At 40.5% G+C, this 57,671-nt stretch carries 57 protein-coding genes, 4 tRNA genes, 2 rRNA genes and 1 pseudogene; 32 read left to right on the top strand and 32 right to left on the bottom strand.

The window, feature by feature from the left end:
* Positions 1–29 precede the first annotated feature (29 nt).
* The 5 genes from H153_RS0100335 to H153_RS0100300 form a co-directional block, all read right to left on the bottom strand.
* Complete coding sequence (locus H153_RS0100335) at positions 30–395, bottom strand: hypothetical protein (protein WP_022846138.1); 366 nt, start codon at positions 393–395, stop codon at positions 30–32.
* 134 nt (positions 396–529) lie between these two features.
* Positions 530–1,735, bottom strand: a complete 1,206-nt coding sequence (gene cydB, locus H153_RS0100325) for a cytochrome d ubiquinol oxidase subunit II (RefSeq protein WP_022846137.1) — start codon at positions 1,733–1,735, stop codon at positions 530–532.
* 18 nt (positions 1,736–1,753) lie between these two features.
* The gene (locus tag H153_RS0100320) at positions 1,754–3,127 is read right to left on the bottom strand and encodes a cytochrome ubiquinol oxidase subunit I (RefSeq protein ID WP_022846136.1); all 1,374 of its coding nucleotides are present in this window, start codon (positions 3,125–3,127) and stop codon (positions 1,754–1,756) included.
* Positions 3,128–3,232: 105 nt separating this feature from the next.
* Positions 3,233–3,850: a peroxiredoxin gene (locus H153_RS0100315; protein ID WP_078058086.1), complete on the bottom strand. Its 618-nt coding sequence runs from the start codon at positions 3,848–3,850 to the stop codon at positions 3,233–3,235.
* A 143-nt stretch (positions 3,851–3,993) separates the two neighbouring features.
* Positions 3,994–5,190 (bottom strand): ankyrin repeat domain-containing protein, encoded by a 1,197-nt coding sequence (locus H153_RS0100300; RefSeq protein ID WP_022846134.1) that lies wholly within the window; start codon positions 5,188–5,190, stop codon positions 3,994–3,996.
* A gap of 151 nt (positions 5,191–5,341) precedes the next feature.
* Here H153_RS0100300 and H153_RS0100295 point away from each other — a divergent pair, with 151 nt between their 5' ends.
* From H153_RS0100295 to H153_RS0100285, 3 genes are read left to right on the top strand one after another with little or no spacing between them, the layout of a single operon-like run.
* A complete protein-coding gene (locus tag H153_RS0100295; RefSeq protein ID WP_022846133.1) occupies positions 5,342–6,586 on the top strand; it encodes a TolC family protein in 1,245 nt (414 codons plus the stop codon).
* Positions 6,586–7,710, top strand: coding sequence for a biotin/lipoyl-binding protein (locus H153_RS0100290; RefSeq protein WP_022846132.1), 1,125 nt, complete (start codon positions 6,586–6,588; stop codon positions 7,708–7,710). Before H153_RS0100295 ends, H153_RS0100290 begins: the two co-directional genes overlap by 1 nt.
* Positions 7,707–10,787, top strand: coding sequence for an efflux RND transporter permease subunit (locus tag H153_RS0100285; RefSeq protein ID WP_022846131.1), 3,081 nt, complete (start codon positions 7,707–7,709; stop codon positions 10,785–10,787). Before H153_RS0100290 ends, H153_RS0100285 begins: the two co-directional genes overlap by 4 nt.
* Before the next feature lie 13 nt (positions 10,788–10,800).
* Here the strand turns inward: H153_RS0100285 and H153_RS09770 are convergent, their stop codons facing one another.
* Positions 10,801–12,567, bottom strand: a complete 1,767-nt coding sequence (locus H153_RS09770; protein WP_022846130.1) for a lytic transglycosylase domain-containing protein — start codon at positions 12,565–12,567, stop codon at positions 10,801–10,803.
* On the opposite strand from H153_RS09770, the gene tgt reads away from it, so the two are divergent.
* Positions 12,518–13,645, top strand: coding sequence for a tRNA guanosine(34) transglycosylase Tgt (gene tgt, locus H153_RS0100275; protein ID WP_022846129.1), 1,128 nt, complete (start codon positions 12,518–12,520; stop codon positions 13,643–13,645). The genes H153_RS09770 and tgt overlap by 50 nt on opposite strands.
* Here the strand turns inward: tgt and H153_RS0100270 are convergent.
* From H153_RS0100270 to H153_RS0100230, 9 genes are all read right to left on the bottom strand, one after another.
* The gene (locus H153_RS0100270) at positions 13,633–14,361 is read right to left on the bottom strand and encodes a glycerophosphodiester phosphodiesterase family protein (RefSeq protein ID WP_022846128.1); all 729 of its coding nucleotides are present in this window, start codon (positions 14,359–14,361) and stop codon (positions 13,633–13,635) included. The two genes, tgt and H153_RS0100270, sit on opposite strands and share 13 nt — an antisense overlap.
* A 19-nt stretch (positions 14,362–14,380) precedes the next feature.
* A tRNA-Thr gene (locus H153_RS0100265) sits at positions 14,381–14,457 on the bottom strand.
* A gap of 65 nt (positions 14,458–14,522) precedes the next feature.
* The gene (gene hypB, locus H153_RS0100260) at positions 14,523–15,269 is read right to left on the bottom strand and encodes a hydrogenase nickel incorporation protein HypB (RefSeq protein WP_022846127.1); all 747 of its coding nucleotides are present in this window, start codon (positions 15,267–15,269) and stop codon (positions 14,523–14,525) included.
* Between the two features lie 9 nt (positions 15,270–15,278).
* Entirely contained in the window at positions 15,279–15,629 is a 351-nt protein-coding gene (locus H153_RS0100255) for a hydrogenase maturation nickel metallochaperone HypA (RefSeq protein ID WP_022846126.1), read from the bottom strand.
* The gene (locus tag H153_RS0100250; RefSeq protein WP_022846125.1) at positions 15,629–15,868 is read right to left on the bottom strand and encodes a HypC/HybG/HupF family hydrogenase formation chaperone; all 240 of its coding nucleotides are present in this window, start codon (positions 15,866–15,868) and stop codon (positions 15,629–15,631) included. Before H153_RS0100250 ends, H153_RS0100255 begins: the two co-directional genes overlap by 1 nt.
* Position 15,869: 1 nt before the next feature.
* Positions 15,870–16,406, bottom strand: a complete 537-nt coding sequence (locus tag H153_RS0100245; protein ID WP_022846124.1) for a HyaD/HybD family hydrogenase maturation endopeptidase — start codon at positions 16,404–16,406, stop codon at positions 15,870–15,872.
* Positions 16,407–16,522: 116 nt separating this feature from the next.
* A complete protein-coding gene (gene cybH, locus H153_RS0100240; protein WP_022846123.1) occupies positions 16,523–17,182 on the bottom strand; it encodes a Ni/Fe-hydrogenase, b-type cytochrome subunit in 660 nt (219 codons plus the stop codon).
* A gap of 45 nt (positions 17,183–17,227) precedes the next feature.
* Positions 17,228–18,952, bottom strand: a complete 1,725-nt coding sequence (locus H153_RS0100235) for a nickel-dependent hydrogenase large subunit (RefSeq protein WP_022846122.1) — start codon at positions 18,950–18,952, stop codon at positions 17,228–17,230.
* A gap of 33 nt (positions 18,953–18,985) precedes the next feature.
* Entirely contained in the window at positions 18,986–20,065 is a 1,080-nt protein-coding gene (locus H153_RS0100230; protein WP_022846121.1) for a hydrogenase small subunit, read from the bottom strand.
* Between the two features lie 297 nt (positions 20,066–20,362).
* Here H153_RS0100230 and H153_RS0100225 point away from each other — a divergent pair, with 297 nt between their 5' ends.
* Together H153_RS0100225 and bcp are read left to right on the top strand one after the other, a co-directional pair.
* On the top strand, positions 20,363–21,970 hold the full coding sequence (locus H153_RS0100225) for a multiheme c-type cytochrome (protein WP_022846120.1): 1,608 nt from the start codon (positions 20,363–20,365) through the stop codon (positions 21,968–21,970).
* A 142-nt stretch (positions 21,971–22,112) separates the two neighbouring features.
* Positions 22,113–22,583 carry a thioredoxin-dependent thiol peroxidase gene (bcp, locus tag H153_RS0100220; RefSeq protein WP_022846119.1) on the top strand — a complete coding sequence of 157 codons (471 nt, stop codon included), beginning with the start codon at positions 22,113–22,115 and terminating at the stop codon, positions 22,581–22,583.
* 212 nt (positions 22,584–22,795) lie between these two features.
* Here the strand turns inward: bcp and H153_RS0100210 are convergent, their stop codons facing one another.
* Genes H153_RS0100210 through H153_RS0100200 form a run of 3 tightly spaced genes read right to left on the bottom strand, consistent with a single transcriptional unit; the run spans position 22,796 to position 27,452 of the window.
* On the bottom strand, positions 22,796–24,016 hold the full coding sequence (locus H153_RS0100210) for an outer membrane protein transport protein (RefSeq protein WP_022846117.1): 1,221 nt from the start codon (positions 24,014–24,016) through the stop codon (positions 22,796–22,798).
* Positions 24,017–24,068: 52 nt separating this feature from the next.
* Positions 24,069–27,161 (bottom strand): FAD-binding and (Fe-S)-binding domain-containing protein, encoded by a 3,093-nt coding sequence (locus H153_RS08805; protein WP_022846116.1) that lies wholly within the window; start codon positions 27,159–27,161, stop codon positions 24,069–24,071.
* 12 nt (positions 27,162–27,173) lie between these two features.
* The gene (locus H153_RS0100200; RefSeq protein ID WP_022846115.1) at positions 27,174–27,452 is read right to left on the bottom strand and encodes a metal-sensitive transcriptional regulator; all 279 of its coding nucleotides are present in this window, start codon (positions 27,450–27,452) and stop codon (positions 27,174–27,176) included.
* Positions 27,453–27,619: 167 nt separating this feature from the next.
* On the opposite strand from H153_RS0100200, the gene H153_RS0100195 reads away from it, so the two are divergent.
* The gene (locus tag H153_RS0100195; RefSeq protein ID WP_022846114.1) at positions 27,620–27,973 is read left to right on the top strand and encodes a NifB/NifX family molybdenum-iron cluster-binding protein; all 354 of its coding nucleotides are present in this window, start codon (positions 27,620–27,622) and stop codon (positions 27,971–27,973) included.
* Between the two features lie 27 nt (positions 27,974–28,000).
* Here the strand turns inward: H153_RS0100195 and H153_RS0100190 are convergent, their stop codons facing one another.
* The 3 genes from H153_RS0100190 to H153_RS0100180 all read right to left on the bottom strand — a co-directional run bounded on the left by H153_RS0100190 (position 28,001) and on the right by H153_RS0100180 (position 30,095).
* The gene (locus tag H153_RS0100190; protein ID WP_022846113.1) at positions 28,001–28,336 is read right to left on the bottom strand and encodes a class II SORL domain-containing protein; all 336 of its coding nucleotides are present in this window, start codon (positions 28,334–28,336) and stop codon (positions 28,001–28,003) included.
* 78 nt (positions 28,337–28,414) lie between these two features.
* Positions 28,415–29,356 carry a SufD family Fe-S cluster assembly protein gene (locus tag H153_RS08800; protein WP_022846112.1) on the bottom strand — a complete coding sequence of 314 codons (942 nt, stop codon included), beginning with the start codon at positions 29,354–29,356 and terminating at the stop codon, positions 28,415–28,417.
* The gene (locus tag H153_RS0100180; RefSeq protein ID WP_022846111.1) at positions 29,349–30,095 is read right to left on the bottom strand and encodes an ABC transporter ATP-binding protein; all 747 of its coding nucleotides are present in this window, start codon (positions 30,093–30,095) and stop codon (positions 29,349–29,351) included. Before H153_RS0100180 ends, H153_RS08800 begins: the two co-directional genes overlap by 8 nt.
* Before the next feature lie 169 nt (positions 30,096–30,264).
* Between H153_RS0100180 and H153_RS0100175 the strand changes: the two genes are divergently transcribed.
* The 6 genes from H153_RS0100175 (at position 30,265) to H153_RS0100150 (ending at position 37,507) form a co-directional block, all read left to right on the top strand.
* On the top strand, positions 30,265–31,689 hold the full coding sequence (locus tag H153_RS0100175) for an NAD-binding protein (RefSeq protein ID WP_022846110.1): 1,425 nt from the start codon (positions 30,265–30,267) through the stop codon (positions 31,687–31,689).
* Entirely contained in the window at positions 31,689–32,861 is a 1,173-nt protein-coding gene (locus H153_RS0100170; protein ID WP_022846109.1) for a cation:proton antiporter, read from the top strand. The genes H153_RS0100175 and H153_RS0100170 overlap by 1 nt, the downstream gene beginning before the upstream one ends.
* Positions 32,842–34,527, top strand: a complete 1,686-nt coding sequence (locus H153_RS0100165) for a radical SAM protein (RefSeq protein WP_022846108.1) — start codon at positions 32,842–32,844, stop codon at positions 34,525–34,527. Before H153_RS0100170 ends, H153_RS0100165 begins: the two co-directional genes overlap by 20 nt.
* Before the next feature lie 100 nt (positions 34,528–34,627).
* The gene (gene gpmI / locus H153_RS0100160; RefSeq protein WP_022846107.1) at positions 34,628–36,202 is read left to right on the top strand and encodes a 2,3-bisphosphoglycerate-independent phosphoglycerate mutase; all 1,575 of its coding nucleotides are present in this window, start codon (positions 34,628–34,630) and stop codon (positions 36,200–36,202) included.
* A 1-nt stretch (position 36,203) separates the two neighbouring features.
* Entirely contained in the window at positions 36,204–36,701 is a 498-nt protein-coding gene (gene coaD / locus H153_RS0100155; RefSeq protein WP_022846106.1) for a pantetheine-phosphate adenylyltransferase, read from the top strand.
* Positions 36,698–37,507 carry an MBL fold metallo-hydrolase gene (locus tag H153_RS0100150; protein WP_022846105.1) on the top strand — a complete coding sequence of 270 codons (810 nt, stop codon included), beginning with the start codon at positions 36,698–36,700 and terminating at the stop codon, positions 37,505–37,507. Before coaD ends, H153_RS0100150 begins: the two co-directional genes overlap by 4 nt.
* Here H153_RS0100150 and lpxI read toward each other — a convergent pair.
* The 8 genes from lpxI to H153_RS0100110 all read right to left on the bottom strand — a co-directional run bounded on the left by lpxI (position 37,494) and on the right by H153_RS0100110 (position 42,842).
* A complete protein-coding gene (lpxI, locus tag H153_RS0100145) occupies positions 37,494–38,288 on the bottom strand; it encodes a UDP-2,3-diacylglucosamine diphosphatase LpxI (RefSeq protein WP_022846104.1) in 795 nt (264 codons plus the stop codon). The genes H153_RS0100150 and lpxI overlap by 14 nt on opposite strands.
* Positions 38,285–38,707: a transcription antitermination factor NusB gene (gene nusB / locus H153_RS0100140; RefSeq protein ID WP_022846103.1), complete on the bottom strand. Its 423-nt coding sequence runs from the start codon at positions 38,705–38,707 to the stop codon at positions 38,285–38,287. Before nusB ends, lpxI begins: the two co-directional genes overlap by 4 nt.
* 13 nt (positions 38,708–38,720) lie before the next feature.
* The gene (gene ribE / locus H153_RS0100135) at positions 38,721–39,173 is read right to left on the bottom strand and encodes a 6,7-dimethyl-8-ribityllumazine synthase (protein WP_027719906.1); all 453 of its coding nucleotides are present in this window, start codon (positions 39,171–39,173) and stop codon (positions 38,721–38,723) included.
* Between the two features lie 75 nt (positions 39,174–39,248).
* The gene (gene fabK / locus H153_RS0100130) at positions 39,249–40,196 is read right to left on the bottom strand and encodes an enoyl-[acyl-carrier-protein] reductase FabK (protein ID WP_022846102.1); all 948 of its coding nucleotides are present in this window, start codon (positions 40,194–40,196) and stop codon (positions 39,249–39,251) included.
* A 9-nt stretch (positions 40,197–40,205) separates the two neighbouring features.
* The gene (locus H153_RS0100125; RefSeq protein ID WP_022846101.1) at positions 40,206–41,147 is read right to left on the bottom strand and encodes a beta-ketoacyl-ACP synthase III; all 942 of its coding nucleotides are present in this window, start codon (positions 41,145–41,147) and stop codon (positions 40,206–40,208) included.
* Entirely contained in the window at positions 41,137–42,153 is a 1,017-nt protein-coding gene (plsX, locus tag H153_RS0100120; RefSeq protein ID WP_022846100.1) for a phosphate acyltransferase PlsX, read from the bottom strand. Before plsX ends, H153_RS0100125 begins: the two co-directional genes overlap by 11 nt.
* Position 42,154: 1 nt before the next feature.
* Complete coding sequence (gene rpmF / locus H153_RS0100115) at positions 42,155–42,334, bottom strand: 50S ribosomal protein L32 (RefSeq protein WP_022846099.1); 180 nt, start codon at positions 42,332–42,334, stop codon at positions 42,155–42,157.
* Between the two features lies 1 nt (position 42,335).
* Complete coding sequence (locus H153_RS0100110) at positions 42,336–42,842, bottom strand: DUF177 domain-containing protein (RefSeq protein WP_022846098.1); 507 nt, start codon at positions 42,840–42,842, stop codon at positions 42,336–42,338.
* A gap of 155 nt (positions 42,843–42,997) precedes the next feature.
* Here H153_RS0100110 and H153_RS0100105 point away from each other — a divergent pair, with 155 nt between their 5' ends.
* The 19 genes and pseudogenes from H153_RS0100105 (at position 42,998) to H153_RS0100020 (ending at position 56,555) form a co-directional block, all read left to right on the top strand.
* The gene (locus tag H153_RS0100105; protein WP_022846097.1) at positions 42,998–43,537 is read left to right on the top strand and encodes a SurA N-terminal domain-containing protein; all 540 of its coding nucleotides are present in this window, start codon (positions 42,998–43,000) and stop codon (positions 43,535–43,537) included.
* Complete coding sequence (locus tag H153_RS0100100) at positions 43,534–44,376, top strand: SurA N-terminal domain-containing protein (RefSeq protein WP_022846096.1); 843 nt, start codon at positions 43,534–43,536, stop codon at positions 44,374–44,376. The genes H153_RS0100105 and H153_RS0100100 overlap by 4 nt, the downstream gene beginning before the upstream one ends.
* A gap of 11 nt (positions 44,377–44,387) precedes the next feature.
* Positions 44,388–45,014 carry a methylenetetrahydrofolate reductase C-terminal domain-containing protein gene (locus tag H153_RS0100095; protein WP_022846095.1) on the top strand — a complete coding sequence of 209 codons (627 nt, stop codon included), beginning with the start codon at positions 44,388–44,390 and terminating at the stop codon, positions 45,012–45,014.
* A complete protein-coding gene (locus H153_RS0100090) occupies positions 45,004–45,891 on the top strand; it encodes a methylenetetrahydrofolate reductase (protein ID WP_027719905.1) in 888 nt (295 codons plus the stop codon). Before H153_RS0100095 ends, H153_RS0100090 begins: the two co-directional genes overlap by 11 nt.
* A gap of 19 nt (positions 45,892–45,910) precedes the next feature.
* Positions 45,911–46,606 (top strand): polyprenyl diphosphate synthase, encoded by a 696-nt coding sequence (uppS, locus tag H153_RS0100085; RefSeq protein ID WP_022846093.1) that lies wholly within the window; start codon positions 45,911–45,913, stop codon positions 46,604–46,606.
* The gene (locus H153_RS09765) at positions 46,596–47,357 is read left to right on the top strand and encodes a phosphatidate cytidylyltransferase (RefSeq protein WP_022846092.1); all 762 of its coding nucleotides are present in this window, start codon (positions 46,596–46,598) and stop codon (positions 47,355–47,357) included. Before uppS ends, H153_RS09765 begins: the two co-directional genes overlap by 11 nt.
* 40 nt (positions 47,358–47,397) lie before the next feature.
* Positions 47,398–48,390 (top strand): hydrogenase expression/formation protein HypE, encoded by a 993-nt coding sequence (gene hypE, locus H153_RS0100075; protein ID WP_022846091.1) that lies wholly within the window; start codon positions 47,398–47,400, stop codon positions 48,388–48,390.
* On the top strand, positions 48,390–49,157 hold the full coding sequence (locus H153_RS0100070; RefSeq protein WP_022846090.1) for an ABC transporter permease: 768 nt from the start codon (positions 48,390–48,392) through the stop codon (positions 49,155–49,157). Before hypE ends, H153_RS0100070 begins: the two co-directional genes overlap by 1 nt.
* A gap of 9 nt (positions 49,158–49,166) precedes the next feature.
* On the top strand, positions 49,167–49,490 hold the full coding sequence (locus H153_RS0100065; protein WP_022846089.1) for a hypothetical protein: 324 nt from the start codon (positions 49,167–49,169) through the stop codon (positions 49,488–49,490).
* 16 nt (positions 49,491–49,506) lie between these two features.
* A pseudogene (locus tag H153_RS10225) lies at positions 49,507–49,687 on the top strand (integrase core domain-containing protein); the annotation flags it as partial.
* A 98-nt stretch (positions 49,688–49,785) separates the two neighbouring features.
* Positions 49,786–49,880, top strand: a tRNA-Ser gene (locus H153_RS0100060).
* 5 nt (positions 49,881–49,885) lie between these two features.
* Positions 49,886–49,961, top strand: a tRNA-Lys gene (locus H153_RS0100055).
* An 18-nt stretch (positions 49,962–49,979) separates the two neighbouring features.
* Positions 49,980–50,074: transfer RNA gene (locus tag H153_RS0100050), tRNA-Ser, on the top strand.
* A gap of 18 nt (positions 50,075–50,092) precedes the next feature.
* Positions 50,093–50,863, top strand: a complete 771-nt coding sequence (locus tag H153_RS10035) for a helical backbone metal receptor (protein ID WP_027719903.1) — start codon at positions 50,093–50,095, stop codon at positions 50,861–50,863.
* Complete coding sequence (locus H153_RS0100040) at positions 50,848–51,753, top strand: iron ABC transporter permease (protein ID WP_022846088.1); 906 nt, start codon at positions 50,848–50,850, stop codon at positions 51,751–51,753. Before H153_RS10035 ends, H153_RS0100040 begins: the two co-directional genes overlap by 16 nt.
* Position 51,754: 1 nt before the next feature.
* Positions 51,755–52,447 (top strand): ABC transporter ATP-binding protein, encoded by a 693-nt coding sequence (locus H153_RS0100035; protein WP_231378258.1) that lies wholly within the window; start codon positions 51,755–51,757, stop codon positions 52,445–52,447.
* 15 nt (positions 52,448–52,462) lie between these two features.
* A complete protein-coding gene (locus tag H153_RS0100030; RefSeq protein ID WP_022846086.1) occupies positions 52,463–54,280 on the top strand; it encodes a TonB-dependent receptor in 1,818 nt (605 codons plus the stop codon).
* A 22-nt stretch (positions 54,281–54,302) separates the two neighbouring features.
* Positions 54,303–55,280, top strand: coding sequence for a CoA ester lyase (locus H153_RS0100025; RefSeq protein WP_022846085.1), 978 nt, complete (start codon positions 54,303–54,305; stop codon positions 55,278–55,280).
* Between the two features lie 99 nt (positions 55,281–55,379).
* On the top strand, positions 55,380–56,555 hold the full coding sequence (locus H153_RS0100020; RefSeq protein WP_022846084.1) for an ATP-binding protein: 1,176 nt from the start codon (positions 55,380–55,382) through the stop codon (positions 56,553–56,555).
* A gap of 6 nt (positions 56,556–56,561) precedes the next feature.
* Here H153_RS0100020 and H153_RS0100015 read toward each other — a convergent pair whose 3' ends face one another.
* From H153_RS0100015 to H153_RS0100005, 3 genes are all read right to left on the bottom strand, one after another.
* Complete coding sequence (locus tag H153_RS0100015; RefSeq protein WP_022846083.1) at positions 56,562–56,798, bottom strand: hypothetical protein; 237 nt, start codon at positions 56,796–56,798, stop codon at positions 56,562–56,564.
* Between the two features lie 43 nt (positions 56,799–56,841).
* Positions 56,842–56,958, bottom strand: a 5S ribosomal RNA gene (gene rrf / locus H153_RS0100010).
* A gap of 74 nt (positions 56,959–57,032) precedes the next feature.
* Positions 57,033–57,671: ribosomal RNA gene (locus tag H153_RS0100005) — 23S ribosomal RNA — on the bottom strand; the annotation flags it as partial.

The raw sequence follows: 57,671 nt of genomic DNA, 5'->3' as shown, positions 1-57,671 counted from the left end.
ATATAGCGAAAAAGAGATTTCTTAAAGTATTATCCTGAACTTTTTCCATACTCTGCCTCCCTACAACGCCTTATTTTTTTCAACTCTTCTTCAAACTTTTCTCTTCTCAAGAAAACAGAAACAAAATGGCCAACAAAACCTTTAAGGGTCGCCATGGCAGATAATAAAAGAATAAGTCTATCAATGTAATAAGCAGTTCCTGTCAGGTTCCCGGCTTTGAGCAGAACAGTCGAAAATACAAGAACGGGAAGGCCAAAAACAAAAAAGTAGGTAAAGTAAGAAAACTTCGTAAACGAAAGGTCCTTACCATACTTTTTCTCCAAATATTCTCTTACCTCCAAAGGTGATAATCCCTGACAAAGCAACTGCTCAATATCTTTATCGAGATTTTTCATGCCGCGACTCCTTAAACCTTAAAGGAAACTGGAGGATCAACCCTCCAGTTTCGCCTGTGCTATCTTAATCGTTGCTATAGCAAGCACCGCATACCAGACAATTGAAAGGAAAAACCACATGGTTACCTCCGGTATTAGTAAAGTTCTGCCTCCTCGCCTTCAGCCTTAAGCTCTCTCTCAAGGCTTTCCGGTGAAATCTTAAAGAGGAAGACTCTGTATGCCCAAACCTGATAGGCAATAACAATGGGCACGAAAATGAGCGCTGCTATAAGCATAACGGTGAGAGTTAGTGTACTTGAAGCAGCATTGTAAACAGTAATGCTGTTTTCAACACCAAGAGATGATGGAACCATAAACGGATAAGCACCGATAGCTGCACCGAGTGTTGCAAAAGCAACCGTTAAAGCCGAAAAGAGGAAAGCTCTCTTTCCGTCAGACTTTTGAAGAGATAGGAAGTAAAGAACCGCACACACAACAGCTGCAAGAATCATTACAATCTCAAGAGGCATACTTCTAAAGAGTGCATGCTCAACAACACCGTTGTTTATATGAGGCTTAATGGCCTCTATAAGATTCTGTGGAAGACCCAAAAACGCAAGCTTTGAAGCATCACCTATCCTGAAAGAAATAGTGTAACCGAAACCAAGACATAGAACGTAGAAAATGACAAAAGCAAACCAGAGTTTTGTAGCTATTGATTTTGCTCTTTCTGCTACCGTTCCTTCTGTTTTCCACAGGAGCCAAGAAACGCCGTGAAGCGTAAAGAAAAGGAACGTCGTTACACCAACAATTAGTCCGTAAAGACCGTGTGTTGTAAAGGGATTAATGAGATTTAAAAAGCTAACCGGGAACTTTTCAGCGTAAACAAAACCTGAAAGAGAATCTCCTTTTGCAAGACTGTTAATAACAGGAAGGCCTCCTAAAACGTTACCTATCGCAACACCAACCAGGAGAGCCGGCGCGGCGCTTCCAAAGAAAACCATCCAGTCCCAGAAGTTCCTCCAGGAAGGATTTTCCTCTTTGCTTCTAAATTCAAAGGCACATGCTCTCATAATCAGCGCAACAAGAACAACAAAAAGCGCTATGTAAAGAGAACTAAAGAGTGCAGCGTAAAGTTCCGGAAATGCAGCAAAAACTGCCGCACCTGCAGTAATGAGCCACACCTCGTTTCCGTCCCAAACAGGACCGATAGAGTTAAGCATCGTTCTCCTTTCAACATCTGTCTTAGCAACAAATGGGTGCAGAATACCAACCCCAAAGTCAAAGCCATCAGTTACAAGGTAGGCAATGATAAGCACCCCTACAAGGAGAAACCAGATTGATTGTAAATCAAAATTCATAGCTACACCTCCACCAGATTAATGATTTTCAGGTGCTTTTGAAGCATATTTTGCAAGGAGGTAAAAGTCTGCAATTGCAAGACCCGTAAATATCACAAGGAAAACAACATAACTTGCCAGAATCTCAAAGTTCGTAATCTTAGAAACAGCTTCTGCCGTTTTAAGTGCAACGGAAGTATTATCCTTCCAGTTAAGAGGATACACTATCCACGGTTGTCTTCCTACCTCTGCCATTGCCCATCCAAGCCAGTTTGCAATGTATGGAAGAGGCAGAGAAAAAAGAGCAACTTTCAGATAAGTCCTGCTATTTTCAAGATTTTTAAACTTAAGAAGTCCAACAGCAAATAGAAGGACAAAGAACATTCCAAGATATATCATAAGGTGGAATGACCAGAAAGTAATGTTAACAGGCGGGATATAGTTTCCAGGTCCCCAGATTTTTTCAAATTCCTTCTGGAGGTCTTTAAGACCTTTCACCTCAGCAGACGGTGAATTGTACAGCATCATGCTGAGCGTTCCTGGAATTGAAGGAATTTCAAAAACGTTGCGCTTTCCATTCTGGTCAGCCCACGCAGCAATTGCAATGGCAGGACCTTTTTTCGTTTCCCATAAAGCCTCAGCAGCTGCTATCTTGGTGGGCTGCACTCTTGCAACCTCTATTGTATGAGCGTGGCCAATACCCATTTCAGCAACAGAAGCCATCAGTCCAAAAATAATCGCAATAAACGCTGACTTTTTGAACAATTCAATATTCCTTCCTTTGAGCAGGTGATAGGCACTGATACTGAGAACAAAAACTGCAGAAAGAATAAATCCGGCAGTTATGGTATGCATGAACTTTGTATCGGCAACAGGATTAAATACTATGCTGGCAAAGTTTGTAAGAACCGCCTTCTTACCTGCAAGGCCTTCAACGAGCTTTGAACCAACAGGATGTTGCATCCAACCGTTAGCAACAAGAATCCAGAAAGCAGAAATATTACTGCCAATAGCTGTGAGCCACGCAGCCAACAGGTGAACTTTTTGGGGCACTCTATCCCACCCAAAGATAAGAATACCTATAAAAGTTGACTCTAAGAAGAACGCCATCAGTCCTTCAAACGCAAGCGGTGCACCAAAAATATCACCTACAAAACGGGAATAGACCGACCAGTTCATACCGAATTCAAACTCATGAACAATACCTGTCGCTACACCAATGGCAAAGTTGATAGCAAAAAGTTTTGTCCAGAATTTGGCCATATCTTTATAAACTTTTTTACCCGTCTTGTAGTGAAGAGTGAGCATAATCGCAATAAGGGTTGAAAGGCCAAGTGTAAGAGGAACGAAAATAAAATGGAAAAAGGCCGTCATCGCAAACTGCAGACGGGATAACGTCAGGAGAAAGTCCATCTTGTCCTCCTTAAAGTTTTTTGTCGTCTTAAATCTTTTACTTTTAAAAGCAAAGAGAGATGGGGATTTAGCTCCCATCTCTCTTTATAAACTTCTAATACACTTTTACTCTGAAAGAATTTCATCAATGGTTACTACACTTCCAACATTACCTGCAATGTCAGGACCTGGCTTAAGTGTTGTTTTACCCGGTCTCCAGTTAGCAGGACATGCTTCATCAGGATGTTCATAAACATACTTCCAGGCATCAAGCTGCCTGAGGAGTTCCTTAACGCTCCTACCAACCGGTGGATTAAGAACTTCCTCAGCAACAATTACACCGTCAGGGTTGATAATAAATCTTCCTCTTCTTGCAATTCCTGCATCTTCCATGTAAACGCCATACTTCCTTGCAGTTTCACCCGTTGGATCAGCAGCAAGCAGGAATTTAACATCCTTCATAAGAGGTTCCACCTTACAGAAAATCTGGTGACTAAACACTGTGTCTGTTGAAATAGCAATAACTTCAGCACCACGCTTTTTGATCTCCTCGTGCATAGCTGCGACCGCAGCTAATTCTGTTGGTCAGACAAACGTAAAGTCTGCCGGATAGAAGCATACAATTAAAAACTTACCATCATTGTTCGGAACATAATCGGCAAGTTTCACTGAAGTGTAGCTATCTGTTGTTGGGTCGTACGCCTGAAGCTCAAATTCCGGCGCCTTCTGTCCTACCAGAGCCATACTCCACCTCCTTATTGGTAATAAGAATTATTTGCAGTAAAATTGTAACGAAAAGAAACTTTAATGTCAACGCACCTATCATACTTTTTTCTATTTAAAGAAGTTTCCTTTACTTTTTTCATAACCCCTTCTCCCAGAAATTATTAGATATTCCCCGCTCTCCCACACTTCTCAAGAAGCTTCACTATATTAATATATCCTTTCATCGTCGCGATGGAAAGAGGAGTAAGACCCTTTTTAGTTTTAAGAGAAACATCTGCTCCAGAGTCTAACAATAACTTCACAATTCTGTAGTTACCATTTTTAGCAGCAAGATAGAGAGGCGTCTCACCTGCTCTATTCTGAACATTAACATAAGCCCCTTTAGAGAGAAGATACCTCACAATGTTTAATCTGTTCATGTAAACGGCATAATGTAAAGGAGTATTACCCGCTCTATTCTTGACATTAATATTTGCCCCTTTTTCTAAAAGAATCTTAACAATGTTAAGTTCTCCTTCTCCGGCAGCAAAATGGAGGGGCGTTTCACCAAGGGAAGTTTCAACAGAAACGTCAGCACCGTTATTAATAAGAAACACCGCTATTTTGTTTCTATGCTTTATTATAGCTTTCAAAAGAGGAGTCCACCCATGAACATCCTTCTCATTAACATCAGCCCCGTGCTTAACAAGAATTTTCACAATATCAAAATTTCCCTTAAAAACGGCAAAATGCAGTGGCGTAAATCCCATAAAGTTTTTTGCATTTACATCTGCACCTTTTGAAATTAAAAATTCAAGAATACCGGGATAGTTCTTTATAGAAGCGTAGTGAATCGGCTGATAACCACCAGCATTCTTACAGTTAATATCAGCTCCTGTTTTTATCAAATACTTAACAACGTCAAGATTACCGTTCAGAACTGCCCTATGAAGAGGTGTAAATCCTAAACGATCCCTGCTGTTTACATCCGCTCCATTCTCTATTAAAACCTTAAGAGAGTTAAGAGCATCATTTTCCGCTGCAAAGTGAATCGGCTGATAACCCTCCCTATCCTTAACATCAATCCTTGCCCCGTGATTTATCAGGTATTTAACAATATCTGCTTCGTCAAGCGCCGATGCATAATCAAGAGGTGTCATCCCTTTTGAATCGCGAACATTAACGTTCACACCTTCCGAAACAAGTTTTTTTATTGTTTCTAAATCGTTCCTCAAAACCGCTTCATGAAGAGCACTCTTTTTCAGGTGAGCCGTCTCCCTCAAAAAAAGCCCTCTATACATTTCAAGATTTGAAACACCCGCATAACTTCCAGTTGTTAAAAAGAGAAGAATTACTGCAACACTCAGAACCTTTCTCACCTTCACCTCTTTTTGAAAAAGATTATCATTAGCATAACTCTTTAAACAAACGCTGTCAAGGAAGATAATCCTTAAACTTTTGACGAACATCAATGAAAGAGAGAAAATTAAATGTATCTTTAAACACAGACCATTTTACATGGAGGAAATATTGAAAAGACTTTTACCAGTACTCGCCGTACTGCTTCCAATAACGGCATACGGGCTTACGATGGAAGAAGCAGTGAACACCGCACTCAAAAATAATTACGATATACTTATAACACAGAGAAAAGTCCGCTCTGCACAAATGAACATAAAAAGCAAAAAGAGAAGCAACTTTGGAAAAGTTATATTCAAAGGAAGTTACACAAGATACAACATCCCAAGAACACTGACCCCCATTGTTCCTCCTATTATTTCACCGGTACCTTCAGACAGAGATATAGGAAACCTGGGAATTGCTTACACTGTAAACATATTCTCTGGATTTTCAAAAATTGAGGATGTCAAAATAGCCAATCTGGAAAAGAAACTTGCAGAAGATTATCTTCAGCTCTCAAAATCCCAAATTGCTTACAACGTCCGATCAATATACCTGAAAATTCTATCCCTAAAAGAAAATAGAAGTGCTTTATCTTCCTATATTAACGCCCTTAATACTTTGAAAAAAAATATAAAATTGGGTATAAAAACCGGAAAGAGACCTGAAATTGATCTCCTGAAAGTTGAAGCAGAGATAGAAAGAATCAACACTGAAATAGAAACTATAAACGGAAACATAAAAACTCTACGTTCAGCGCTTGCCTTTCTGATGGGCAAAAAAGAGATAGGAACACTTGAACCTGTTAAAAAAACTCCCGATGTAAGACCCGACACAAATATCTCCAAAAACATAAGAATAAAAATAGCTAAACTTCAATTAGAAAAGAGTAAAAAATACACAAAAAAACTGAAAGCATCCTACTTTCCATCAATCAACCTTGACGCTTACTACGGCAAAAACTACGGAGCAGGAGAAAGTGCAAAACTCTGGCAGATAGGCATAAGCTTCAATTGGCTTGTATTTGATTTCGGAAGCAGAGAAGCAAAACTGGAAATGGCAAAAGAAGTAACACTTTCATCAAAGCTTGAAGTGGAAAGAGAGAAACTATCTTTACAAAAAAGTTTAACAGAAGCACTGGCAAAAATAGAAACCGCAAAAGAAAGGATAAAAGGAATAGAGAAAGAGCTGGAATTCGCCAGGAAGGTGAAAGAAATAGAAAAGGTAAAGTATGACACAGGAGCAGGAACAATCTACGACCTTTTAAACGCGGAGGCAAAGTTTGAAAGCGCTAAAAGCCGCCTGATAACAGCAAAGTACGACCTGCTTGACGCAATATACTATCTGAAGTTTGTAAAAGGTGAGGTGAAATAATGAGAAAAATCCTGACTATTGTCGTGGTAGCAGCAGTTGTGTTTGCAGGAATCAGACTGGTAAAGAAAAGAAAAGCAGAAATGGAAGCTGCTTCCTTACCTACCATTCCTTCAATCACCGTCAAAACTGTTCTTCCGAAAACAGGAACTGTGACCGAAAAGACCGTTTTCACAGGAAGGGCACTGAGAGAGAACACCGTTCTTGTTTCCACAAAACTTTCCGGATATATAAACCGGGTTTATGTTACTGAAAACCAGAAGATCCGCAAAGGAACCCTTCTGGCAAAGATAGACGGCAGTGAGATTGAAAGCGGGATAAAACAACTAAAAGAAAACCTCCAGGCTGCAGAGAAATCGTTAGAAGCTCTCAAACTATCACTTCAAGCTGCTCAAACAGAAAAAACATTTGCAGAAGATAAGTTCAAAAGAGTAAAGGCACTCTACGAAGCTGGAGGAGCTTCAAAAGAACAACTTGAAGGAGCTCAAACAGAACTTAAACTCAAAACGATAAAAGTAGAAAGCACGAAAAAATTAATTGAAGCAAAGCAGAAGGAAATATTGGGTCTAAAAGAAGCTATAAAAGGAAAAGAAAGTCTATTAAACTATACAACTATAACCTCACCGGTTAACGGCATTGTAGGAAAAGTTTTCCTCAAAGACGGGAATCTTGCAGTTCCGGGTAAACCAATCCTTTCAATCCTGACAGGTTATGAAAAAGTAGTATTCACATTTCCTGACGATATCCGTTTAGAACCAGGACAACCGGTGATAATACCAAAGTACGGAATCGGAAAGATAACAAAAATCTATCTGGAAGCAGAAAACGGACTACCAACAGCGGAAGCAGTCTTAGAAAATGGGAAAGAAATTCCCCAGGGCAGCCTTATCAACGTAATAGTTATTCTCAAAAAAGTCAGAGGAACAACCGTACCTTTAAATGCGTTAGTTCATAAAGACAAAGGTACTTACATAGTTGCCAGAGAGAACGGCAAATTTAAGCTCAAAAAAGTAACTGTGGTAGCAGAAGACAACAAAAAGGCCGTTATAAAGCCTTCTATAAACGAGCCCGTTGCTGTCGGCAGCGAATCAAAATTAATAAGACTCGTGGCAGGTGGTGAAGAATGATTAAGAGTTTACTAAAAAGACCTTATTTTATTTACTCATTCCTGGCATTGTTTCTGTTTTTAGGTATATTCGGCTACAACAGCATAAATAGAAAACTGTTCCCGAATTCAAACCGGCCCGAAGTTGCTGTCGTAATAGTAGAGCCAGGGGCATCAGCAAAAGAAATTGCATCTAACGTTGCTGTGCCCGTTGAAAGAGAACTTTACACCCTCGACAGGATAAGGCGTGTTTACTCAACAACTATCGACGAAGTTACAGTTATTCATGCAGAATTTAACTACGGTAAAAACATAGATGCCGCCACCACGGAAGTTACGCAGGCTCTCTCAAAAATTAAAAATGACCTTCCCCCCGATATCAGAGAACCTCAAGTTTACAAGATAGATGACACACTGCAACCAATCGTAGTCATATCAGTGTCCTCAAAAAAACTTCCCCTGACCGATGTAAGGGAAATCGCCGAAAATGATATTAAAGACACTCTTTTAAAGATCGACGGTGTTGCAAACGTGGATGTTTTTGGAGGATACAGGAAAGAAGTAATCGTTACACCGGACAAGAAAAAACTTGATAAGTATGGACTATCTCCTTCAATGGTCATCGCCGCACTATCCAAACACGACAGAGACTTTGCAATAGGTTCAATAACAGGCAATTACAGTAAAGTACTGCTGAAAATAAAAGGAAAGAGAGACATCCTTGATAAGATAAAAAACATTCCAGTAACAAGAAATATAACCATAGGAGATATCGCAAAAGTCTATTTCGGTCACTACGAAAACAGTGCACTCTACTACGGTGACAGAGAACCTGCGATAGCCCTTGCCGTCCAGAGAGAAACAAATGCGGACGTGATAAAAACAATAGATAAAGTTGAAAAAACCCTAAAAGTTATAAAGAAAAAATATCCTGCACTCAACTTTCACATAACTGACACACAAAAAGATACAATTCTTCAAAGCACCACCAACATGTTTGAATCACTGAGAGATGCAATTGTTATGTCAACAATTGTAGTTTTCTTCTTCCTCGCAAGCTTCCGGCAGGTTCTTGTTGTTCTATTCACAATTCCCCTTGTATATGCGACAACCGTAGCTCTCATGTGGCTCACAGGAATAGAGTTCAACGTTGTTACACTTACCGCAATAATCCTGGCTCTGGGACTCCTTTTAGATGATGCCGTGGTTGTAATGGAAAACATAGAAAGACACTACAGAGAACTTAAAAAGCCTATTAGAAAAGCAGTAGTGGAAGGAACTGAAGAGATTATGTTCTCAGACCTTGCAGGAACAATAACAACAATGGCCGCTCTGTTTCCGATTATGTTCGTAGGAGACTATCCACAAACAATATTCAGACCCCTTGCAGGAACACTGCTCCTTGCACTTGCAGCATCCTATGCAATTTCCATAACAGCAGTTCCTTTACTTTCACTGAGACTTCTTGCCATAAAAAATCCCCTTATTCTGAAAGCAGAAGAAATATTTGAAAGCATCATTTCCAGAATTAACAACATTTTCAGAATGTTTTTCCACAACCTTGTTAAAAAAGGGCTGGAAAGCAAGAAAGTTGCAGCAGGATACGTTTTATTTTTAATTTTCCTTTTTATAATGAGCGTAAAAGGACTAATGCCCATCGTCGGTAAAGAACTAATGCCCCCCATGGATACAGGCATTGTCAAAATTGGAATAACAGTTGATCCCAATCTGAAAATAAAAGATAGCGAAGATGTGCTGAAAAAAACTATAAAAGCAATATACTCAAGTGGTAAAGTTTTGAGAGTTTCTTCCTCCATTGGAAGCGAACCGGGCATACTATCTATCGGAAGCGGCGGAGGTATAGATTCCATAAGCATCACAGCAACCTATGTTAACCGGTTTGAGAGAAAGAAATCAATCTGGCAGATAGAAGATGAGTTAAGAAAAAAAATAGCCAAAATACCAAACATAGAGCAGTTTACAGTTTCAGACTACGGTGCAACTGCCCTATCCAGCATCAAAGGAAACATTGACGTTACACTATATTCCTCAAATTTTGATTCCCTTGAAAAGGCAGGAAAAATTATAGAACAGGCAGTATACAACACCAAAGGTATAACCTGTGTTGCAAAAACATGGAACAAAAATAAAAAAGTTTACGTCCTCAACGTAGATGAGAAAAAGGCGGCAGCATACGGTTTAACACCTGAAGATATAGCCATGCAATTAACAACTGTTTTAAGAGGCATAAAAGCAGCATCTTTTCCCGTAGTAAATGCAAAAGATTTCACGATAAGAGTATGGCTTGAAAAAACAGACAGAGACTCTGTAAAAACACTTGAAACCACTTTGATAAACAGTAAAGCCGGCAAAATCCCTCTTTCAACAGTTGCAAGGATAAGCTATGTTTATGAACCTAACGTAATAACAAGAGAAGGCCTTCAGTACACCCTTGATGTTTACGGCTTCAGAAAAAAAGCAGCAATAACTCACATAATGGCAAGCTTTGAAAAAGCATTCAAAGGGAAAAAGCTTCCGCCAGATGTAAAAATGGAACAGACAGGCGACATAAAGCAGTTTACGGATTCTGCCAAAAGAATGCTCAAAGCAATAGGATTCGCCGTTTTACTCATTTTCTTCGTTCTTGTTCCCATGTTCAACTCGGTAAAAGCACCGCTGCTTATAATTGTGTCCATTCCCCTTACACTTATCGGAGCAGCATGGTCACTGCTTATTTTCGATTATCATATATCAATGCCTGCAATGATGGGATTTGTTCTCTTGAGTGGTATCATCGTCAACAACGCAATTCTCCTAATAGATTTTGCACTTAACGGAATAAAGAACGGAATGAACCCTGAAGAGGCAATCCTTGAAAGTATAAAAATCAGAACAAGGCCGGTTCTTATGACCGCATTCGCAACAACTGCAGGAATGTTACCCGTTGCCATGGGGAATGCCATAGGACTTGAAAGACTGGCTCCACTTGGCGCCGTGGCAATTGGCGGTTTAATAGTGGGGACATTTTTAACCCTTGTATTCATTCCGCTCCTATTTGTTTACACATACGGCAATACGAAAAAGGAACTATCAGAGTGAACAAACTGCCGGGTTATTTAACCCGGCAGATGTTATTCTTTAAACCAAATCTCTTTGAATAAAAGAAACAGTTAGAAACAACCCTCTTCACATAATTGCGCGTTTCGTCAAGGGGAAGAAACGCATCAACAAAAAGGACAAACTCACCATTAGAATCAACGCCACCGTAAAGTTTCAAAAGCCTTGCTATACGTCCGGGACCTGCATTGTACGCAGCTGCCGCAACAGGTAGAGAGCCAAACTCTTTAATAAGCTTCTTTATGTAAAACGCCCCATAAGAAATATTAACCTTCTCATCATAAAGGTCAGAAACGTTAAAATCATCTCCCATAACAGAAGCTATATGTTTCCCTGTTGAAGGCATTATTTGCATGTAACCTATCGCACCACTTCTTGAAAAAGCACCGGGATCAAAAAGACTTTCCTGCCTCGCTATAGAAAGAGTCACAACACTGTTTTTGAACATAGAGGGTGCCGGATACAAAATTGTATAAAGCACATTTCTCTTTTCAGGAGAAACTGAGGCAACAGCTTTTGAGGCAAATTTTATTCCATCTCTAAATCTTCCTGCAAAATAACAGGCAACTGCAGAATCAAAGGGAGAAAAGCGAGAAAGATCAAGAAAGTTCAGTAAAAAATACTTCTTACTCTTAATTATATACCTCAAGCCTTCGTCTTTTATCATTGAAACAGAAGGCTTCTCAAACTTAACTGCAGGCCCTTTTCCTGTTAAAATGAATTTGTAAAAACTGTTGTTAGCAAGCTTTACCTCTTCGCCTAAAACTGTTTTTTCTATAGCTGCAGAAAGACCTCTTCCAAACTCCGTATTTAAAGTTTTCAAGATAGAAAGTGCCTTTATGAACTGTCCAACATTGATGTAATATTTAGCAAGGTACTCTTTGTACAGGTTATAATCAAAACTTTTAACACCCTCAAGGGCCAACTTAAATAGCGGCAGGTTAGTAACAAGAAGTTTATTAAGAGTTATCCTTATACCTGAAATCTTAAAATTCCTCTTAGCATCTGAAGCAATTAATTTTCTTAAAAGCTCTATCTTTTTAAAAGGATTCCTCTCAAGGAGAAGGCGAAAAAAGAGAGCTTCCGGAATGGAAGAGTTCTCAAAACAGAAAACGGCCTCCCTGTACTTACCGGTTTTATATAGAATCACTCCTTTAAAGTAGAGATAGAACCTGTTATCTGGAGGGAGAAGGGAAAGATAAAACCTGGCAATTTCAAAATTCCTGCGCTTTATCGCAAACCAGATTTTATTGGCAATTACAGTCTGGTTACCTGTTAAAAACGCCGTGTTTCCAGCATTATCAATTAAAATCTGCTCATCGTAGCTGTTCGTCCTTGAAAAAACCTCCCTGTAAATCTTCTGCGCTTCTTCCTCTAAACCTCTCTTCCTGTAAATCCTGGCAAGCTCAAGTTTATAGAAATCGTCAATATCATCAAAACCAATATCGGCAAAGTCAGAATAATTTCCACTTTGAAAGATAGAATCAATAAACATCTCTTTCACTGTCTTTTCAAAAGGCGAATCGGGATACTTCTGAAGAAACAGCAAGTAAGATATAGGAGAAGATGGACTCAAAGAGGTAAAAGATTTCACCTCTTTCTCGGTCATTGCCAGTGAAGGAGCGGCAAAAGAGAGAAAAAATAGAAGTATAATTACGGAAAATCTTTTCATACTTTTATTATAGCAGTTAAAAACTTTAACAGGAGAAGAAATGTTAAGCTTTGAGATAGTCGAAACAGATGGAAAGGCACGAACCGGCATTTTAAAAGGCACTCATGGCACGACAGAAACACCGTGCTTCATGCCAGTGGCAACAGCAGGTGCAGTAAAAGGTGTAAGATGGGAAGAGATAAAAACTTCAGGATACTCACTCGTTCTTTCAAACATCTATCACCTCTATTTAAGACCGGGTATTGATCTGATAGAGGAAGCCGGTGGTATTCACAAATTTACAGGATGGAACGGATTGATACTAACAGACAGCGGAGGCTTTCAGGTTTTCAGCTTGGGCGACCTGATGAAACTCACTGAAGAAGGTGTCTATTTCCGCTCACACATTGACGGTTCAAAACACTTCTTTTCACCGGAACTTGTCGTTGAATACGAAGAGAGAATCGGCGTTGACATCGGTATGGTTCTTGACGAATGCACACCCTACCCGGCAACAAGAGAATATGCAAAACACTCCCTTGAAAGAACGTACCGATGGGCGAAGAGGAGTATTGAAGCACGAACAAGCGACAAAACAGCCGTTTTTGGCATCGTTCAGGGTGGAACATTTGACGACCTGAGAATACTAAGTGCAAAGCTAATTTCAGGCTTACCTTTTGATGGCGTTGCAATAGGCGGACTCAGCGTCGGCGAACCGAAAGAGGACATGTACAGAATAACATCCCTTGTTACTCCTCTTCTACCCTATGCAAAACCAAGGTATCTTATGGGTGTTGGCAAACCAGAAGATATCATCGTTGCCGTTGAACATGGCGTTGATATGTTTGACTGTGTAATGCCAACAAGAAACGCAAGAAACGGAACTCTCTTTACATGGAACGGAAAACTCAACATAAAAAGTGCCAGGTATAAAAATGACGAAAGACCCGTCGATGAAAACTGCGACTGTTATACATGCAGGAACTTTTCAAGAGCTTATTTAAGGCACCTCTTCGCATCAAAAGAGATAAATGCATTGATACTAAACTCAATACATAACCTTCACTTCTATGCAAAGCTGATGGAAAAAATGAGGGAAGCTATAAAAAACAAAAAGTTTAAAGAATTTAAAAGAGAATTCTTTTCAAAGTATAAAGCAGACGAAGAAAGCCCTTACTACTTAACATAAGCAGCTATTAAGTCTGGACGGTTGGTAGAGATGGAATCCACTCCAAGGGCTTTAAACTCTTTGGCAAGGTAAGGATTATCCACCGTCCAGACATTCCAGAAAAGCCCTGCAGATTTAAAAACCTCTGCGGCTTTTTTCCCGTGCCGTAAATCTGCACAAGTTGAAACACCGTCAAGGGAAGCGCCTTTAACCGCCAGAGCAATAGCAGCACAAACGCCTTCTCTATCAGGAACATTGTAACCGTAATCAACGACAAAAAGAACCCTGTTTTCAGGAAAAAACCTCTTTAGAGTTTTAACAACCTCAAAGTCAAAGCTAAAAAATAAAAAATTTTTAGAAAAAAGAATCTCTCTTGAGAGAGATAAAAAGTAAGGAATAATTTCTTTTCCAGTTTTTATTTCAATGTAAAGTTCTTTATCAGGGAAAGCCACCATCACATCCCTTAGCCGGGGAATCTTTTCTCCTTTAAACTCCCTGTCAAAGTATGAACCCACATCTACTTTTTCTAACTGACTGTAAAGAGCTTCTGAAACCGTTAAACTTTTGTTTCCTGTTCTACCGGTAGTTTCATCGTGAATAACAACAATCTCACCATCCTTAGAAAGCCTAACATCCATCTCAATACCGTCAGCACCCATTTTAAAGGCTAAATTGAACGCTGAAAATGTATTTTCCGGTGCGTAGAAAGAAGCACCCCGGTGGGCTATTATTTTCAAATTTCCCCTCTTTTACAGGTGGTGCCCACGGGCGGAGTTGAACCGCCGACCTCACCCTTACCAAGGGTGCGCTCTAACCTCCTGAGCCACGTGGGCAGAAAAATCACAGAGAAAAATATATGATCGAAACATAAAAAGGCAAGGGGAAAAGCCCCTTCACCTTAAACGCCTTTCTTATTTTTTATAAGCTCTTTCAAATATTCAATCCACTCATCAAGCCCTTCACCGGTAACCGTCGAAATTGTGAAAATCTTAAGTTTTGGGTTGAGAGAAAGAGCTTCTTTTTTCACCTTTTCAATATCAAAATCAAAGTAGGGAAGAAGATCTATTTTCGAAATTATAAAAACATCTGAAGTTTTAAAAGCTTTTGGATACTTGGCAGGTTTATCAGGACCTTCCGGCACAGAAACCAGAACCACCCTAACATGCTCGCCAAGGTCAAAAGAGGTTGGACAAACAAGGTTTCCAACGTTCTCTATAAAGAGAACGTCAAGTTCTTTCCCTTCAAGCTGATGCTCAAGAGCGTGAAACCCTTTATGAACAAGGGGCGCCTCTAAATGACAGGCACCTCCTGTCGTAAGCTGAACAGCGTAAGCGCCCTTAGCCCTTACCCTTTCAGCATCCCTCTCTGTCTCAATGTCTCCCTCAAGGACACCAATAGTAAACTCATTCTTCAACCTCTCAACCGTCTTTTCAAGAAGTGTCGTTTTACCTGAACCGGGAGAGCTTATCAGATTAATAGCAAGTAGATTTTTCTCGTCAAAATGCTTTCTGTTCTCCTCAGCATATTTATCATTCTGCTTAAAAAGACTCTCTTCAAGCCTAACGGTTTTGACACTTTCATGGCTGTGCTCATGAGTATGTTCATGTTCGTGAGAAGGCGTTCCACACCCGCAAACGTCACACATAATCTCCTCCTAAACATCAATCTCTATATCAACAACTTCTAACTCCTCTCCAGAAATCATCATAACATTTAAAGAACCGCACTTTGGACATTCAGGGAAATAGGCGTTATCAACTTCAAACTCTTCACCGCAGTCAAAACACCTGTAAACAGCAGGAACTTCCACTATCTCCAAAACTGCGTCCTTCATATAAGGATACTCACCTTTCAAAGAGTCAAAGGCAAAAATGAAAGAATCTATCACAACACCTGCCAATTTCCCTATTTTTACTCTGACCTTTAAAACCTTTTTGGCATTCTCTTTTTCTGCAACCTTCACGATGTTATCAAACATTCCCATTACAAGAGAGGTTTCGTGCATCAGCCAGTCTCCTGATCCATAAATTCAATAAGCTCATCTAATGCTTCCCATATTTCGCTAGCCGCTTCTTCACTTATAACCTCTATGGCGCTACCAACATGAACCATTACATAATCCCCAACCTTAACCTCATCTTCGGGAATAAGCATCAAATTTATATTCCTCTTAACACCTTTTGCTTCTGCAACAGCCATAGGATAGTTTATCTCCACTATCTTCATAGGTACGCCAACGCACATACTAAACCTCCTTTTTATCCCTTTCCCACCATATCCGCTCTTCCTCGCCAGATGCTGCCTTTGGTTTAACTTTAACCCCAAGAGCCTCAAGTTCTTCTATCACAAGTTTTTCAACATCTTTAAGTTTCTCTTTTAAAATAGGTGAAAGCTCTGTATCAGGCTCAAGAGACGCAGGAACAACACCTATAAGTTTCACATATTCAGGACATGAACCTTTTATATCGTTAAGCAGTAAAACCTCCTGGAGTCCTATCTGGTGGGGAGAAAGCTTAAGAGGAAGATTATCTATATAAAAATCCTCTTTATCATAAGTAAAGAGAGAACCGGGCTCTGCATCAACAGCTACAACATCTATTATTATGAGCTTTTTTATGTAATCTATCAAAGGTGAAAGAAATATTCCAGCCGTTCCACCATCTATAAGTTCAACATTCTCCGGAACATCATACCGCTTTTTAAAGTACTCTATAAAATGAACACCAAAACCCTCATCACCAAGAAGGATGTTGCCAACACCCATTATGCCAATCTTTTCCATGCTCTCTCCTTTAAAAGTTGATAGTCTTACCAAAAGGGTCTCTCCCCTTTAGTAAAACCACCAAAAAAATAAGGGGGAGAAAAATCTCCCCCCTTATTATATACCACTTTCAGCAATCAGTGATGATCCTTAGGGAAGAACTTATACCCTGAGAAGATAGACGATATAAGTCCCTCAGGATTTCTAATATCATTCCAGGAAGCGATGTAGATGTGAACAAGCGCAAAGATTGCGAAATACCAGTTGAGAATGTGGTGAATAAATCTTGCAGTTTGCTGAGTCCCAAAAATAGAACCGAGGCTTACAAAGAAACTGTTTTCAGGATAGAGGAGGTAGAAACCTGTAATAAACTGAACCACTGCTAGGAAAATAGTCATAACGTATGACATACCTGCCATAGCGTTGTGACCTGTTCTGTGCTCGTGGCTGTCAGTAAGGTAAGCATAGTAAAAGGATGTAGTTATCATGTTCTTAATATTCCTCGGCGTAATAGGAGCAAAGTCCCACACCTTTTCATGCTTATTACCGAAAAACCACAGGTAAATTCTTGTAATAACAGCCATTGTAAAGAGCATTCCTGCAACATAGTGAATGTATCTAGCCATAGCCATAGGCCACTGATGGCTTCCTTCCATCCATGTATTTGTCCACGGCCAATCTATGTAAAGGCCCGTGGCAATCAGGACAAATATGGAAAGAGCAAACACCCAGTGGTAAACCCTGAGCAGGACGCTCCAAACATACACCTTTTCATAATCTTTTCCATGACCTGCCATTAGTTCCCTCCTTGAGGAAGTTAAGGGGGCAAAAGCCCCCACAAATTACAGAGCTTTAACTTTAACTATTTCCTTACCCTCTGGATCAATCATGTGAACAGCACATGCGATACATGGGTCAAATGAGTGAACAGTTCTGAGAACTTCAAGAGGTTTCTCAGGATCGGCAATTGGATTACCGATAAGAGCATTTTCGTATGGTCCTCTCTGTCCCTTACTATCTCTTGGACCAGCATTCCATGTAGAAGGAACAACTTCCTGATAATTTTTAAGAATGCCACCATTGTGAACAACACACCAGTGAGAGAGAACACCACGAGGTGCTTCATGGAATCCGCAACCTCTAATTTCTCCCTGCGGATAGGATGGTGGATTGAAGATTTCAAGATCACCTCTTCCGATATTGTTAACAAGCTGCTCCCACTGCTTGATAGCAAGGTCTGCCATCATTGCAGCTCTGATTGCTCTCGCAAGGTGGCGACCCGGTGTTGACTTGAGGTTTTCAATTGTAACCTTTGTTCCAGCCATGCTGCTGAGCTGGTTCAGTGCGTAGTCAGCCCATTTCTTAGTAAGAGCATGCCCTTGAAGATATCCCGCAAGAACCTGAGAAAGAGGACCAACTTCCATAGGAACATATTCACCATTAACCTTAAATCTTGGTGCCTTAGACCAGGAGTATTTACCATTCTCATCAACCGTTCCGTCAGACTTAAAGCCGGTGTACTTAGGAACTGTCTCTTCTTCCCAGGGATGCCTTGTCCAGTCACCGTCGTACCAGGCGTGAGTAATGTTTTCAGCAACGTTATTAATAAAGTATGGATCGTAGAAGCTCTTAATAGGTGTAACCTTGTTGTTAACTACCGTTCCACCTGGAAGGTCAAATGTTTCTCCTTTTGTATCCTGAGGAAGATCAGGAACAGCAAGGTAGTATTCACCTGTCTTACCGTAAGCGAGCCAGTCTTTGTAGAAAGATGCAATAGCAATAACATCAGGAAGATAGCAGTTCTGAACAAAATCTTTGACATCATCAAGAAGTGTTTTAATGTACTCAAGTCTTTCCATGTTAAGTGTAGCCACATTGTCAGGATTGATAGCTGTAGAAACACCACCAACTGCAAGGTTCTGGATGTGTGGGTTCTTACCACCAAGAATAGCAATTGCCTGACATGCCTTTCTCTGGAAGTCAAGAGCCTGGAGATAGTGGGTAACGGCAATGAGGTTTACTTCCGGTGGAAGTATCATTGCCGGGTGTCCCCAGTAACCACTTGCAAATGGGCCAAGCTGCCCTGAAGCTGCAAATTTCTTGAGTTTTTCCTGAACTGCCCTGAATACAGAATCACCGTTGAGTTTCCAGTTCTGATAGCTGTCTGCTATTGCTGCAGCTTTCTTTGGATCTGCCTTGAGAGCTGAAACAATATCAACCCAGTCTAGAGCAGAAAGATGATAGAAGTGAACAATGTGATCCTGAAGTGCATGAGCAGCAATAATAATGTTTCTTACCATCTGTGCGTTGTAAGGAATTTCAAGCTTAAGAGCATTTTCAACCGATCTAACAGACGCAATAGCGTGAACTGTTGTACAAACACCGCAAGTTCTCTGAGCAAACATCCAGGCATCATCTGCCTTTCTTCCAATAAGGATGTTTTCAAGACCTCTCCACATCTGAGCAGAAGAAACAGCATCTTTAATTCTGCCGTTTTCTACCGCAACCTCTATACGTAAGTGACCCTCAATTCTCGTAATAGGGTCAACAACTACTCTCTTAGCCATAGTTTAACCTCCGTCTGGGGTTTTATTTAAAATTTATTCTTCCTCTTTTTTGCCTTTTGCCAAACTTTTAGCAACACCAATACCAGCGTGGATAGCAAGAGCTGCTGCTGTTATGCCAAGAGCCTTCTTACCAATGTTTGTGGCATTTGCAATTATTCCACCATTAACAGGTAAGCTTACACCTGGTAATCTTTCGTGGAATGGTGTCATAGTATCCCAGAAATTCGGCTCTGTACATCCGTAACAACCGTTACCAACGGAAACAGGCCATACTTCAACATCATTAAATCTGATTATTGAGCAGTTAGAGAATGTTTCTGGAGCTTTACATCCCATCTTATAGAGACAGTAACCACGCCTGTGTCCCTCATCACCAAACTGCTCAACATATCTTCCTTCGTCAAAATGAGGTCTTCTTTCACAGTGATCGTGAATTCTCCTTCCGTAAGCAAAGAGTGGCCTTCCGTAAATATCTGTTGGAGGAAGCTTCTTAAATGTGAGGAAGTAAAGAACCGCAGAAAGGAAGTTGTGTGGGTTAGGTGGACAACCAGGTATGTTAAGAATTGGCTTATCCTTAATAATATCACCGGTTCCAACTGCCTTTGTTGGATTCGGTCTTGCAGCAGGAAGACCACCATAAGCTGAACATGTACCGATGTTAATAATTGCAAGAGCGTTCTTTGCGGCTCTCTTAAGGTTATGAGCAGCAGAGTGGCCACCAATCATACAGAAATCTTCACAGTCACCGGTTGGGATAGAACCCTCAACCACAAGAATGTAGTTTGGCTCTTCAATAGCCTTTTCAAAAGCTTCTTCAGCCTGAGGTCCTGCACCAGCCATAAGAGTTTCATGATACTGAAGATCAATGAGGTCAAGTATTAAGGTAGCAAGGTCTGGATGTGAAGCCCTCAAGAGAGACTCGGAGCATCCTGTACACTCCTGAAAATGAAGCCAAACGACTCTCGGTCTCTTAGGGTCTTCTGCAGCTTCAGCCACCTTTGATACCATTTCCATTGGAAGCCCCATAGCCGCTGTGGCTATAGCACAAGCACGCAAGAAACCACGACGGGAGATTGTTCCTGGAAATCCCCCCGTGAACATGTTTCTGTCCATGTTTAAACCCTCCTTTTCTTGGATTGGACAATACTGTAATCTGATTATAAGAGTCTCTTTCGGACAAGTCAATACTTTCTTATATTAGTGGTATCTAATATAGATTTGGTGCTACTTCGGTTTTACTTTTATATCAAAAAGTTACATCTTTTTCTAAATCTCTTTTTCTCTTGATTTCTTGATTACTATTTTATTCAGCATCTATTATGTTTTTTTATGAAAGAATTGACATACATCTATCGGAAATATATACTACTTATTAAGATATTCACCTAAACAAATTATAAGGAGGCAAGCATGAAAAGGGCCCTAAAGACGTGCACCCTTATTACTGCCGGCTTTATGTTAATTACGGGTGCCGGGCACGCAGCTGTAAGGAGAAGCCTGTTCACCGATGCAGAGAACAGGTACGCAGACCACACAGAAGTCTTTAAAATGCTGGGAAGGACAAAGTACGAAGGGGCAAAAAGCTGCCTTCCGTGCCACAAGAAAGAAGTGGAAGACGTTTTTCACTCTTACCACTTCCAGATGAGCAATGACGAAAAGGATGTTGTGAACTTGCACAACCCTAAAGGCGGCGGAAGGCACAACTATAACGACTACTGTATGGCTATCTTCTGGAATACAACAAAAACTGTCAACTGGATTGGAAAGGTAATGCTTAAAAAAGCACCGCCGGGACACGAAGATAAGATAAACGGCAAATTACTGATGAGCGGATGTTCTATGTGTCACGGTGTCAGCATGGGTAAACCCGGCAGACCGGACATGACGTTTGAAGAGGCTGCAGCCGATATTGATTGTCTCGTATGTCACCTTGCAGGATACGGCGGTGGAAAAGGTGTCAAAACAGGACTGAAAGTTCCCGTGAATGAAAACGGCACATGGCACTATGAGGCAAATATTGACCTTCAAAAGGTGGCATCAAAAATAATGGCAAAACCTTCCAAAGATGTATGCCTTCTCTGTCACGCCTTTTCAGGTGGTGGAGATGGCGTCAAACGTCCAAATCTTTCATCTGCCCTCTTCACAAAAAAAGTAACGAAAGATATAGATGTCCACATGGCTGCTGGTATGGACTGTGTTGACTGTCATGCATTCAGAAATCACAAGGTTGGAACTGTCGGCGTTGATACTTTTTCAAGAGAAGCAAAACCGGTTTCATGTACCGATTGCCATAAACATCCCCATAAAGGCGTAACAGGCTGGTTCATAGAACACTTCCATACAGAACATATAGCATGTCAAACATGTCATATACCTGTAATTCACAAGAGCGAACTCCACAGAGACTGGCGTAAAATTAAATTTGAAGGTGTTAAATGGGGAGAGGAGAGGGAGATTAAAGAAAACATCATTCCAGAATATGCGTGGTGGAACGGTAAAAGAAAACTCTATCTTCCAACTGTTAACGGCAAGCTCAATCCGGCCAAGCTTGAAAAACCTGACGAAGGCGTTGAAGGCGTTTTAGGAAAAATCTCCTTTACAGAACCTGTGGGCAACATGGAAGATGGAAAAATTTATCCATTTAAATATCACTATGCCATTGTTCCATATGATACAAAGCACAATGTCCCAATACCTATAAAGGTAGGAATCATTTTTGCAACCGGAAACAGGGATAAAGCTATAAAAGCAGGCGCCAAAGCGGCAGGACTGTACTGGGATGGAAAAAGCTTTGTTGAAATCTCAAGGTACTTCCAGCTCAACCATGGTGTTCTACCAAAAGAAAAAGCTCTCCACTGTCTTGACTGTCATGGTCCATGGTGGTCAGAGCACAGACTCCCGCTCGTAGAACTCGGATATGGTCACTTTCCGGCAGTAGCGTTCGGACTTGGAATGATATTCACACCTATTATCCTTGCAGGTGGCGTCTATTACATCTATAGAAGGAAAAAGAGCTAACATAAACTTCCATGATTTTGAGGGGGGAGTACTACCCCCCTTTTTTCACTTTAACTTAACTACCCATCTTAAAAATTCTACCAGCGTCTAAAAAATTCACCTATATTTTAAGATGACGAACCGAAATTCACAGGAGGAATCAATGGTAGAACCAGGGAAAATAGCACCAGGTTTTTGCTTAAAAGACGACACGGGAAAAGAGACCTGCTTAAAAGACTTTAAAGGGAAATGGGTTGTTCTCTATTTTTATCCAAAAGATAATACACCAGGATGTACAAAAGAGGCAGAAGGATTCACTGAAAAGTTAGACGAATTTAAAAAGCTAAACGCGGAAGTCGTAGGTATAAGTCCCGATTCTGTGGAAAGCCACAGAAAATTTAAAGAGAAGAAAAATCTCAAAGTAACACTTCTAAGTGATCCGGAACATAAAGTAATTGAAGAATACGGAGTATGGAAACTCAAGAAAAGATTCGGTAAAGAGTATTACGGTGTGGTAAGAACAACCTATTTAATAGATCCTGAAGGAAAAGTGGTACATGTATGGAAAAACGTAAGAGTCAAAGGACATGTTGAGAAGGTTTTAGAAATGCTGAAGAAGTTAAGCGATAATTAAATCAAGTTCTCTCTACCGTTACTGAAAAGTTTCATAGACCCTTCGCTAACGCTCAGGGTGACGGAAAACATACTCAGGAAAACAGGAAGAAATTACACTTAAAGCCAAAAGAGAAATTCTGAAAGTTAATAGAACAGCAGAATCACTCATTGCCAAAAAAAGCCCTCCCCGAAGGGAGGGTTCCAGAAGAAAAGGAGGGAGGTTCCGCAGGATTAAAAGTTCCAGTGGAGACCCATGGATACGCTGTCCTGAGAATTTTTAGCTTCATAGGTTGGAGCCAAACCAGTGGTATCTTCAACTTTAAAATCACCTTCAAACGCGTGAACGTAAGCTACATTAACTGCAAAATGCTTGGTAAACTTATATCCCGCACCAAGTGTAAGGTGCGTTTCTGTAATGGCAGGAAATCCAAGGGCATTAAGAGCAGCAACATTATATTCCGGGAAAGGAACAGCAAAATCGGGAATATTTACACTCGGTGCAAACGAAGCTGCTGTTGCAGTGTAATCATCAAGAGGACTCTTAGCATAGTTAAAACCGGCTCTTAAAGTTAAAGCCTCTGTTGCCTGATACTCAGCACCTAAAGCGTAAACAACCTGATTGTTCCAGCCAAACTGTTTGTATCCGTCAGCACCAGCCCAGTTAATCCATCTAACATCAAAACCAACCTTTAATCCATCAATGGGCCTAACACCGACACCAGCGGCAACTTCCTGAGGCTGCTCAAGTTTCATGTCTTCAAATGTTCCATCACCATTTGAATCATACACCCTTTTGTAAGTCATTTTCACAGGAGACATATATGAGAAACCTGCCGTAAACATATTTGTTTCGTAAGAAAGACCAAGGCTTGCTCCAATACCAAAATCCTGAGAAAATCCCTGCCCCATATCAAGAGAACCCCATGTCATATGGACAGCCGCACCAAGAGCAATATTATCCGTTAGCTGATAAGAAATACCCGGCATCATTCTCATAAAAGAAAAGTTGGTATTTGTTGACTGTAAAACTCCAGCAGGGTCATTTGCATTTCTGTAATCTGTTCCCATACCAGAAACACCAAAAGCACCAACACCTAAAACGAGTTTATCACTAAGTCTCTGTGTAATCGCAAACTCAGGAATTACAAATGTGTCTGCTTTGCTGGTTTCATCTGCTAAAGTGGCATTTCCCATAGTAGCGGTTATCTTTACATCAGGCATAAAAAGCGTTGAACCAAAGCTAACTTCAAAATTTTTAGATTTCGACATCCATGCAGGGTTTCTGTAGAGAGCATCTGTAGCACATATCGGCATACCTACACCGATACCACCCATCGCTCTTGATACAGGTGATACCCCAATCATGTCGTCACCGTTGGTAGCAAATGCTGTTTGAGTCATTCCCCCTGCTACCACAGCTACTGCAAGCAGTGTTAGAAGTTTCCTTCTCATGTTTCCCTCCAGAAAAGTTAAGTTTTAAAGTCCCCCAATAGGGGGACGTTTATTAAGCTTTACCTGTCATGATGTATCTTTCCATGTAAGGCATAAAATGTTTGATAATCTGAGGTAAATGACCTGACATGTAATTTTTCATTACTTCCGGCATTAAATCCGGCATTTCCTTCTTTAAAAAGTCAGGCATCGGTATTCTCTCTTCCATACCCTTAAGGAATATCGGAAGAAGCTTTGGCATCATCTCATCAAGCATTGACGGGAATAGCTTTGGCATCATCGGTTTCATAGCTGCAAACATGGCTTTTCTCACAGCCATCGGTGCAGACATCATGAACTTCATCATACCCCTGTATGGTTCAGGCATCGCATCTATCATCTCAGGAAGATAGTCAGCCATAAATCTTGCCATACCAGGAGGATCCATTATCGCTATCATAGCCTCAAATGTCCCCCAGAGCTCTCTAACCCACGGCTCAGGACTTTTAAGGTCGTAACCTTTAGCATCGGCAAGAAGAGCAGCAAGATCAACAATTTGAAGTTCAGGTAACTTTCCTTTCTCAACAAGGTAGTCTCTATCCACCCTCATCTTAAATTCACAACAAGGACAGATTGTCGTAAGAGTATCCGCTCCAGCATCTGTTGCTTCTTTAAGCTTCTTAAGACCAATTTTATGAGCAACTTCAGGATTTTTAACAAGCGTTCCGGCACCACCACAGCAGAGAGTTTTATCCCTGTTATGTTTCATTTCAACAAGCTTAATACCCGGAACTGCTTTAAGAAGTTCCCTCGGCGGCTCTGTAATAGGAATACTCCTGCCGAGTTTACACGTGTCATGATACGTAACAACATCTATATTTTTCGGTTTTCTTTCAAATTCAAGCTTTCCTTCCTTAACAGCATCTGCGAGAAGCTCTGTAAAGTGCTTTATTTCAAAAGGATAGTCAACTCCCTTTTTCTCCGCTATTTCCTGATAGTAAATCTTCCATGTTTTGTAGCAGGAAGGACAGGAAGTAACTATAGTTTTTATTCCCATCTCCTTTGCAAGTTTTGTATGGTGGTCAAACATTCTCTCAACAAGATCCATTCTACCTGCAACAACCATCGGAATACCGCAGCAGGCCTCCTGCTTACCAAAGTTTGTAAACTTAATGCCCGCATCTTTCATAAGTCTCATAGCACCGATCCCGACATCCGGCTCAACATAAGCCGCGGTGCATCCTGCAAAGTAGAGGATGTCTGTCTTTCCTCTGTTTTCCTCAACGTACTTTTTAAGGTCTTCCGGCATCCATTTATCTCTCTCTTTTGAAGGACCCGCCCAGATGTTGTTCTCCTTTTTAAGTCCGGCCGCCATAACCTCAAGAGCAGGAAAAGCAGAAAATTTGTCTTTAAGAACAAATTTTTCTCTCAACCTGTCCCACGCATGAAGAATAGGAAGATCTATCTGACACTCAATATCACAGAAGTTGCAGAGAGTACAGCCCAGGAATATGTCAACAAGCTCCTGACTTTCCTCAAGTCTTCCCTCTACAAGCTCTCTTAAGAATATCCATTTACTTCTTGGTGTCGTTGATTCCCATTTATACCCGCCGTACTGAGTACAGTTGTCAACACAGTAACCACACTGGGTACATGAGTAAGCATACCAGAGAATGTCACCGGGAAATCCCTTTTTACTCTCAAAATGCTCCTTCAAGTCACACTTACTTGACATGTTGGCAAGAACCTTTGTAATCGGTTCCGTTGCATTTGCAAGTGCCATTATTTTTGCAGGTTTTCCTGCCTGAACAACTTTATACGGGTTCATAAGAGATTTAGGGTCTATTTGCTTTTTAAACTTCCTGAGTTTCTGGATTCTCTCCTTACCAAAAATCTTCTCAGCTTCATGGGCAAAGTAGTAACCTGGAGTAATTGCTCTACCACCGAGAGATTTCCCTATTTTTGAAACGGTAACACCAAGGCTGGAAACAAACTGGAAGTCTTTCTTTCTCATGTCGTGAGGTATAAAACCAAGAAGAATAACAGTGCCTCCTTTAACCGTAAACCCTTCAAAAACAACAGGATGCTTAATCTCTTTCTTTATCCTTTTGAGGAATTCAGCAACATTCTTGGCAGGGAGAACAACTTCAGCTGGAACAACAGAAGGGCCGAGTCTTTTTACTTTCATAGGTTTGAATCTTTCTTCCCACTCATGTTCAGCTATCTCTTCAGACTGAACTTCCCCCTTAAAGTTTTGAACCATGTAATCAATCGCCGCACCTACCTCTTTCTCTCTTGAAGCAGGATAGGCAAGAATAAGCATGTATTTCTCCGGAAGTGTCGGTCTGTGCTCGGGCTCTGGATGTCCGTGGGGCGCAGGAGGAGGAAAAATATTTTTAACGTGACATGCCGCAGGGTTTATAAAAGACACACTCCACACGGGGACATTATTGTCAAAGAGGAAATTAATCGCATTACCAATTCCATCTTCATCATCAAAGGCAATTACCTTTACTCTCTCTTCTTCAAGAGGCCTTACTTTAATCGTTATCTCTGTAATAATTCCTGTAATACCTTCAGCATCGGCAACATAATCAAGAAGTTCCTGCCCTTCAAAAACCCGAACCTCCCCGTTAGGCAGAACCACTCTCGCAGATACAACATTTTCTTTAAACCAGCCGTACTCATAGCTACCGATACCTGCACCACCCTGAGCAAGCCATCCACCAACAGTGGAAGAAGGATAGCTTGAAGGGTAAAGCCTTAACGTTAAACCTCTCGCTTTAAGCTCTTCGTCAAGCTCCTTCCAGACAACTGCAGGTTGAACAGTAGCAGTGAGATTCTCTTTATCTATTTTTATTATCTCTTTCATCCACGCAAGATCAGCAACAACGGTATCCTCTGTAACGGGTAAAACGCCACCGTAACCAGAAGAAGCTTTAGCTCTCGGAACAATATGAAAGCCGTATTTTTTAGAAAGCTCTATAAGTTTTCTGGCGTCATCCTCAGACAAAATTCTGACCACGGCATCAGGTTCCCTGATACCCATCATTTTCTTTACCGGAGGCGGGAATTCGCCAAGGTCGTGGCCGTAGGCAATCTTATTTAATTTGTCATTGGCAAAGTTTTCCTTAAATGTTTCCTTCAGAACTGAGATGTAACTCATCTCTTCCTCCTTTTACTTTAGACGTTTTAAAACCTTAAGAGCCTGCTCAAGCTCCTGTTTTTTTTCCGGATGTATAATGCCTTCTTTAACGAAACAGTGTTTTAAATAGGATTCCATAACTGCAACAGAAAGAGATTCTATGGCACTTTTAACAGCCGAAAGCTGAATGAGAACATCCTCACAGTGTTCCCCCTCTTCTATCATTCTTTGAAGTCCCCTGATCTGTCCTTCTATTCTTCTTAACCGCCGGATTACTCTTTTCTTTTCCTCGTTTACGTCGGATTTTATCATTCTTTTCCTCCAGTTTGCATACCCTACGGGGTATAGTATAATGACCGCAGAATAAAATGTCAAGCATATAAAGACAATAATCAAGTTTGAATGTTTGATTAAAGTCAAGGAAGTTAATACTATTTCTATCTATTTTTTATAAAAACCTTTTTTCACAGGAGAAAAAAATGATAGTCGCAATACCTACAGACATAACTGGAGAAAAGCTTCTTTATTCCTTTGGAACATCTCCAGCATTTTTGAAAGTTGACACTGAAACCGGGAAAATAGAAGTCATAAAGAATATCTATGCCTGCGGCGGATGCAGCATCGGCTGCACGGAAGGAAAAAATGCCGCTGACCTTCTCTGTGAAAACGGCATTGAAGGACTGCTTACAAAAGAGATAGCAGAAACACCATTTCTAAAACTTTTAATGAAGAAAATTGCGGTTTACAGAATACCCCCCGAGGTAAATACAATAGAGGAAGCAGTTGAACTTTTCATTAAGGGAAAAATCAAAATATCCTACTCTCATTTTTAAACAGAAGCGGGGATTTCCCCCGCTGAATCACTCTTCAACTTCCACCTTAACTTCTTCGCTGTGCCAGAGACCGTGAAGGTTGCAGTAAGCCTGAGCTGTTAAAACTGCATCCTTTTCAAGTTTAACTTTAAATGTAACTTCTGACGCAGCAACTTCAGGTTCAAGCGTAACTCTTCCAACTATAAAATCATCAGCCCAAAGAGAAATAAACTGTATCCAGTGCTCTTTGGTGTTCGGATGGGCAATGTCTTTTCCAACTACAACTTTAACATCAAACCATTCACCTTTCTTTACCTTTGCAGGTGCTTCAATTACAGGAGTATGTTTTCTTTTCCCTTCAGGCTCCGGACCAAAAACTTTCATCTTCTCCTCCTTTAATTACGGTTTTAATCTGCTATTTAAAATATATGCCAGAACACATTAAATGCAACTGATTTTCATTTACCTCAACATTCCCTGGACAATAACGTCAACTGCTTCATCCTCGGAAAGTCCCCTGGCCATAAGCGTCTCAAGCTGCTTTTTATCAAGACTTCCTATCGCCGCTTCATGAGTAACCTTTGCAGTCTCGTTGTTTACAACAACAATAGGAACAGCTTTTAAAACCACGTCTTTTCCCCTGATAACTTCTGAACAGTCTATATGTCCGCGGCTGTAAGAACCATTTCCGTAAGTTTCACCTACAAACTCAGCGTACGTTTTATCAAGGGCTATAATGCGGCTTTTTGAAATTCCCCTCGATTCTTCACCTTCAAGATTGATAATATCGGTCACTTTTATTTTATCATCTTTCTTTCCAAGAAGCTTGGTTTCAAAAACCGCCGTCGCCCTATCACCAACGGTTGCCTTTAAAGTTATCTCTGCATCTCCAACTCTTCCCTTTGCTCTTTTAAACGAAGAAAAATAGTAAGCTCCCTCTTCTATCTCTGCCTCTGTATAGTTTCTTAAAACGATAGAAGAATTTTCTCCATAGTAGTGTTCATCATCGTAAACAAACTTTGCATTTTTCTTAACGATAACCTTTGTTCTTGCCCTGTGGTTTACCGTTAAACCGTCCGCAACAACGCCGTAAACCTTAAACGTAACATCAGCGTCCTCACCAACAAGAATCTCCGTTGATATTTCCTGCTCACCTCCAACTTCACCCATAGTGAAGCAAACATTAACAGGCTCTTTTATTTTCGTTCCCGGCTCAATATAAACTTTTACCTCAGCACCTTTTTCCGTTTCTTTTGCCTCAAGCCTAATACCCGGTGCCGGCTCTCTAACAAGAACCCTATTTCTATCAACCAGCAGACCAAGTTTTCTCTGTTCTATAATTTCAGAAGGAAAGCCTATCTGTCTGAACTTACCCGCAAGTGTATTTAAAATATCATTATTCATCTTCCCCTCCAAAAAGTTCGGGATTTCTTATTTCACATTTAAGACACGTGCTTTTAAACTTCCTGCCTATCTCTCCCGGCTCACCAGTCTGAACTATTCTTCCCTCACACATTAGAGAAGCCCTGTCTGAAATTTCCGCTATCTCTTCCCTGTGCGTAATCATCAGAACTGTTGCACCATTATCCCTTAAAGCCTTTATCATTCCGGCAATATCCTCCATTGAAGCAAAATCTATACCGGAATCCGGCTCATCAAGGATCGCAAGTTTAGGCCTCATCGCAAGAACGGAAGCAAGCTCAACTCTCTTTCTCTCTCCACCGGAAAGAGACGTATCAACAAACCTTTTAAGGTAAAGTTTTGGATCAAGTCCAACCGCCAAAAGACACTTTTCAACATCAAGATCAGGATTGTTCCTGCCGGAAATCCTTAAATACTCCTCAACCGTTAATCCTTCAAATCTTGCAGGCTCCTGCCAGGCAAGTGTAATTCCGAGTTTTGCTCTTTCATATATTGAAAGACCGTTTATTATCTTATCTTCTAAAATTATTTCCCCGGACGTTGGAAATCTAAGGCCGTTAATTCCCATTATTAAAGATGCCAGCGTTGACTTCCCAGCACCGTTGGGACCCAGAATAGAATGAATTTCACCTTTTTTAATCTGGAGGTTAACACCCCTTAAAATCGGCTTTCCTTCTATTTCAAGCCTCACATCATTCAGTATAAGTATCGGCAGTTCCATCCATCTACCTCCCTCTGGTTTCCATCTTGAATTTATTAAAACATACTAATATGTCAAGCTTCTTCAGGCTGTTATTGATAATAATTACTATTAAATTTTAACCAAACCCTCTCCCCATTCTTCTTAACTTATGATAAATTATTGTTATAACAAAAGAACGGGAGAAAACGTGAAAATCATCATTGTCGGCGCCGGTCAGGTCGGTAAAGAATTAATAAAAAGAATAAAAAAGGAATGGTACATAACCATTATTGATAACGATGAAAACAAGCTAAAGCAGATAGTTGAATTTTTAGACAGCGGCGCTCTTAACAGGACTGTCCTTATTCAGGGAGATGGAACGAGTAAACTTATACTCAAAAGAGCAGGACTCGAAGATGCAAAAGTTTTTGTGGCATGTACCGGTGACGATGAGGCAAACCTTGAAGCATGCCGAATAGCAAAAGAACACAACGTTCCTTCAATATACGCCGTATCAAACCACATAGACCATGATGCATGGTTTGAGCACGAAGGCATAGAATGTATAAATAAAGCTGTCGCCACTGCATCTTTACTTGAGAGAAGAATTTCCTCAGGTGTAGTTACAGCAACCAACATCGGCCTTGGAAAAGGTGAAATTGTTGAAGTAACTATACTACCGACATCAATGCTTGTAGGTTACCCCGTAAGCAAGTTTACTTCAAGAAGGTGGAGAATAGTTGCAATATTTAGAAATAACAAGCTTCTGCTTCCAACAAAGAAAACTGTAATAAAACCCGGCGACAAAGTCTTAATTATAGGAGAACCTAAAATTCTCAAACATATTGTAGGACTTATCCGCTCCGGTGAAGCCCAGTTTCCCGTTCAGTTTGGTGCTGAAGAGGCACTTTTAGTTAAATCAGATGATCACATAAACATGCGCGCCGTGAAAGACGGTACATTCATGGCCAAAAGTACAAAGATAAACTCTGTATCTATATTCACCTGCTTTCCGGAATTTTCAAACATAAAACATATTTTTGAAACAGAAGCGCCAGACCAAACTATCAAGGCAGAACAGCTAAAACTGTGCGAAAAAGAATTCGCAGAAAAAGTTAAAGATGACGATATAGGTATAATCATACTGCCTGACCTTTACAAAGAGTGGCCGCTCTATTTTGGAATTAAAACATTACCTGTAGAAATAGCAGAAGAGACACTCTCACCTGTCCTTATAGGAAGAGGAACAACCCCTTATAAGAAAATTCTTGTACCTGTTTCCGGCTCATTTAACGGTTATAGAGCCCTTGAGATTGGTATAGAGATAGCTCTTCAGATTGAGGCAGAAATATCGGCAGTCTATGTAACAACCGATGCTTCTCTTGAGGAAGAAAAAATTAAAATTATCCAGGATAAAATTACAAAGTTTTCAAGCCTGTACAAGCAGGAAATCAATCTTATTGTAAAGGAAGGGAACCCTATATCGGAGGTGGCTAAACTCAGCAAAAAGTTTGACCTGGTTATCTTGGGAGCGAGGAAGGGCAAAAAGACAAACTGGTTCAGCCCGTATCCGCCCTACCACATGCTCCACAGAACAAAGTGTTCAACTCTACTTACCTGCGTGGGTGAATAATGGATAAGCACCTTGTAGTTTCTATCGTTCTTTTAACATCGGGAATCTTCCTGGCACCGTTTGCCAGCAATATGTTAAGGATACCCGTGGCAGTTGGTGAGGTTATCTACGGAATTATATTAGGCAACTCCTTTCTCCATCTAATTCATCAGTCTCAATGGCTTGATTTCCTTTCAAATTTTGGATTCCTCGTTCTAATGTTTATGGCAGGACTTGAAGTTAAACTGACAGAGATAAAAGAGTTAACACTAAAAGAAAAGCTCACCGTATTTTTTGTTCCCGTTCTGATATTTGCCGTCGCCTTTCTCTTTGGCAGATTTTTCCACCTTAAAACGATAATCTCCATAGCTATAGGAGCAGTTTCCGTTGGCATTGTCGTATCCGTACTGAGAGAAAAGGGCATACTGTCAACACACTATGGAAAGATCCTCTTTCTCACAGGCACGGTGGGTGAATTTTTGAGTATCTTTGTTCTGACAATCTACTCCATTATAGTTAAGTTCGGGGTCGGGCTTCTCTTTTTCATGAAAATAGCCCAGCTAATTGTCTTCTTTACCGTTGCAAGAATCATACTTCTGATTCTAAAAAGCTTAATGTGGTGGTATCCAAAAGAAATTAAGATATACTTTGAAAAGAACCCAACAGAAATAGGTGCAAGAATAAGCCTGGCCATAATGTTTGCACTATCGGCACTTGCAACACTCATTGACGTTGAACCAATTCTGGGTGCGTTTATAGCCGGCATGATTTTCTCAACTGTATTTCCCAACACTGAAAAGATAGAAGAAAAGCTATCCGGTATCTCTTTCGGATTTCTAATTCCTGTCTTCTTCATATATGTAGGCATCAAATTCCAGATGCCCCACATAAACGAACATTTGCTTGTCCTTTTAGGCCTCCTGACGGCCGGTAGTTACATAGCAAAAATTCTTCCTTCCCTGCTTCTTGTAGTTACAGGAATTGACCTTAAAAAATCCGTATCGGCCGGCTTTCTCCTATCCGCTCCTCTAACCCTTGTAATTGTTACGGCAGAAATGGGAAAAGCTATGAACCTGATAAACCACCATCAGGAAGCCGCCCTCATTCTACTTGCTATAATTACCGGCGTCATATCACCCGTATTCTTCAACATACTCAACAAGGAAAGCAAGGTTGAAAATAGCAATTCTTGACGGATACGTTGATGAACCAACATGCCTTGGCGTTCCACCATACCTATCCACCTACCCAAGGTATATCGCCGGTGCCTTAACTTACTGCGGCATACCGGAAGAGAGTATCACGTACACGACTATTGACGGGTTCAGAAAAGACGAAAGAGAGAGGGAAAAGGTAACAACGGCCGACATTGTGTTTGTCGTTGCAGGTTTAACCGTTCCTGGACGCTACCTTGGTGGAACCCCCATAACAGCTAAAGAGATAGAAGAAATAGGGAAACTTCCCTCTTTTACCATAATAGGCGGTCCTTTACAGTTTGGCTTTTCAATGAAAGGTGGCACACTGGCAAGGAAGCTGGACCTTTCAGGCTACAACCTCATAGTAAAAGGCGACATAGAGGCAGCTGCTGCTATCGTTGCAGAAAATATTCTAAACGAAAAGGTACTGCCCGAAGGAACAGTTAGATTTCAAAGAACCGCTAAAGAAATAGACAGGATAGCACCTGCCGGTGCGTTTATAGTAAAAGAACATCCGAACTTTCCATACATCATATGTGAAATAGAAACCTATAGAGGTTGTGAAAGGAAGAAACACTGTTCCTACTGTACAGAAAAGTTTTACGGTAATCCGGAATTTAGAACGATTGAAGGGATAGAAAGGGAAATTAAAGAACTTTTCAACTGCGGCGTTAAGTTCTTCAGAATAGGACGGCAACCAAACATTTTAGGTTACCTGGGGAAACCCTCTGATAGCGATTTCACAAAACCCTCTCCGGAAGCTATATGCACGCTGTTTTCACGTATAAGGGAAATCGGCGATATAAAGACACTCCACATAGACAATGTAAACGCTGGAACGATTGATGCCTTTCCTGAAGAGTCGGAAAAGGCTTTAAAGTGCATAGCTACCTACGATACGGAAGGTGATGTGGCAGCTTTTGGACTTGAAAGCGCGGACGAGACAGTTATAGAGAAAAATAACCTAAAGGTGGCTCCAGAGGGTATAGAAAAAGCGATAGAAATAGTTAATCGAGTAGGGGGATTTAAAGAGAGAAAAAATGGACTCTACAAGCTCCTTCCGGGAATAAACTTTTTAGTTGGACTTCCCGGCGAAACAAAAAAAACATTTGAAAAAAATAGAAACTTTCTGAAGAAAATTATGGATAAAGGACTTCTCCTTAGAAGAATAAACATAAGGCAGGTTATGGTCTTTGAAGGAACAGACATAGCAGATATGGTAAAAAAACCTAAAACAAAGTATAAGAAAGAGTTTGAAAGGTTCAAACAGTTTGTAAAAGAAGAAATAGAACTTCCCATGATGAAAAAGGTCTTCCCAACAGGCACTATAATCAAAGATGTTCTCCTTGAAGCTTACGATGGCGGCCACACCCTCGGCAGGCAGCTTGCAACGTATCCGATACTTATTAGAATTCCTGAAAAACTCCCGTTAAAAACGATGATAGATATAGCCGTTGTAGGCCATAGAGAACGCTCTGTTATTGGAATCCCCTATCCGCTAAACATAAACAAAGCATCGTTAAAACTTATCTCTTTCTTACCAGGGGTATCAAAGAGAACAGCTTCAGACATAATCCTGAAACGACCGTTTAAAAATAAAGATGAATTCTTAAAACTTTTTCCGGAACTTGAAAAGGTTGTCCAGTACATCACCTTTGAGTGAAAACATCAGCGGTTTTCTATATAATCCTTCCTGCACGGTTGCAAAGTAGATGTTACATTTTTAAATTTAAGTTGCAAATTATTCTCAACAAGGAGAGGAAATGAAAGAGAAATTTATAGCGCTTATAATACTTGACGGATTCGGATACAGCCCCGAAAAAGAGGGAAACGCAATTGCACAAGCAAACACACCTTTTTGGGATTACCTCTGGTCAACATATCCAAAGGCTCTCCTCATGGCTTCCGGCGAAGCTGTTGGTCTCCCGGACGGACAGATGGGAAACTCTGAAGTTGGGCATATGAACATAGGTGCTGGAAGGATCGTATATCAGGATATTGTAAGGATAACAAAAGCCATAAGAGATAAAAGTTTTTTTGAAAACAAAACACTTAAAAATCTAATGGAAAATGCAAAAGGGAAAAGACTCCACCTTGTTGGACTGTTGTCTGACGGCGGTGTTCACAGCCACATAAAACACCTCTTTGCCCTCCTCGAAATGGCAAAAAGAGAAGGTGTGAAGGATGTTTACATTCATGCCATCCTTGACGGAAGGGATACACCGCCCAGGTCTGCAGAAAAGTATCTGAAAGAACTTACAGAAAAGATGAAAGAATTAGGCATAGGCAAAATAGCAACTTTAGGTGGCAGATACTACTACATGGACAGAGACAAAAGGTGGGAAAGAACAGAAAAAGCCTACAACGCAATGGTGTTAGGCGAAGGGAAAAGGGCAAACGACCCGATTGAAGCACTCCATGAAGCCTACGAAAACGGTGAAAATGATGAATTCGTCATACCTTTTGTCCTTGACGAAAATGGAACGATAAAGGACGGGGATTCTGTATTCTTCTTCAACTTCCGCGCAGACAGAATGAGACAGATAGTATCAGCTCTTGGATTTGATAACTTTGACGGATTTAACAGGAAAAAGGTTGTAAAACCACTGATAGGAACAATGACACTTTATGAGAAAAGCTTCCCGTTTGACGTTGCATTTCCTCCCCAAAAGCTCACAAACGTTCTCGGTGAAGTTATCTCAAAGAGAGGATACAAACAGCTGAGAATAGCGGAAACCGAAAAGTACGCCCACGTAACCTACTTCTTCAACGGTGGAAGGGAGGAACCGTTCCCTGGCGAAGACAGAGTTCTCATTCCATCACCAAAGGTTGCAACTTATGACCTTAAGCCGGAAATGAGTGCATTTGAAGTAACGGAGAAATTTATAGAAAAACTGGAAAACAACGATTACAAGCTTTTAGTCCTTAACTTTGCAAATCCCGACATGGTTGGCCACACAGGAATAATGGAAGCAGCCATAAAGGCAGTTGAAACGGTTGATATGTGCCTGTCAAAGGTGGTAAAAGCCGTCCTTGCCAGGGGCGGAGCCTGCATAATAACTGCCGACCATGGAAACGTTGAACAAATGATTAACAGAGAAACAGGACAGCCACAGACCGCTCACACGACCAATCCGGTTCCGTTCATAGTTGTAAGAAACACCTGTAAAACTTACAAAATAGGCAGAAGAAAAAGCAAAGAAGTTGAGATACCTGAAAACTTTGGCGGTGTTAAAATTGCCGGCATACTTGCCGACATAGCACCCACAGTTCTCGCACTTCTTGGCGAAGAAAAACCTGAAGAGATGACAGGTGAAAATCTTGTCATAGAGGAATAAAATGATACGAAAGGCAATCTATCCCGGAACTTTTGATCCTGTAACGCTTGGACACCTTGACATTGTCAAGAGAGGACTTGAGATATTTCCTGAATTAGTAATAGGTATAGCGGAAAACCCGAGGAAAAAGCCCCTCTTTTCCATTGAAGAGAGAAAAGAAATGTTCATAGAGAGCCTCAAAGAGACAGGAATAAACGGAAGAGTAAAAGTAAAGACGTTTAACTCTCTCCTGGTTGAGTTTGCAAAACAGGAAAACGCCGTAGCAATAATAAGAGGGATCAGAATTATCTCTGACATGGACCACGAATTTACTATGGCATCAATAAACAGAAAGCTCTATCCAGAAATAGAAACTGTCTTCCTCATGCCATCCGATGATTACGCGTACCTTTCTTCCTCCGTTGTAAGAGAACTGGCATTCTACGGTGGCGATGTAGAGCAGTTTGTAACGCCGTTTGTAAAGCAAAAACTGCTTGAAAAGATGGGAAGAAAAGGTTGAAACTTACAGAAGAAACGGTAAAGAACAAAATAGTATTTTTAGGAACGGCCGGCGCCCGCTACGCCGCTTTTGGATTGATAAGACAGGCCGGCGGAATGTGGATTAACATTGACGGGACAAACTTTCACATAGACCCTGGACCCGGCGCATTCATCTATACTCACAAAAAAGGTTTAAACCCTCACTGGCTATCTGCGATAATTGTTTCCCACAGGCACCTTGACCACTGTGCCGATGTTAACCACGTTATTGAAACGATAACGTTAGGTGGAAAGAGGAAGAAAGGTATTCTTCTCTGCCCCGAAGACGCCATTTCCGAAGACCCTGTGGTTCTTAAATTCACAAGAAGCAACCTTCAAGAAACGGTTACTATAAAAGAAGGTTTTTCAAGGGCGATAGGTAACGCAAAAGTCTCATTCCCCATAAAGCACGTTCACGGCGTTGAAACCTACGGAATTGTAATAAAAAATAGCACTGAAACGATATCTTTAGGTTACATTGCAGACACAAAGTTCTTCGAAAAACTCATTGAAGCCTACTCAAAAGTTAAGGTTCTCATAATGAACGTAACTTTGAAAGACCCAAAACCGAACATTCCACATCTTTCCACCATTGACGCAAAAAGGCTGATTGAAGGAATCAAACCGGACATTGCCATAATGACCCACTTTGGAAGAACGATGGTTTATGCAAAACCCTGGGAAATCGCCCGGAGGTTAACAGATGAAACAGGTATTGAAACAGTAGCTGCCTGGGATAACATGATCTTTGATCTTGAAACACTAAAACCTGTTAGACAGCGATAACGGTAACACCAAACTTCCTGGCCTTCCTTATAAGTTCGTTTCTATCAAGAATAAAGGTTTTTCCCGCCTCAACACAGAGGGCACGACCGCCAAGAGAACCAATCTTTTCAATGGTATTTACGCCAATCGTTGGAACATCAATTCTCATATCTTGACCCTTCCTTGCCGCCTTACAAACGACAAAACCTTTTCCTGCAAGTTCGGCAGCCCTTTCAATACATTTATCGGTACCCTCTATTCCTTCAACGGCAATAACAACTCCATTCTTTACAACAACAGTCTGTCCTACATCAAGAGAAGCTATCTCTTTTGCAATTCTAAATCCAAACTCCACATCTTTCTCAAGATCTCTGTTAACCTTTCCGGTAAGAATACCTCTTTCAGGAAGAAGGTGTGAAAGAAAAGGCGTTGGATCAATGACCTCAACACCTAACTTTTCTATCTCCTTTATAATACCGCCTATTATCGCTTCAGCCCTTTTATCCTTAAGGGAAAAAAGGAAAGTGACAGCTTTAATGTCAAGATTTTTTAAAGATAAAGCTTCAGAATGTTCAACCTTGCCAAGAATCGCCATCTTATCGGGACGCTCTTTTTTAACAAACGACAAAAATTTGCCAAGTTTAAAAGGTTCTATTTCATAAACTTTATCAGCAAAACTGTAAACTTTGTTATCTGTTATCCCTCTAATTGCAAAGAGAACAGTCTCATTTCCCTTTTGTGAAGTGCTTTTTAAAAATTCAAGAGGCAGATTTCCACTTCCAGCAAGAAGCCCTATTTTCATCTTTCCTTTGCAATCCTGTCAAGAATGGCATTCACAAACTTTGGTGATTTTTCATCTTCACCATACTCTTTAGCTATCTCAACAGCATCGTTGATAATGGCCGGAACAGGAGAGAGAGAACCGTTAAGTATCTCTGTCGTTGCAAGACGCAAAATAGCTCTATCAACAGGAAGAAGTCTATCTAAAGTCCACCCTTTCTTAAGGAATTTTGAAATAACAGCATCAACCTCTTCCTGATGAGATACAGCAGTATCAAAAAGCTTTTCAGATAGAGAAATTACCTCTGAAGATTCCCCTTCAACCTCTTCTCTGTAAATAGATTTCACCTCTTCAGGCTCAAAATTTCCAATATCGTACTGATAAAGCATCAAAACTGCATGCTCCCTTGCCCGTCTTTTATCTTTATTTGAAAGCGGCATTATTAATCCCCATTTACTTAAATAGATTGACTATCTCTATCGCTGAAAGGGCAGCTTCCCAGCCTTTATTCCCTGCCTTTGTTCCAGCTCTGTCTATTGCCTGCTCAACTGTGTCAGTTGTCAATACCCCAAAGGCTACCGGTTTTTCGAGAGAAAGGGAAACATTCGCTATTCCCTTGCTGACCTCTGCCGCTACATAGTCAAAGTGAGGCGTCTCTCCCCTGATAACGGCACCAAGGGCAATAACGGCATCGTAATCTCTCTTACCAACCTTTTTAACGGCAAGGGGCAGCTCAAAAGCACCAGGAACTTTATAAATATCAATGTTATCTTCGCTCCCACCGTGCCTAACTATACAATCAATAGCTCCCTCTAAAAGTCTATCTGTTATAAAAGCGTTAAACCTGCTAACAACGATGGCAAACTTTAAACCTTCTGCGTCAAGATTTCCTTCATAAACTTTCATGGCATTTCCCTTTCAAAGGTTTGAGTTGATTATATCAGAGGGGAAGGCAAACACCCTTCCACTTTAAACTGAAAATTACTTTCCAAATCTATCACAGAGAACCTTTAACGTTTTCTCAGCACCTTCCATAACATCTTTTATTATCTCTTCAACAGTCTCTTCTTTATTAACATAGCCAACAACCTGACCTGCCATAACGGAACCCCACTCTATATCTCCCTGTTCCGCCGCAAGCCTGAGCCTTCCCCTTCCAAGTTCCTCAAGCTGCTCTTTGGGTGCACCGGAAAACTCAAGCTCTTCAAATTTCTTTGTCAGCTTATTTTCTATAAGCCTAACTGGATGCCCAGTTGTAAGGCCTGTTACGGTAACCTGATTAAATCTTGCCTTAAGAATTTTTTCCTTATACTTAGGATGAACATTACACTCCTTGGCAGCAAGAAACCGTGTTCCCATCTGAATACCTTCAGCACCAAGTGCAAAAGCAGCTGCCGCCTGTTCTCCAAGGGCTATACCACCCGCTGCAATAACAGGTATTGAAACGGCCCTTACAATGGCCGGAATAAGAACCATCGTCGTAAGCTTACCTATGTGACCTCCAGCCTCCATACCTTCTGCTATAACAGCATCACATCCTATCCTTTCCATTCTCTTTGCAAGAGCATCACTTGCAACAACAGGTATAACCTTTATTCCCTTTTCTTTAAAAGCAGGAATATACTTTCCAGGATTTCCCGCACCTGTTGTAACAACAGGCACCTCTTCGTCAAGGCAAACCTGAATGATCTCTTCAGCATTAGGCATCATTAACATTATGTTAACGCCAAAAGGCTTATCTGTTAAATCTTTACACTTTCTTATTTCCTGCCTCAACTCATCAGCAGTTCTGTTACCACCGGCTATAATTCCAAGACCACCGGCGTTTGAAACGGCCGCTGCCAACTCACCATCAGCTATCCACGCCATTCCACCTTGAAGAACCGGATATTCAATACCTAACAGTTCACATATCTGTGTTCTTATCATGCCGCCCTCCTAAAGTCTAACTATGCAGGAACCCCACGTAAATCCACCACCAAACGCAACCATTAAGACCAGATCTCCTTTCTCAACCTTCCCTTCTCTAACAGCCTCATCAAGGGCTATCGGAATGGAAGCTGCACTTGTATTTCCATAACGATTAAGATTTACGAATATTTTATCATCTTTAATTCCAAGCCTTTTAGCTACGGCATCTATAATCCTGATGTTCGCCTGGTGAGGAACCAAGAGGTTTATCTCATCGGCAGAAATACCTGTCTTTTCAAGAACCCTTTTGGCAGAATCGGTCATCGTTCTCACCGCAACTTTAAAAACCTCATTCCCTTTCATATAGAGGTAGTGGGGTGGCTCGCTGTTTGAACCGACACTCTCAACATAAAGAAGATCACCATAAGAACCATCAGCACCTATATCAAAACCAAGGATTCCTTCTTCTTCAGACTCCTCAAGAACAACTGCTCCAGCACCATCACCAAAAAGTATGCATGTTGTTCTGTCTTCCCAGTTTAAAATCTTTGAGAATCTTTCAGCGCCAATAACGACACCTTTTTTAATACCTTTAGAACGCATAATAGAATCTGCAATGTAAAGACCGTATATAAAACCGGTACAGGCTGCTGATATATCAAAAGCAAGAGCTTTTTTATTTTTAAGATTTGCCTGAACCATACAGGCGGTGGATGGGAAAAACATATCCGGGGTGGCAGTAGCTGTCAGAAAAAGCTCAACATCATCTGCTGAACTACCAGAAAGAGCATTTAAAACCGCCTTCGTTGCCATTTCAGACGTTGTTTCTCTTTCGGCAATACGCCTCTCTTTAATACCTGTCCTTGTTGTTATCCACTCATCGGAAGTTTCAACCATTTTTTCAAGGTCAAAATTCGTAAGCACCCTATCCGGAACGTAAGAACCTGTAGAAACGATTTTAATTCCCATCTATCTTCCCGTACTTTCCCATGTTTTCTTCTATATGCTCAACAACTTTTGTTTCAGCAAATTCAACACCTACACGGAGAGCATTTTTTATCGCTTTTGCATTTGAACTGCCATGAGCTATTATAACAGGCTTTTTAAGGCCAAGAAGAGGTGCTCCACCCCATTCTGCATAGTCAATACGTTTTTTAAAACCTTTTATGGCAGGAATCAGTGTTATTGCACCAAGTCTTGAAATAAAATGCTTCTCTATCTCTTCTTTCAATATTTTTGCAAGAATCTTTGCAACACTTTCACTTAATTTAAGACAGACATTGCCTACAAAACCATCACAAACAATAACGTCAAAATTCCCGTTGTAAATATCTCTTCCTTCTGCATTTCCAACAAAATTGAGACCCCTTTCCCTTGCCATTGCAAGAAGTTTAAACGTTTCCTTGGTAAGCTCGTTACCTTTTGTATCCTCTTCACCTATACTTAAAAGTCCAATCCTCGGATTTTCCTCTTTCAAAACGTACCTTGCATACGCTTCACCCATTATTGCAAACTGAAAAAGGTGAACAGGTTTACAGTCAACATTAGCTCCAACGTCAAGGAGAAATGTCTGACTTTTCAGATTGGGCAAAATAGCAGAGATAGCAGGCCTGTCTATTCCTTTTATCCTGCCAAGAGTAAAAAGGGAGACAGCCATAACCGCGCCGGTGTTACCGGCACTAACAAAAACATCACCTTCACCGCTCTTTAAAAGCTTTGTTCCCACATGAAGGGAAGAGTTCCTCTTCTTCTTTAAAACCTCAGAAGGCTGGTCTTCCATGGTCACCATATCTTCCGCATTAACAATTTCTATGGAAGACGCAGGAAAGGAATACTTATCAAGCTCCTTTTTTACAACCTCTTCCCTTCCAACAAGAATAACCCTATAACCAAACTCCTTTACCGCCTGAACGGCTCCCAAAACGGGAACATAGGGGGCTTTATCGCCCCCCATGGCGTCAAGGATAACTCTCATATTACTCTTCTACCTCAATTACCTGCTTACCGTTGTAGTAGCCACAATACTTACAAACCCTATGAGGGAGCTTTGGCTGGTAGCAGTTGGGACACACAGAAATTGCGGGTTTTGCAGCCTTCCAGTGTGTTCTCCTTTTATCTCTTCTTGTACTTGATACTCTTCTCTTTGGAACTGCCATCTCACTTCTCCTTTCTATCAAGTTTTTCTTTCAGCTCTTTCAGCTTATCCCAGCGTGTATCTTTCTCCTCACTATTCCACTCTCTATAACCTTCCACCTCACACGTTTCACTACAGAGAGGTTTAACCGGCAAATTAAGAAAAATCTGCTCTCTAACAACTTCAGAAAGGTCAATAACATCTTCATCAGAAAATTTAACATCAAGCTCACCGCGTTTTATCTGCCCTTCCGTTATCTCGGAAGTGGGCAGAAGATTAAAAGAGAAATCTTTATCTATCTGTTCCTGATACTCCTCATCGCAACGACTACACCTTAACGTCACGCTACCTTTAATGTGACCCCTCACATTATAACCTATGGCTCTCTTATATATCTCAACGTGAAGAGAAAACGGCGTTGACCTTACAACTTCATCCTCAGGAAGGTCAAGAACACTTTCACTAAACTCTGTATCAACCTTTAACGGCTCTTTAACCGTAATTTCTCTCAAATTAACGTAACGCTTCATAACTAAACCCATCTGTAATAAGGTTAAATAAACGGTCGTGTGGTATGATAACAAAATTACGAGAGGTAAAGTTATGCTTTCTGCTCCGAGATTGCAATTGACCTCAAGGAAAAAATTAATACTTTTAGTTAAACAACTTTAAATTGGAGGATATGATGAAGAAGCTCTTAACCGCTCTAACCATTATAACAGTTGCAGCATCACCTGTAATGGCAAAATCTAAAATCATTGCAAAGGTAGATAATGTAGAGATCACACAGCAGGATCTTAATGATCTTCTCAAAACCTTACCTGCTCAGTACGACAAAAACGATCCCAAAATAAGAAAAGAACTTATCAAGTTCTTAGTTGACCAGGAAATCCTTGTCCAGGAAGCAAAAAAGGAAGGCATAGATAAAGACCCTAAAGTAAAAAAACAGATTGACGATGCCATCAAACAAATTCTTGCAACAGCGCTTCTTAACAAAAAAATTCCAGCAGATAAAATCAAGGTTACGGACAAAGAACTAAAGGCATTCTATGAAAAGCACAAGAATGAACTCAAAGGACTTGACGGAAAACCTGTACCTTTTGATCAGATAAAAGCCTTTTTAAAAGCTCAACTTATAAAACAGAAGCAGCAACAGGCGGTTGAAGAATACATAAACTCTATAAAGAAAAATCATAAAGTTGAAATAGTAGGAGAAGGGAAATGAAGTGGCTTGTCCCTCTCTTCCTGATTTTTACAATAGTAACCACCACCACCAAAGCCAGGATTTTGGACTATGTAGAGATAACCGTTAATGGCATTCCCATCCTTCACAGTGAAATTAAGAAATACCAGATAGAAAATAAAGTAAGTGAAAAGGCTGCAGTTGAGCAGCTAATTGACAAAGCCCTCCTCCTATCGGAAGCAAAAAGAGAAAGAATATCGATAGACGACAAAACACTTGAAACGGCACTTGAAAACCTCGCAAAAGCAAATGGTTATGACACCATAGAGAACTTTAAACGTGCCGTAGAAAAGGAGGGAATCACCTGGGAAGATCTGAAGAAAAAACTCAGAGAGCAACTCCTTATACAGAAGCTAATAGCTCTAAAAGTAAAGAGAAACGTAAAAATCTCCGACCGGGATATAGAGAAGGTCTGTGAGGCAGAAGGTTCAAGGGCAAGAGAGGTTTACTACGCAGTGACAGATAACGCAACTATAGCAAAAGAAATTGAATCGTCTTTAAAAGAAGGACTTTCCTTTGAAAATGCAACAGAGATATGCACACCTGAGAACCATTGTAAAAGTGGTTTTATTGGAAACGTAAAGAAAGGAAACCTTGTAAAACCAATAGACGAAATTGTCTGGAATTCACAGATAGGAACTCCCGAAACCGTCACAATCGACGGAAAGATCTATGTAATCTACGTAAAGTCTGAAAAACAGCAACCCTGTGACACGGAAAAGGTAAGGGAAGAGCTCATGAAGAAAAAGTATGAAAAAGCTCTTAAATCTCTCATTGAAAAGTTAAAATCAACCGCCCACATTGAACATTTCAAACCGTGAGGACAGTGTAGATGGTAGTTGTTGAACTTAAACCTTTCAATGAAATCCTTAAAACGATATCCCCCTTTAAACGAGTAACAGTCATAGGGTGTGAAATAGGCTCAGGAAGATGTATGCAGGGCGGCTTAAAAGAAGCCAAAGAAGTCGCCCAATTCCTTGAAAACAACGGCAAGGAGATAGTTGAAGTCTTAACAATAGGTGGTACCTGTTTGATAGAAAAGGTACGAAAGCTTGAATTTAAGGAAACAGATGTCATTGTTTCCCTTGCCTGCGGTGCAGGCACACAGGTAATAGCTGAAGAGACAGAAATACCCGTTGTAACAGGCGTATCGACTCTTTTTATCGGCGCCGATTGCCACAAAGAGTGGTTCTACGAATACTGCATAGCCTGCGGTGACTGCATAATTTCTGAAACGGCAGGTATCTGCCCAATAACAAGATGTCCAAAATCCCTAAAGAATGGACCCTGTGGTGGCGCAATCAATGGAATGTGCGAGGTAAATAACGACACTGAATGTGTCTGGTTCACAATAGACAGAAAGCTTAGAAGCTCTGGAAAAACATTCAAAATCGAAAATCTATCTTTTCGTGACTTCTCAAAATCAAACCATCCGAGGCGGTTTGAAAATGAGCTTTAGTGAAAAGATAAACAACGGCAAATTCATAATAACAGCCGAAGTGGCACCACCAAGAGGAACAGATTACCGGACAATAATTGAAGGAATTAAACCTCTAAAAGGCTACGTTGATGGATTTAACGTAACAGACAATCAACGTTCAATGGTAAGAGCCTCATCTATTGCAATGGCCAAGATACTCCTTGACAGTGGTTTTGAACCGATATGCCAGTTCACTGCAAGGGATAGAAACCGGATAGCTCTCCAGTCGGACCTTTTAGGAGCTTACATGCTTGGTATCAGAAACATCTGTTTGATGACCGGTGATTTTACAACCTTAGGTGACGAGAGGGGAGCAAAACCGGTATTCGATGTTGATTCTCTGTTAATGTTAAAGATAGTTAAAACCCTTGAGGAAGGACACTTAATAAACGGAAAGGAACTAAAAGGCAAACCCTCTTTTAACGTCGGCGCAGTGTTTAATCCGTTTGCAGGACCAGAAAAACTGCAGATTGAAAAACTGAAAAAAAAGGTGGAGTTGGGTGCAAAATTCATACAGACACAGCCCGTTTACGACATAGAAACTGCTAAAAGAACTCACGAAATAATCAAAGAAACAGGGGCTATACCCATAATAGGACTACTTCCCATAAAATCTCTGAAGATGGCAAACTTCATAAAAAAACTTAACCCTGAATCTGTTCCTGACACCTTTATAGAAAAACTGTCTAAAGTAAAAGATCCCCACGCTTACGGCTGGGAATACACACTTGAAATTGCCCACGGTATAGCCGAATTTGGGAAAGGCATACACTTTATGTTAGTCGGAAAAACTTATGAGCTCGCAAAATTTATAGACTATCTTAAAAATGAAAGTCCTTACAACCACAAATTCTAAAACCTTTAGGAGCCTGTCCATGGATAAAATACCTGTTCACGTTGGCGTAATTATGGACGGTAACGGACGGTGGGCACAAAAAAGAGGTCTGCCAAGGATTGAAGGACACAGAGTCGGCGCAAATGTCACCGTCGAAATTGTAAAAACGGCAAAGAGACTCGGCATAAAATACCTCTCTCTGTACGCGTTTTCAACGGAAAACTGGAAGAGACCAAAAGAGGAAGTAGAATTTCTGTTTAACCTCATGTACGAGTATGTTAAATCAAAACTTCCACTATTCCTGGAAGAAGACGTCCAGTTCAGAGCAATAGGAAGACTCTGGCAGCTACCCGACTACTTAAGAGAAGGTTTTAAAGAGATTGAGGAAAAAACTGCCCATTGCAAAACCATGAAAGCTGTATTTACGGTGAACTACGGTGGTAGACAAGAGATAATAGATGCCGTTAATAAAGCTTTAAAGGAAGGAGCAAAAGAAATAACAGCAGAAACGATAAGACGCAACCTTTACATGCCAGAACTTCCAGACCTTGATCTTCTCATAAGAACAAGTGGTGAAATGCGCATATCAAACTTTCTTCTTTGGCAGTCTGCCTATACGGAACTCTGGTTTACAAAAACACTGTGGCCAGACTTTACACCAAAGGAGTTTAAAAAAGCAATAGAAGATTATGGGAAAAGAGAGCGAAGATTTGGGGGCATAAAAAGTGAAGGATAGAATAATCGGTGCTCTCATAGTAGTAGTTTACGCCCTTCTTATGCTTAAAGCCACAGGCATTTTCTACCTCTTTCTTGTTCTCTTTTTAGGCCTACAGATAATCGGAGAGCTGTTAGACATAACAGGCCTTTCTGAATACAGATTTATTCCCTTTGTAATCTTTGCCTTCTCAATAGTCCTTTTTAACCACCTCCACTACCGGGAAATCATCATTCCCCTTACCGTTTTAGCCCTTTTCTTTTATCTCACAATAATTGAAGAGATAGAAAGCAAAACATTCTTTCCGTTTACATTAACTTTCATATACGTTACGGTAGGAATAGGAAGTATATCTACCTTTAACTGGAAGTTTTTAGTTTTTCTAATTTCCATCGTCTGGTCTGTTGACACATTAGCCTATCTTACAGGACGGTGTTTTGGAAAGCGTAAACTTGCTCCGTCTATCAGCCCTAAAAAGACTGTTGAAGGATCTATTGGCGGCAGCTTAGGGGGAACTGCCATATCCCTTTTTGTCGGTGTAAAATTAGGTATAATAAACCTATCTCTTCTAACTATAGGCATCCTGTTTGCCCTGACAATCATTTCTCAAATTGGAGATCTGTTTGAAAGCTATCTTAAAAGATACTTTGGCGTGAAAGACTCAGGCAGCACCATTCCTGGACACGGTGGTGTGTTTGACAGGCTTGACAGTTCTATTGCCGTTGCTCCATTTCTCTTAATGTTCTTGAACAGTGGCATAAAGCTCTTTTAATGTTAAAATGTCTGTTTGACTTTAAAATGGAGGAAGACAGATGGAAAAGATTGAAATAGCCCACGGAAGCGGTGGAAAACTTACAAGAGAACTCATAGAAAACCTCTTTTTAAAATACTTTGACTTTGAGGAACTTAAATCTTTACAGGATGCCTCTTACTTGCAACTTTCCTCTCAAAACGTTGCAATGACAACAGACTCCTACGTTGTTAAACCGTTCAAGTTTCCAGGGGGGAACACAGGAAAACTTTCCGTATGCGGAACAATAAACGACCTTACTGTAAGCGGGGCAGTTCCAAAGTATCTATCCCTTGGACTTATCATAGAAGAAGGATTTCCGCTTAAAGAACTTGAAGAGATAGTAGCAACAATAGCAAAAACGGCAAAAGAATCAGGTGTTGCAATAGCTACAGGCGATACAAAAGTCGTGGAATCGGGAAAGTGCGATGGCATATACATAAACACTGCTGGCATTGGAGAAGTAAAAAAGAGTTTATCCCCGGAGTATGTCAAGCCAGGAGATATTATCATAGTAACCGGATACATAGGTGATCACGGAATAGCAATATCTTTAGCAAGAGAAGAATTTGACATGGAAATTCCCGTAGAAAGCGATTGTGCACCATTAAACGCCCTTCTTGTTCCCCTCTTTGAAATTTCAGGACTCAGATGGATGAGAGACCCCACAAGAGGTGGTGTTGCAACGGTAACTGTTGAACTGTCGGAAATGAGCGGATACGGGATAAAACTATTTGAGGATAAAATTCCTGTAAGGGAAGAGGTGAAATTCGTTTGTGACATGTTAGGATACGACCCTCTCTACCTGGCAAATGAAGGAAAGGCACTTATAGTTGTAGATAAAGAAGACGCTGAAAAGGTTCTAAATGTGCTCAAAAGCCATCCCCTTGGAAGGGAAAGCGCTATTATAGGAGAAGTTACAGACAGATTTAAAGGCGTAAGACTAAAAACGCGAATCGGTGGAGAGAGACTCCTTGACCTTCTTGAAGATGATCCCTTACCAAGGATATGCTGATGGTTATTGAAACAGACATATTGAAGTTTTTGGCTCTTTCCTACACTTTTGTCCTTTTTGTCATTCTGTTTGACAGAAAGATGGAAATAGGACTGTGGAAAGAGCTTGCCGTCAACTCTATCCTTTCCCTCATCCAGCTCATAGGGATAGGTGCTATCCTGATATTTCTATTAAAGTTTAACTCCAAACTGATGACATTATCAATAATCATCGTCATGATTTTTAACGCCTCGTGGATAGCTTTAAGCCGCTTTAAACTTAAATCTTATGGCAAGAAAAAAATTTTCTGCCTGATATTTTTAACCATTCTTGTAGTAACGCTAACAGTCGTAGGACCACTGCTGAGCATTGGATTTGTAACGTTCAAACCAACAAAAATTATTCCTATGTGCGGCATCATAGTCGCAGGTGGAATGAGAGCTCTATCACTCTCTTTTAACTTTTACAAAGCAAGACTGAGAGATTTAGAAGACTTCATTGTATCTCTTGCAGCTATCGGTGCTTCTGATATGAAAATCTTCAGCATCATCTTCAAGGAAATACTAAGAAACGCAACCATCCCTATGAGAGATATGATGAAAGCAGCAGGTATCGTTCACATTCCGGGCATAATGGTTGGACTTTTGATGGCTGGAACATTCCCTTTAAAAGCTGCAATCATACAATTTACAGTCCTGTCATCAATGCTGTTTGAATATACACTTGTACCAACAATGTTTATGCTTTTGTGGATAAACATTTTCGGATTAAAAATCGAAACAGTCTAAGGAGGGATCATGAAGGTTAAAGAGTCTAAAGAAATAAGACTTCAAAAAGTGGTTACAAAAACCGGTGCTGAACTTTACAGAATAGTAATTTCACCATCTCTATTCTATCTCGAACAAAATCCGGCAAAAGAATCAAAATACGGCGTTGCATATAGAGAATTAAAAAAATTGTATCCTGACTTCTATATGTTCTGGGAAATAAAAAACGGTAAATTTACAGGAAAACTCCTAACGGCCACATTCCTTGACAGAGATGACATAGATAAATTCATAGATTCCATAATCACAGATGAACGCTACAAAGATTATGAAGATATAAAGGACGAATTTTAAAAGCAATGCGACGTTACCAAAGACTATCGCTCATGTAGAAAGATTCATTAAAACGACAGAGAACGAATTGTGGATGCTGGAAGGTACAGAACTTTCTGTTGATGATAAAGAACAGGAAGCTGTTTGAATATTTGAAGTTCCACAATTTTGTGAGACCTCATTATGCTTTAGGTTATATGACTCCCGCTGAGAAATGAGTTTGAATTGGAGAATATCCGAATGTCCACCGTGTATTGAACTCGTACAATCTTGACATCTAAGCGTAAAAAACCTATCTTTCTATTCGCACCTTTTTGGAGGGGTGGCCGAGTCTGGCTGAAGGCGGGTGACTTGAAATCACCTGAGGGCCTAACCAGCCCTCCGGGGGTTCGAATCCCTCCCCCTCCGCCACTAATGGGCCGCTAGCTCAGTTGGTAGAGCAACGGACTTTTAATCCGTAGGTCCCAGGTTCGAGTCCTGGGCGGCTCACCATGTTCTTACTAATGCCCTGGAGAGGTGGCCGAGCTGGCTGAAGGCGGCGCCCTGCTAAGGCGTTGTACCGGCTAAAACCGGTACCGCGGGTTCGAATCCCGCCCTCTCCGCCACTTTACAGGGATTTAACAATGAAAACACTCCTCCTCATTCTTTTCCTCACATTAACCGCCAGCGCCCAAACCTTTACAAGAGTAATTTCCCTTTCACCAGCTATCACAGAAATAGTCTATTTCACGGGAAACGGAGAAAAGCTAATAGCTGATACACGATACTGTACCATTCCCGAAGAGGCAAAGAAAAAAGAGAAAATCGGCGGCATCATAAATCCCGATATAGAAAAGATTATCTCCTTGCGTCCCGACCTCGTTATAGGTATGAACGGCAACCCAAAATCCATCATAGAAACCCTTAAAAAATTCGATATCACCGTAATAACCTTCAAAATAGAGAAAATAGAAGACATTGCAAAAGCTATAAAAGAAATTGGAGACACTTTAAGCAACAATGGCAACAAAAAAGCTAAAGAGTTTTTAAAAAATTATAAACAGGCCGAGAAAAAACTTTCTCACTGTATAAAAGGAAAAAGAATTCTTATCATATTTTCAACAAATCCCATCTATACTGCGGGAAATCAAACCTTTTTAGGCGAAATAATAGAAGATGCTAAAGCCATAAACATAGCTGGGGACGGTAGATATAAAACAATCTCACCGGAATTTATTCTGAAGCACAAACCCGATTTGACAATTTTTATCTCTATGACAAAGAATAACAACTCTCTGCTAAATTTCCTCAAAACAAAAACAATTCACATCAGCGGTAAATACCTCCTTAAGCCGGGACCTTATATAATAAAGGGAATAAAAGAGCTGGAGGAAAAAATTTGTCAAGAAAATTAAACATAGCTACTGCCATTCTCATTTTCTCCTCCATCCTCTTTGTAGTTACCGGCTTTCCAAACATAAAAATAGTAAAAATCATAAGATTTCCACAGCTTTTAACGGCCTTTGCCGCAGGAAGTATCTTATCTATGGCAGGCGTTATCTTCCAGAATGTTTTATCAAATCCCCTTGCAGACCCTTACATTTTAGGTGTTTCTGCTGGAAGTGCACTTGGAGCGGTAGCAGGATACGCTTCCAACATTAATCCTGAAATAAGCGCTCTCATCGGAGGACTCCTCACAATAGCAGGACTTGCAATATCTGGTAGAGTGCTTGAAAGCAAACTAAAACTTATCCTTTTTGGCATTGGAATAAACGCAACACTCTCATCACTGATAGTCATAACAACAGCCCTTAAAAGTCCGGAACAGTCACCTTCGGTTCTCTTTTTTCTTTTAGGATTTATACCGATTCTGTCCTTAAAAGAAAGCATATTTTTATCATTACTGCCAGGAATATTCCTTTATATTTTTCATAAAAAAGCTGAAAGGATAGACGCACTTTCCCTGGGAGACCTTTTTGCGTATCTATCCGGAATAGGTCCTGAAAGAGAAAGAATCGTCTATTTAACAATAGCTTCTCTTTTCACAGCCATTATCGTTTCACAAACAGGCATAATAGGATTTATAGGAATAGTTATTCCCCACCTTGGAAGACTGTTAAAGATACAGAAAACAAAAGAACTTTTAAAATTTTCCCTCCTTGCCGGCGGTACAGCTTTAATACTCTCAGAATGGATAATTAAAACTGTATTCGCTACTTACGATATCCCTGCAGGAACTGTAACAGCACTCGTTGGAGCACCTGCATTTATCTTCATTCTCTGGAGGAACAAAAACCTTGCTTGAAGTGAAAAATGTCAGATATAAAAACATCCTCAGACAAATCACATTTTCAGTAAAAGAAGGAAACATAACAGGCATCATCGGAAAAAATGGAAGCGGGAAAACAACGTTGTTAAAAGCTATTACCGGTTTTTTAAATTACCAGGGTAAAATAGTTCTAAATGGAAAAGAGGTAAAAAAACTTCCCCTGACCAGTAGAATTAAACAGATAAACCTACTGCCTCAAGAATTTCCACAGTCATTACTTACAGTTGAAGAAATATTAAGAATAACATCTCATCTCACATATACCTGCGAAAAAAAGATATACGAAGCAATGGATAAATACCACTTGCAGAACCTTAAAAAACAACCGCTGCTGACGTTAAGCGGAGGAGAAAAGGTTCGCCTATTCCTTGCAAGACTTGAAGTAATAGATCCAAAAGTTGTCCTTTTAGATGAACCCAGTGCTTTCCTCGACATTTCTGTGTTAAAACTTTTAAAAGAGTTTGTCTTAAAGATGAAAGAACTGCAGAAAATTGTTATAATTGTGTCTAACGACTTGAACTTTATACTAAATACGGCCGATTCCATTGTGGGAATAAAAGAAGGGAGAACTGCAGAACATTCAGAAAATCTTGAACAGTTTCTTTCATACCTCTACGATTGCAACATAAACATCAAGAAAGTTGACAGTAAAAATCAGATTGTAATATAGAGGAGGGAAGTCTGTATGAAACAGTTGTTAAAACTGACAACCATCATACTGACAGTTTCAACCATCCCGATCGCAGTAAAAGCAGAAACACCATCGATAATTGTTCAAAGTACCAAAATTCCCGTAACAGAAGAAAAGACAGGTGATAACATCATTATCATAACTAAAAGTGACATAGAAAAACTGGAAGTGAAAAACATAGAAGATGTCCTTAAAACAGCAACTGGAATAGCCATTTCAGACAACGGATGGGGAGAAGTGTCCAACGTTTACATATACGGACTCAATAAAAAATATATCCTTTTCCTGGTTAACGGAATTCCTGTTAACGATCCTTCTACACCTGACGGAACTGTTGACCTATCCCTTTTAAACCTATCAGACGTGGAAAGGATAGAAATTTTGAAAGGACCACAGAGCGCCCTTTATGGTTCTGAAGCCGTGGCAGGTGTTGTGAACATCATAACAAAACCCGACGGAAAAAGCTCTATACATCTTGAATACGGTTCATATAACACGTTGAAAAGCACAGTAAAAGCAGGACTGAAAAAGGGAACTTCCCTTTTTGATATATTTTTCACCAACTTTAGAACAGATGGTTACGACATAAAAGGGGATGGCGATAGGGAAAGTGCAAACTACAAAACCATCGGTTATACGTTTTCCTCTTTTCTGACAGAAAACCTAAAAGTTAAAAACTACTTTAACTACAAAACAGGAGAAAGTGAATACGATAACGGTCTTGAAAAATATCACCGTCTAACAACAACACTTAACGGAAAGCTCCTATTATCACCTAAAACCATTGCCAGAGTGGACTTAGGAACATCGCAATCTCAGAGAAACTTTGACGATTATGACTTCGGTACCCACACATACTATTCAGGAAGCACCTATTACGCAGATGCAAACATAAAAACAGAAATTTCAAAGTTTCTTACACTTGTACCGTCAATTAGCCACAGAGTTGACGTAGCGGACACAACAACCTATTCAGACAAAAGTCAGCAGACCGATTCTGCATCGCTAAACGGTTATGTTAAACTGCACAATCTGAACATACTCACAGGTGTAAGAAAAGACCACTTCTCTTCATTCGGGACGTTCACTTCCTATAAATTGGCCGGAAGTTACACAGTAAAAATGACAAAAACAACTCTCAAATTACAGTACGGAAAAAGCTTTAAGGCACCTTCCATAGACCAGCTTTATGGTGAATATCCAAACTGGAACTTCTACGGCAATCCAAACCTTCAACCTGAAAAAAGCAAGAGCTTAACGGCAGGTATAGAGCAAAAATTTGGAAACTGTGGAACAGCTGGCGTAAGCTACTTTAAAACAGAAATTAACGACGTAATAACGACAACCTACGATCCAGCAAAAGGCTATTTAACCTACATAAACGGAAACAGAGGAAAAACTGAAGGCTCAGAATCATTCGTCAATTTAAAACTTCCGTTAAAATCGAATTTAAAAGCCTCCTACACTCATACCCACTCTATATGGAACAACGGTTATGGATGGGAACCAACCTTGAGACTTCCTGAAGATATGTATAAAATCTCCTTCAGTAAAAATGTACAAAAAGCTTCAATAACCCTCTCTGCTATTCATTACGGGAAACGGTACGATTACAATTTCAGTACATGGCCGGCAAATAAAGTAACACTTCCACCATTTACCATATACAACTGCTACATATCCGTGAAATTCAGGAAAAACCTGACGGGTTACGTTAAGTTCATAAACATCACAGACAAGGACTATCAGCTCGCTTATGGATACAACGAACCGGGCAGGAGTATCTTCGCCGGTCTAAAATTGGTCTTTTAAAGGAGTTTTAAAGGAGTGTGAAATGGATATAGAAAAGTTTTTTGAAACAGCTGAAAAGGTAGTAGAAACGGGAAACATTGAAGAGTTAAAACCTTTCGAAAATCCCGTTAAATATAGAGAACCTGTCAGGAAACGGTTTATCCGCTCTGCCATTTTGGTTTCAGGCGACAGAGTTAAACATCTGAGAAAGATCTTTGATAGAGACGTTGACATAATCATATTCAACTTAGAAGACGGTGTTGCAGATTCAAAAAAACAGGTTGCAAGAAAAATTATTAAAACCCTGCTTTCCCTGAGAAACTCTCAGGACAAAGAACTTGTTGTGAGAATTAACTCTATAGATTCCCCATTTTTTTACGATGATATAACGGAAATCCTGCCATCTCTTCCCCATGCCGTAAGACTCAGCAAAGTGGAATCTGAAAACGACGTAATAGCCCTTGACACAATTATAAGCGGATTTGAGAAATCAAGGGAACTCCCTGAAAGAACGATAAAAATACACTTATCAATAGAAACTGGAAAAGGAATAAAAAACCTTGAAAAAATTCTCACTGCTTCAGAAAGAGTCGAAACTGCATACCTTGGTATTCTTGACCTTTTTAGTGACCTCAATTTGCCGCAAAATCTCATAGAAAAATCACCTACAACAACCTACATAAAAACGCGATTCGTGACAGCGTGCCGGACATTTAACGTGAATCCTGTAGCTCCAGCTTATCAAAACTACAAAGATTTAAAAGGGTTTGAGAAAGAGTGCAAAGAAGACAGAATGATAGGATTCAACGGAAAATCGTGCATATCTGTAAAACAGACAGAAATAGCTAATAGCATATTTCTGCCGGATAGAGAAGAGATAGAGAAAGCCCAGATGATAGTTAAACTTTACGAAAAAGCCTTAAAAGAGGGAAAAGGCGGAATTACCTGCGGTGATCTTTTTATAGACCAACCAATATACAAAGACGCGCTCAACCTCCTTAAAAACTTACATAAAGAGTGACGAAAACAAACCTATCAGGGGAAAGGTGAAAAGACTCTACTTGTCCTATACGACAATATCGTATAAAATTGAGCAAATCTATACGATGGTGACGTAAAGATGGAGACTATCCTTTACCGTTTTAATCCATGGTGGGAAGGAAACAAGGCAGCAGAGGGAAAAATAGAAAGAGAAAAGTATACTTCTAAACTTTCTCGGCTTCTTGATACAAAAGATGTGGTTCTTTTAACCGGTCTCAGGAGAGTGGGTAAAACAACCATAATGAAACTCTTTATAGATCATTTAATTGAATCTGGAGTAGAACCGCGCAGGATATTTTACGTGTCACTTGATTTCTACGGTCTTGAAAAGTTTTCAATTCTGGAAATAGTTGAAGAATTCTACAAAACCCAATCTATCTCTTTTTCTGACAAAACATACATATTCCTTGATGAAGTAGCCTACAAAGAAAACTTTTCCTTGCAACTTAAAAATCTTTATGATTTATATAACACAAAAATTTTTGCATCTTCCTCCTCATCATCAATTTTGAAAGATAAAAAAGCCACTCTAACAGGTCGGGAAAGGATAGTAGAAATTCTTCCTCTTGATTTCTTTGAATTTTTAAAGTTTAAAGGAAGAAAAATTAGAAAGTCCGATGCACACCTTTTAGAAAGTTACTTTGAAAACTACATGAATATAGGAGGCATTCCCGAATACGTATTAACAGAAGATGTAGAATACATTAAACAGTTGATAGATGATATTCTCTACAAAGATATAGCCGCTTACTACAACATAAAGGATAAGAGTGCATTAAGAGAGATTTTCTGTCTTCTTATGGAAAGAGCGGGTAAACAAATAAGCATCAACAGGTTGGCTAAAATTCTTAGTATTAGCCCCGACACCGTTAGAAGGTTTGTTAGCTACTTCGAAGAAACTTTCATGGTTAACCTTGTAGAAAGATGCGGAAAGATAAACGAAAGGGTAAAATCTCCCAAAAAGCTATACGTTGGAGACGTTGGTATAAGAAACGCCGTAACAGGATTTAGAGACAAAGGTGCAGTATTTGAAAACCTCGTTTACATAACTATAAAAAACCGTAAACCCTGCTATATTTACCGGAACGGTATAGAAATAGATTTCCTTACAGAAGACGGAATACTTTTGGAGATTAAGTATAAAGACCAACTAAGAGAAAGACAAAGAAAGTTATTTGAAAGTTTAAAAGCAAATAAAAAGCTGCTAATATCCTCGGTAAAAGATTTTTTAAACCTAATTGAAAAAAGGGGATAACCCCCATCAATTAAACAACCTTTTGCAGCTTTTAACCCAGTTAAGGTAATTTTCAGCAGCCTTTAAAAGATCTTTTTTAGCTGCCCTTAATTCCCTTTTAAATCTTCTTCTCTCTTTTTTAGAACCGTTAAAGGCAAGTATTTGAGGTGACTCTTTGAACTTTTCAAGGAGTGCTTGATAGATGGCTTTTAAAGAACCTTGGAGCTTTACCTTCTCATCACCAGCCCTTACCCAGAGTTCCATAATCCACCTCCGGAACAGAGCTTTTAAAGAAGGCATAAAAAAAGCCTGGCACCGCCCTACTTTCCCACCCCGTCTCCAGGGCAGTATCATCGGCGCTGGCGGGCTTAACTTCCGAGTTCGGAATGGGATCGGGTGTTTCCCCGCCGCTATGGGCACCAGGCTATCGCTTGCTTTCTCACATTCAATTGTCAGCTTAACAGCTGAACAGGGAAGCCGGATTACTCAAGTAGATAGAAGGCCGAGGCTCTCGGCCGATTAGTACTGCTCAGCTCCACCCGTTACCGGGCTTCCACCTGCAGCCTATCAACCTGGTAGTCTCCCAGGGGCCTTACTGACCTTACGGTCAAGGGAGGCCTCATCTTGGGGTGGGCTTCCCGCTTAGATGCCTTCAGCGGTTATCCCATGGGCACTTGGCTACCCAGCGGTGCGGTTGGCACCACAGCTGGTACACCAGAGGTGCCCCCACTCCGGTCCTCTCGTACTAGGAGCAGCTCCCCTCAAGCCTCCTGCGCCCGTGGCGGATAGGGACCGAACTGTCTCACGACGTTCTGAACCCAGCTCGCGTGCCGCTTTAATGGGCGAACAGCCCAACCCTTGGGACCTGCTTCAGCCCCAGGATGCGACGAGCCGACATCGAGGTGCCAAACCGGTCCGTCGATGTGAGCTCTCGGGACCGATCAGCCTGTTATCCCCGGAGTAGCTTTTATCCGTTGATCGACGGCCCTTCCACTCAGAACCGCCGGGTCACTAGGCCCTGCTTTCGCATCTGCTCGACTTGTCAGTCTCGCAGTCAAGCCCCCTTATGCCCTTGCACTCTACGCGCGATTGCCGACCGCGCTGAGGGGACCTTTGGGCGCCTCCGTTACCTTTTAG

It is taken from the genome of Desulfurobacterium sp. TC5-1 (assembly GCF_000421485.1).
Classification (GTDB): Bacteria; Aquificota; Aquificia; order Desulfurobacteriales; family Desulfurobacteriaceae; genus Desulfurobacterium_A.
Note: the sequence above shows the minus strand (reverse complement) of the source record. Positions and strands in the feature narration are given on the sequence as shown.

Bases quoted from the DNA above. Each gene is read 5' to 3' on its own strand.
- H153_RS0100335 (WP_022846138.1), bottom strand. From the start codon at position 395: ATGAAAAATCTCGATAAAGATATTGAGCAGTTGCTTTGTCAGGGATTA.
- cydB (WP_022846137.1), bottom strand. From the start codon at position 1,735: ATGAATTTTGATTTACAATCAATCTGGTTTCTCCTTGTAGGGGTGCTT.
- H153_RS0100320 (WP_022846136.1), bottom strand. From the start codon at position 3,127: ATGGACTTTCTCCTGACGTTATCCCGTCTGCAGTTTGCGATGACGGCC.
- H153_RS0100290 (WP_022846132.1), top strand. From the start codon at position 6,586: ATGAGAAAAATCCTGACTATTGTCGTGGTAGCAGCAGTTGTGTTTGCA.
- H153_RS0100285 (WP_022846131.1), top strand. From the start codon at position 7,707: ATGATTAAGAGTTTACTAAAAAGACCTTATTTTATTTACTCATTCCTG.
- tgt (WP_022846129.1), top strand. From the start codon at position 12,518: ATGTTAAGCTTTGAGATAGTCGAAACAGATGGAAAGGCACGAACCGGC.
- H153_RS09770 (WP_022846130.1), bottom strand. From the start codon at position 12,567: ATGCCGGTTCGTGCCTTTCCATCTGTTTCGACTATCTCAAAGCTTAAC.
- hypB (WP_022846127.1), bottom strand. From the start codon at position 15,269: ATGTGTGACGTTTGCGGGTGTGGAACGCCTTCTCACGAACATGAACAT.
- H153_RS0100255 (WP_022846126.1), bottom strand. From the start codon at position 15,629: ATGCACGAAACCTCTCTTGTAATGGGAATGTTTGATAACATCGTGAAG.
- H153_RS0100250 (WP_022846125.1), bottom strand. From the start codon at position 15,868: ATGTGCGTTGGCGTACCTATGAAGATAGTGGAGATAAACTATCCTATG.
- H153_RS0100245 (WP_022846124.1), bottom strand. From the start codon at position 16,406: ATGGAAAAGATTGGCATAATGGGTGTTGGCAACATCCTTCTTGGTGAT.
- cybH (WP_022846123.1), bottom strand. From the start codon at position 17,182: ATGGCAGGTCATGGAAAAGATTATGAAAAGGTGTATGTTTGGAGCGTC.
- H153_RS0100235 (WP_022846122.1), bottom strand. From the start codon at position 18,952: ATGGCTAAGAGAGTAGTTGTTGACCCTATTACGAGAATTGAGGGTCAC.
- H153_RS0100230 (WP_022846121.1), bottom strand. From the start codon at position 20,065: ATGGACAGAAACATGTTCACGGGGGGATTTCCAGGAACAATCTCCCGT.
- H153_RS0100225 (WP_022846120.1), top strand. From the start codon at position 20,363: ATGAAAAGGGCCCTAAAGACGTGCACCCTTATTACTGCCGGCTTTATG.
- bcp (WP_022846119.1), top strand. From the start codon at position 22,113: ATGGTAGAACCAGGGAAAATAGCACCAGGTTTTTGCTTAAAAGACGAC.
- H153_RS0100210 (WP_022846117.1), bottom strand. From the start codon at position 24,016: ATGAGAAGGAAACTTCTAACACTGCTTGCAGTAGCTGTGGTAGCAGGG.
- H153_RS08805 (WP_022846116.1), bottom strand. From the start codon at position 27,161: ATGAGTTACATCTCAGTTCTGAAGGAAACATTTAAGGAAAACTTTGCC.
- H153_RS0100200 (WP_022846115.1), bottom strand. From the start codon at position 27,452: ATGATAAAATCCGACGTAAACGAGGAAAAGAAAAGAGTAATCCGGCGG.
- H153_RS0100195 (WP_022846114.1), top strand. From the start codon at position 27,620: ATGATAGTCGCAATACCTACAGACATAACTGGAGAAAAGCTTCTTTAT.
- H153_RS0100190 (WP_022846113.1), bottom strand. From the start codon at position 28,336: ATGAAAGTTTTTGGTCCGGAGCCTGAAGGGAAAAGAAAACATACTCCT.
- H153_RS08800 (WP_022846112.1), bottom strand. From the start codon at position 29,356: ATGAATAATGATATTTTAAATACACTTGCGGGTAAGTTCAGACAGATA.
- H153_RS0100180 (WP_022846111.1), bottom strand. From the start codon at position 30,095: ATGGAACTGCCGATACTTATACTGAATGATGTGAGGCTTGAAATAGAA.
- H153_RS0100170 (WP_022846109.1), top strand. From the start codon at position 31,689: ATGGATAAGCACCTTGTAGTTTCTATCGTTCTTTTAACATCGGGAATC.
- gpmI (WP_022846107.1), top strand. From the start codon at position 34,628: ATGAAAGAGAAATTTATAGCGCTTATAATACTTGACGGATTCGGATAC.
- coaD (WP_022846106.1), top strand. From the start codon at position 36,204: ATGATACGAAAGGCAATCTATCCCGGAACTTTTGATCCTGTAACGCTT.
- lpxI (WP_022846104.1), bottom strand. From the start codon at position 38,288: ATGAAAATAGGGCTTCTTGCTGGAAGTGGAAATCTGCCTCTTGAATTT.
- nusB (WP_022846103.1), bottom strand. From the start codon at position 38,707: ATGCCGCTTTCAAATAAAGATAAAAGACGGGCAAGGGAGCATGCAGTT.
- ribE (WP_027719906.1), bottom strand. From the start codon at position 39,173: ATGAAAGTTTATGAAGGAAATCTTGACGCAGAAGGTTTAAAGTTTGCC.
- fabK (WP_022846102.1), bottom strand. From the start codon at position 40,196: ATGATAAGAACACAGATATGTGAACTGTTAGGTATTGAATATCCGGTT.
- H153_RS0100125 (WP_022846101.1), bottom strand. From the start codon at position 41,147: ATGGGAATTAAAATCGTTTCTACAGGTTCTTACGTTCCGGATAGGGTG.
- plsX (WP_022846100.1), bottom strand. From the start codon at position 42,153: ATGAGAGTTATCCTTGACGCCATGGGGGGCGATAAAGCCCCCTATGTT.
- rpmF (WP_022846099.1), bottom strand. From the start codon at position 42,334: ATGGCAGTTCCAAAGAGAAGAGTATCAAGTACAAGAAGAGATAAAAGG.
- H153_RS0100110 (WP_022846098.1), bottom strand. From the start codon at position 42,842: ATGAAGCGTTACGTTAATTTGAGAGAAATTACGGTTAAAGAGCCGTTA.
- H153_RS0100105 (WP_022846097.1), top strand. From the start codon at position 42,998: ATGAAGAAGCTCTTAACCGCTCTAACCATTATAACAGTTGCAGCATCA.
- H153_RS0100100 (WP_022846096.1), top strand. From the start codon at position 43,534: ATGAAGTGGCTTGTCCCTCTCTTCCTGATTTTTACAATAGTAACCACC.
- H153_RS0100095 (WP_022846095.1), top strand. From the start codon at position 44,388: ATGGTAGTTGTTGAACTTAAACCTTTCAATGAAATCCTTAAAACGATA.
- H153_RS0100090 (WP_027719905.1), top strand. From the start codon at position 45,004: ATGAGCTTTAGTGAAAAGATAAACAACGGCAAATTCATAATAACAGCC.
- uppS (WP_022846093.1), top strand. From the start codon at position 45,911: ATGGATAAAATACCTGTTCACGTTGGCGTAATTATGGACGGTAACGGA.
- hypE (WP_022846091.1), top strand. From the start codon at position 47,398: ATGGAAAAGATTGAAATAGCCCACGGAAGCGGTGGAAAACTTACAAGA.
- H153_RS0100070 (WP_022846090.1), top strand. From the start codon at position 48,390: ATGGTTATTGAAACAGACATATTGAAGTTTTTGGCTCTTTCCTACACT.
- H153_RS0100065 (WP_022846089.1), top strand. From the start codon at position 49,167: ATGAAGGTTAAAGAGTCTAAAGAAATAAGACTTCAAAAAGTGGTTACA.
- H153_RS10035 (WP_027719903.1), top strand. From the start codon at position 50,093: ATGAAAACACTCCTCCTCATTCTTTTCCTCACATTAACCGCCAGCGCC.
- H153_RS0100030 (WP_022846086.1), top strand. From the start codon at position 52,463: ATGAAACAGTTGTTAAAACTGACAACCATCATACTGACAGTTTCAACC.
- H153_RS0100025 (WP_022846085.1), top strand. From the start codon at position 54,303: ATGGATATAGAAAAGTTTTTTGAAACAGCTGAAAAGGTAGTAGAAACG.
- H153_RS0100020 (WP_022846084.1), top strand. From the start codon at position 55,380: ATGGAGACTATCCTTTACCGTTTTAATCCATGGTGGGAAGGAAACAAG.
- H153_RS0100015 (WP_022846083.1), bottom strand. From the start codon at position 56,798: ATGGAACTCTGGGTAAGGGCTGGTGATGAGAAGGTAAAGCTCCAAGGT.